The organism is Streptomyces sp. NPDC056734, assembly GCF_042790455.1.
Classification (GTDB): domain Bacteria; phylum Actinomycetota; class Actinomycetes; order Streptomycetales; family Streptomycetaceae; genus Streptomyces.
In genome coordinates, this window is record NZ_JBHTZD010000002.1 from 235,417 (window position 1) to 291,834 (window position 56,418).

Below are 56,418 nucleotides of genomic sequence, written 5' to 3' on the forward strand. Positions count from 1 at the left end.
ACGCGCTCATGACGCATGTCTACGCCGACGGCACCCTGTTCACCGTCGGAGGCTTCTGCGACGCCGACCTGCGGTGGACGCCGGACGGGTGGCGGTTCAGCCGGATCGCCGTCCGGCCACTGTGGACGCAGGGGACGCCACCGCAGACGAAGGAGAAGACGGAGGAGACGCCGATGGAGAAGGCGACGGAGAAGCCGAAGAACACGCAGTAGCGCCGAGCGGCGCCGCTCAGACCGTCGCCAGGTCGAACTTCTCCGACGTCCCGATCGCCGTACTGCTCGCGATCAGCGACGACGCCCCGGCGCCGGGCGCCGTGACATACCGGCCGTTCGCGGACGCGAGCAGGCTCACCGTGCCGTCGGAGTTGGTGACCAGCTTGAAGGTCTCCCAGGCGTTGATGGCGACGCGGTTGGCGATCAGGGCGGCGGCGCCGGCGGAATCCGCGGAAACGATACGCCCGTTGGCACGGGCGCGCAGGGCGATATTGCCGCCGCCCAGGTCGAGCCGGTCGAAGCGTTCCCAGGCGCCGACCGCGTCGCGGTTGGCGATCAGCGCGGCGGCGCCCCCGCTCTCCGCCGTCACGTACTTGTTGTTGGCGCGGGAGCGCAGGGTGACCGTGGCGACGGCCGGGAGACCGGCGGAGGTGCCGGTGACGAACGGCGTGGTGGGACGGGTCGCCGTCACGGCCAGCTGGCCCTTGAGCATCCGGCCGCCGTCGCCCGTCAGACGCAGGTAGTAGTCCGAGGAGCAGGCCGTGCCGTCCTCGTCCAGGCTCAGGAAGCCCGAGCCGGTGGGAACCCAGCTCTGCGACTCCGCGGTCTTGGCGATCTGGTTGCCCTCGTTGTACTCGTCGTACATCGAGATGTAGATGCCCTGCGACCCGGCGCGGGTCACGTTGTAGAACTGCCGCCACATGAAGTCGCCGTGCACGCGATGGCGCTGGGCCACGTCGCCGGGGAGCACGCACGGCTGGTAGTCGATGCCGGTCTTGGCGCACTCCGCGATGTCAGGGACCGTCGCCACGTTGTAGAAGTTGTCGGAGTCGGCGGCGTTGCCGATCCGGCCGACCATCCACGGGGAGATCATGTTGAAGGCGTGGTAGACGTCGCTGAAGCCGGCGCGCGAGTCGTTGTTGCCGGTGCGCCACCAGGTGGGGACGCCGCCGATGACGTAGCAGCCCTGGTTCTTGAACCAGTTGACGACGTCCAGGCAGGCGGCTGCCGTGAAGTTGCGCTTGTCGTCGTTGAAGCCGAAGCCCCAGAGGCAGACCACCGGCTTGCCGTTCTGCGTGGCGTAGGCCGTACTCGACGTGTGGGCCTTCATCTTGTTGGTCCAGTCGGTCTTGATCTCCGACTGGAAGGCCGTCCAACTGGTGACGTCGTACATGATGTAGAACTTGCGGCCGTACTTCTCCGCGGCGCTGCGCACCTTGGTGGTCATCGCGTCCCGCGTGGGGCCCTCGCCGCCCGTCGGGTTGAAGCGCTGGAGGGCGGCGGTGTCGATGCCGTACTGCTGCATCCACAGGAAGTGGGTGTCGACGGTCTGCTGGTCGTACGACGAGAAGACGCCGGGCGCGCGGCCGTTGCCGAGGTTGGCGAACGCCGTGGTGTACGTCTTGGTGTAGTCACGGACGTCGGGCCACGCGGTGATGCCCTTGTTCGTCGGGGAGGGCGGCTGGGCGCTGTTGGGGCTCCAGTGCCACCACGCGTTTATCGGGGCGCCGTCGCCCTTGCAGGCGAACCAGCCCTGGTAACCGACGGTGATCTTCCCGACCACATCGCCGGGCGGGCTCGCGGTGGCACTCACGTCGGAGGTGGTGGCCGCGCGGGCCGCGAAGGCGCCGAGGGCGGCCGCCGTGGTGCCACCGGCGGTCGCGCCGAGCACCTTGCGGCGGGTCCAGAAGCGCTTGCGGTGGAGGGAGTCCGGCATGCGGGGATTCCTGCCTGGAGAAGTGGGGGATGGGGAAATGCAGGGGTGTGGCGTGGAAAGCGGTTTCGCGGTGGGGCGTGGGATCCCCCCGCAAAACTCAGGGTGTGAGTTAAGTGGTCGTGGTGACACTGAGTCAAGCTCTGGGGATGGAGTGATCGAAAGCTGTGCGGGGACTATGGGTACGTCGCACCCGATAGGGGGTGATTGTGGCGACCGCGCTCGGCCCTCACGGGACAGCGGCACCCGTCCTCCGCCCTCACGGCACGCCATGGACGTGTCCGTGGCCCCGGCCTAAGATTTCTCTGACTGAGTCAGATATCTCGTCCGTCGCCTCTCCACCCCCGGGGCCCACCATGACCGTCCAGGACATCCGTTCCTTCAACCGCTTCTACACCCACCTCATCGGCGCCCTCGACTACGGCCGCCACACCTACGCCCCCTACACCCTCACCGAGTCCCGCGTCCTGTACGAACTCGCGCACGCGCCCCACGTGGACGCGGCCGATCTGCGCACCCAGTTGCATCTCGACGCGGGGTATCTCAGCCGGATCCTGAACAAGTTCGAGCAGGACGGGCTGATCGAGCGCGGGCCCGGCGAGCAGGACTCGCGGCGCCGCCGGATCGGCCTCACCGCGGGCGGCCGGTCCGCCGCCGGTCTGCTGGAGGAGCGGGCGCGCGGGGCGGTGGGCGCGCTGCTGGCGACCGTGCCCGCGGCCGACCGGCCCCGCCTCTCGGACGCGCTGCGCACGGTCCGTACGCTCCTCGGCGACGGCCGGGCGCCCCGCCCCGAGGACGTGGTGCTGCGCGCGCCCGTCCCCGGCGACCTGGGCTGGATCGTGCAGCGCAACGCGGCGCTGTACACCGCCGAGTACGGGTGGAACGGCGACTACGAGGGCCTGGTCGCCCGGATCGTCGCCGACTTCGCCGCGGACCACGATCCGCGTCTGGAGCGGGTGTGGATCGCCGAGCTGGACGGCCGTCCGGTGGGGTGCGTGCTGTGCGTACGGGACGGGGCACCCGCCACCGCGCGGCTGCGGCTGCTGCTGGTGGAGCCGGACGCGCGCGGGCTCGGCATCGGGGATCTGCTGGTCACGGCGGTCACCGACTTCGCCCGCGCAGCCGGTTACCGGGACCTGGTGCTGTGGACCAACGACATCCTCACGGCCGCGCGGCGGATCTATCAGCGCCATGGGTTCGTGCTGGTCGCCGAGGAACCGCACCGGTCGTTCGGAAAGGAACTGGTCGGCCAGGACTGGCGGCTGGAGCTACGCGCGGCGGGCGACTGACGAGTAGGGTCCGGCAGTATGAAGCTGGCCTTCTCCACGCTGGGAGTCCCCGGCCTTCCCCTGTCCGACGTGCTGGCACTCGCCACCCGGCACGGCTACCACGGCGTCGAACTGCGCGCCCACCCCGAGGAGCCGGTGCACCCCGGCATCGGCCCGGCCGAACGGTCCGCCGCGGCGGCCGGGTTCGCCTCCTCGGGCATCGAACTCCTCGGCCTCGCCGGATACGTGCGGGTCGCCGCGCCGGGTGCCGACGGACCCGTACTCGACGAACTGCGCGCCCTGCTCGACCTCGCGAAAGACGTCGGGGCGCCGTACGTCCGGGTGTTCCCGGGCGCCGATCCGCAGCAGGAGGCGGCCGAGTCCGACGCGGCGGCGGTCCGCCGGCTGGCCGAGGGCGCGCGGTACGCGGCCGACTCCGGCGTACGGATCCTGCTGGAGACCCATGACTCGCACCGGACCGGCGCCGAGGCCGCCCGGGTGCTCGGGCCGGTCAGCCATCAGCTCGGACCCTCCGGTGAACGCAGCGTCGGCGCGCTGTGGGACGTGATGCACACCTGGCTCGGCGGTGAGCAGCCCACGCAGACCTTCGCCGCGCTCGCCCCGCACCTGGGCTATGTCCAGGTCAAGGACATCGCGTCCGCCGACGACACCACCCCGCTGCCGCTCGGCGCCGGCATCCTGCCGCTCGCCGAGTGCGTCGAGGTGCTCTCCCGCAACGGGTGGGACGGCTGGCTGTGCTGGGAGTACGAGAAGCGCTGGTACGAGGCGGCGAAGCCGCTGCCGGACCTGCTGGCGGCCGGGAGCCGCCACCTGGGACGGCTGCTGCACGACGCGGCCTGAGGTTGGGGCCGGGCCGGGGCCGAGCCTGAGGGCCGGGGCCGAGCCCGAGGCCGAGGCCGTACTCCGCGAGCCACACCTCCAGTTCCGGTTCGTCCGGATCCGGCAGCTGCGGGTACACGACCTGGTTGGCCCAGGGCGTCGAGCCGGCCGGCCAGCCAGTGCTGCCGGTGCTGCTCGGGGCGGTGGTTCTGCCATCCGTGGAGGATGAGGTACGAGGTCATGGGGTGATCGTCGCCGAAGGAGCCGACGGGACCAACAGGGCCGACGGGGCCAATTGGGGTCCAGCACGACCGACACACCCCCGCCCCCCAGATGCCCGGGCGCAGCCCCTTCGGCGGTTACCGTGCACTCCCCTGACCGGCGGAAACTTCCCGACCGTGGTGACTTCCGGGAAGTTTCCTTCAGCGGATCACCTCCGGAAGGAGCACGCGCGCATGCCCTCCAGACGTACCGTCCTCGCCGCCACGGCCGGTGTCACCGTGACCCTGGCGATCGGCACCGAAGCCCGGGCCGTCGCCGGGTACCGGGACCGTGGACTCCGGGACCTGATCTCCCGTATGACCCTGGAAGAGAAGGTCGGGCAGCTCTTCGTCTCGCGGGCGTACGGGCACTCCGCCACCGCCCCCGACCAGGCGGACATCGACACCAGTCTGCGCGAGCTGGGCGTGCGGACCCCGGCCGAACTGGTCGCCCGCTACCACCTCGGCGGGATCATCTACTTCGCCTGGGCGCACAACACCCGCGACCCGCACCAGATCGCGAGCCTGTCCAACGGCCTCCAGAACGCCTCCCTGACCCGCCCGCGCGGCCTCCCGCTGCTGATCTCCACCGACCAGGAGCACGGAGCCGTGGCCCGGATCGGCCGGCCCGCGACCCTGCTGCCGGGGGCGATGGCGCTCGGCGCGGGCGGCTCGCCCGGGGACGCCCGGCGCGTCGGCCGGATCTCCGGCACCGAACTGCGGGCGATGGGCATCCGGCAGGACTACTCCCCCGTCGCCGACGTGAACGTCGACCCGGCCAACCCGGTGATCGGCGTCCGCTCCTTCGGCGCCGACCCGCAGGCCGTTGCCGCCCTCGTCGCGGCCGAGGTGACCGGCTACCGGTCGGCCCAGGTGGCGGCCACCGCCAAACACTTCCCCGGGCACGGGGACACGGCCGTCGACAGCCACTACGGGTTCCCGGTGATCACGCACAGCCGCGAGGAGTGGGAGACGCTGGACGCGGTGCCGTTCCGCGCGGCGATCGAGGCCGGCATCGAATCCATCATGACCGCGCACATCCTGGTCCCGGCCCTCGACGACTCCGGCGACCCCGCCACCCTCTCCCGCCCGATCCTCACCGGCATCCTGCGCGAGGAGCTGGGCTACGACGGTGTCGTGGTCACCGACGCGCTCGACATGGCGGGCGTACGGCAGAAGTACGGGGACGACCGGGTGCCGGTGCTGGCGCTGAAGGCCGGGGTGGACGTGCTGCTGAACGCGCCGAAGCTGGACGTCGCCTGGAACGCCGTGCTCAAGGCCGTCCAGGACGGCGAGCTGCCGGAATCGCGCCTGGACGAATCGATCCTGCGGGTGCTGCGGCTCAAGGCGGGGCTGGATCTGTTCGACGCCCCGTACGTCAGCCGGTCCGGCGTGGACCGCGCGGTCGGGACCCGGGCGCATCTGACGGAGGCCGACCGGATCGCGGAACGCACCACGACCCTCCTGGTCAACCGGGACCGGCTGCTCCCGCTCACCCCCGCCACCCACCGCACCCTGCTCGTGGTGGGCGCCGACCCGGACTCCCCCACCGGCACCACCGGCCCGCCCACCACCGTCCTCGCCACCGCCCTGACCGAACTGGGCTTCACGGCGACCCCGCTGCCCACCGGCATGTCCCCCGCACCGGCCACCGTCGACCGCGCGGTCACCGCGGCGGCGGGCGCGGACGCCGTGGTCGTCGCCACCTGCAACGTCTGGGCGGCCAGCACCCAGAAGACCCTGGTGGAACGCCTCCTCGCCACCGGGCGGCCGGTCGTCGCCGTGGCCGTCCGCAACCCCTACGACGTGGCCCACGTCCCCGGCGTCCCCGCCGCCCTGGCCGCCTACTCCTGGACGGACGTGGAACTGCGGGCGGTGGCACGGGTGATCGCCGGACGAGCGCGGCCCCGGGGGAAGCTGCCGGTGCCGGTGCGGCGGGCGGACGATCCGGAGCGGGTGCTGTATCCGCTGGGGCACGGTCTGTCCTACTGACGGCCAGGACAGGACCGTAGGACCGCCGCAGCCGGAGCCGGAATCAGAGCCGCAGCCGGAGCCGGGATCAAAGCCGGAGCCCGATCCGGGGCCCGAGCCGGAGTCTGAATTGGGGTCAGAAGCACCGATCCGCACCATCCATATGAAGATCGTTTATTGAGTCCATAGGGACTTTCTTTGATCAGTCGCTAAACTGCCGCCCTGTCATGACTCGGACCACTGCTTCCGGGCATTGTCCGTCATCACTCACATGCCGGGGACCACTGTGGCACTCCACGCACGCACCACACGCACCGCGAGCCGCCGGACGGCACAAGGGGCGGCTCCCGAACGCCGGTTGTCGCTGCGGACGATCCTGTTCGCGCTGGCTCTGGTGCCCTGTCTCGCCCTGGTCGCCCTGGGGGTGACGAACTCCTCCCAGCACTACGGGGACTGGCGCCGCGTCAATGACCGGCACGAGGCGGCGCATCTCTTCAACGAACCCCTGCTCACCGTCTTCTCCGCCGTCCAGGCGGAGCGGCAGCTGACCTCGATCGCCATGGCGGAACCCGACGCGGACCGGTCCGAACTGACGCGTCAGCGCGGGCTCACCGACACGGCCGTGCAGAGCCTCGACGCGCTGTCCGGCTCCGTGCCGGCGGATCTCGACGAGCCGTTCCGCGAGCTTGAGGACGGCCTCGGGCAACTGCCCTCCTACCGCGACGCGGTGGACGAGGGGTCCGCCGACCCGGAGAAGACGTTCAACGGCTACACCGACATCGTCACCACGGAACTGGAGCTGCTGGAGGGCTTCACCGACGTGGGCATCGGCGAACAGGCCATCCTCGGCCGGCCCGCGTTCGACGCCCAGTGGGGCCTGGAGATGATCGCCCGTGAGGACGCGATCATCTCCTCCGGAGCGGTGAGCGGCCAGCTCACCGGCGGGCAGCGCTTCCAGCTCGCCAGCGCGATCGGCGCGCAGAAGCACATCTACGACGACAAGGTCCTGCCGCAGCTGCCCGGCACCCGCGGCGACGCGTACGACAGTGTGCGCAACGGCGCCGACTGGGACCAGAAGGTCGACATCGAGACGGTCCTGCTCAGCACCGAGGACGCCGACGAGGCCGGCCGGACCCCGGTGGCCGCCTCCGTGGGCGAGGAGTGGCAGCAGGTCCTCAGCAAGATCACTCCCCAGCTGGAGGCGGCGGGCGAGGCCCACGCCGCGGACATCGACGCCGGCACCGAGGCAGAACTCGGCGGCCTGATGACGAAGGTGATCATCAACGCCGCGGTGAGCGTGGCGGCCGTGCTGCTGGTGCTGCTGTTCACGCTGCGCCTGACCGGCATCCTGCGCCGCCGGATCTTCGCGCTCCGCTCCGAGGCCCTGGAACTCCAGACCCGGCTGCCCGACCTGGTGGAGCGGCTGCGCCAGGGCGAGAAGGTCGACACCGACGCCGAGCTGCCCGCGATCCGGCACGCCAACGACGAACTCGGCCAGCTCGGCCAGGCCCTCAACCAGGCCCGCAGTTCGTCCCTGGAGACCGCCGTACGCGAGGTCGAGCTGTACCGCGGCTTCGAGCGGCTGCTCCAGCGCATCGCCCGGCGGACCCAGCTGCTCATCGGCATGCAGCTCAAGCGTCTCGGTGAGATGCAGCGCCAGCACGAGGACCCGGCGGTCCTCCAGGGGCTGTTCGACCTCGACCACCTCGCGGCCCGGCTGCGCCGCTACGAGGAGAACCTCGTCATCCTCGGCAACGGACAGCCGCAGCGCCGCTGGCGCAGGCCCGTGCTGCTGCTGGACATCCTGCGTTCCGCGCAGGGCGAGGTGCAGGACTACCGCCGCATCCAGATCGACACCGACGGCGAGGCATGGCTGTCCGAGCGGGCCGTCGGTCCCCTGGTGCACGTCCTGGCGGAGCTGATGGAGAACGCGGTGACCTTCTCCAAACCGCCGACGCCGGTCGAGGTGCGGGCGACCCAGGTGGGACGCGGTGTCGCGATCGAGATCGAGGACCGCGGCATGGGCATGGACGCCGAGCAGTACATCGCGGCGAACGTGCTGATGGCCGACCCGCCCCGGATGGACGTGATGTCCCGCGCCGACGACGCCCGGCTGGGCCTGTACGTCGTGGCCCGGCTCTCCGCCAACCTGGGCCTCAAGGTGGAGCTGCGGCGCTCGTCCTACGGGGGCACCCGGGTGGTCGTCCTGGTGCCCGGGGACCTGATCGCCGACGGTGTGCCGCTGCCCGAGCAGTACCCGCCCGCCGATGCCACGGCCTTCCCCGACCAGCTCGCGCTGCACGCCGCCGCCGAGCAGACGAACGACTACTTCGATCCCCGGCGGCACCGGCCCAGCGACCGGGAGACGTACATCCGTCCCCTCGTCGGCGCCTGGGTCGAACCGCCGGCCCGGCCCACCCCGCCCCCGCCCCCGCCGCCGCCCTCGGTCCCCACCCCGGCCCCCGCCGCTGCCCCGAGGCAGGACAGGCAGGACAGGCAGGTCACGGAGCCGCTGCCCCGGCGGGTACGGCAGGCCAGTCTCGCCACCGAACTCCGGCAGCCTCCCCCCGTGTACCAGGAGGCACCGCACCTGGACCCGGCCTCCGGCACAGGGGGCGTTCCGCCACTGCCCAGGCGGGCCGGGGGCCGCTCCGGCTCCACGGTCGGAGCCTTCCAGCGCCAGTCCCGGACGGCCCGGCTCAGGCCGGCCTCCGACCAACCACCCAACCACCCCGCCCCGGGTTCCGAGGGGACCCGGAAGGAAGACGGACGATGACTCTGCGAAGCACTGCCACCAACTCCGACCTCGACTGGCTGCTCGACCGGCTGGTCGACCAGGTTCCGGGCACCCGGAACGCCGTGGTGCTGTCCGACGACGGGCTGGTCGTCAGCCAGTCCAGCAGCGTCGCCCGGGTCGACGCCGAGCGCCTGGCCGCGATCGCCACCGGTCAGCAGAGCCTGGCCCGCGGCATCGGCGAGGTGTTCGGCGGTGGTGCCGTCCACCAGGTCATCATCGAACTGGAGTCCCTGTGGCTGTTCATCAGCTCCGCCGGCCGGGGGACCCATCTGGCGGTCGTCGCGGACCAGGAGGTGGACGCCGAGGTGATGGCCGTCGCGATGGACACCCTCGTACAGCAGGTGGGCCAGCATCTGGGTACCGAGGTGCGGGTCGTCCAGGGGCATGTGCAGGAGCGGGGGGAGGACGTGAGTGAGGCACTGGGCCGACACGGCGGCGGACGACGATGACGCGGAGGACGGCCTGGTCAGGCCGTACACGATCACCCAGGGGCGGACGGCTTCGGCGCGGGACGACCTCACCCTCATCACGGTGATCGCCACCGTCGCCGGGCGCGGCGACCAGCAGACCGACCGCAGCCTGCAACCCGAGCACCGGCTGATCCTGCGGCAGTGCCACTCACCGGTGGCGCTCGCCGAGGTCTCCGCCCGGCTGCGGCAGCCCATTGCGGTGACGAAGATCCTCGTCGACGACCTGCTCGGGATGGGCAGGGTGGCTCTGCGGCCGCCGCTCACGGTCGTGATGGGCGAGGAACCCGACATGATTCTTCTTCAGGCGGTGAAGGATGCCCTACTCAGACTCTGACGACCAGCAGACCGGGGCACCCGTGTCCCAGGCGACGACGGTCGCGGCACCCGCCGCCGTGAAGATCCTGATCGCGGGCGGGTTCGGCGTCGGCAAGACCACCATGGTCGGGGCCGTGAGCGAGATCCCGCCCCTGAACACGGAGGAGCAGCTGACCGTCGCGGGCCTCGGCGTGGACGACCTCGACGGGGTGGAGGGCAAGACCACCACCACCGTGGCGCTGGACTTCGGCCGGATCACGGTGACGTCCGAGCTGGTCCTGTATCTCTTCGGCACCCCCGGGCAGGAACGCTTCTGGTTCATGTGGAACGACCTGGTGCAAGGTGCCCTGGGCGCGGTCGTCCTCGCCGACACCCGGCGGCTGGCGAGCAGTTTCGCGTCGATCGACTTCTTCGAGAGCCGCCGGGTCCCGTTCGTGGTCGGCGTCAACTGCTTCCACGGATTCCAGGACCGCTCGGTGCCGGAGATCAGGGAAGCGCTCGACCTCGACCCGAACGTCCCGGTCGTCATGGGCGATCTGCGGGACAAGCAGGCGAGCCGGGATCTGCTGCTCGCCCTGGTCAACCGGCTGATGGCGGGCCGGGCACCGCTCCCTACCCGCCGCTGACGACCTGCCGGTCCGCTCCCTCGGGCGCCGGGAAGCGGCGCGGTCCGCCGGGCATCCGCCCGGACCGCGCCGCTTCCCTCTACCACCCGGCCCGCGTCACGGCCGTAGCGTCGGCTCCCGTTCCACGTCACGGACGTCGAGCTTGGCATCGTAAGGGGCCAGCGGCTCGGCGAGAGCGGCGTCCTGCTGGACGGCGGCCGGGGCGACGCCCGCCCACTCCTGGATCTTCGCCGTGGCCAGCGCCTGCTGGTCGGCGACCAGACCGGCCACGTTCGCGCCGTGGTTGGCGCCGGGCGCGGTGAAGACGTACGAGTCGCGCGCCCCCTTGCCCAGGCGGAACGGCTCGGCGCCCCAGGGGTCGTTCTCCCCGTAGACGAACAGCATGTGGTCGGCGTTCTTCTTGACCCAGCTGTCGATGTCCTTCATCGCGGACGGCTGGAAGCGCATCGCGATGTCGCTCGGCACGAAGGAACGCGGCGAGAAGTAGCCGTAGCGGATGTACTCCTCCTCGATGTGCGGGAACTCGATGCTGGGCGCGCCCAGTTGGGTGCCCGCCTGGTAGTAGTACGGGGTGTACGGGGCCAGGCCCTGGTCGCTGTAGAACGAGAAGCCCGCGATGGTGTCGATCGAGTTCCAGATCTCGTCGTCCGTCGCGTTCGGGGCGTCGGCGGGGATGTCGCCGCAGTCGGCGAGCAGGCTGTACTGCCAGAAGGCCCAGACATAGTCGAGGACGGTCGCCTCGTACGCCTTGTCGAGGCTGCCGACGGTGGTGAAGGTGTAGCCGTGCTCGGCGGCGAGGGCCGCGTAGCGCTCCTCCAGTGGCTCGCGGCGCACCAGCGCCTCGCGCTGTACGCCGTTCAGCCGGTCGCGGCACTCCTCGGTGCCGACGTTCTCGAAGAACCGGTCGTAGGCGGCGTCCTGGTCGTTCACCACGTCGTTGGGGGCGACGTAGGCGACCACGCCGTCCATGTCACGCGGGTAGAAGCGCTCGTAGTAGGTGGCGGTCATGCCGCCCTTGGAGCCGCCGGTGGAGATCCAGTTCTCGGGGTAGAGCGGCTTCAGCGCCTGGAAGATACGGTGCTGGTCGCTGGCGGCCTGCCAGATGTCCAGCTTGGTCCAGTCGGTGGGGCTGGGCCGGGACGGCGTGAAGTAGCGGTACTCCATGGAGACCTGGTTGCCGTCCACGATCTGGGTGGGCTCGCGGCGGCTGGGGGTTGTGGAGACGTTGTAGCCGCCGGTGTGGAACACCGTGGGGCGCGAGACGTCCTTGTGCAGCACGGTGATGCGCTGCTGGAAGGTGCCCTTCGCCGGGTTCTTGTGGTCGACCGGCTGGGTGTAGGTGAAGACGAAGAAGCGGTAGCCGGGGTACGGCTTCTCCTGGACCAGGCTCATGCCGGGTATGGCGAGCAGCCGGTCCTTGATGTCGGTGGCCTCCGGCTGCTGAGCGGCGGTGGCCGCCCCCGCCGTGCTCAGTGTGCCGATGAGCACCGTGAGCGCGAGCAGCCATCTGAGCGCCTTGCGCATGCACCCTCCCCTGTGAAGCAGATGTGCGCCGGAAGCTATCGGAGCAACACCGCCCACACCAGGGGGTGTTGGCGAACCCGAGGGGATTCCCTAAACCATGCCGTCAGCACAGGATCCAGCCCGAGCTGACCGAACCGGCGCCCACCGAGCCCCGTATCCGCACACAGCGCTGTCCCGCGTGCACGGTGACCGGTCCGGCCCGGCGGATGTACTTCCCCGAGTCCGTCACCGGGCGGTTGCCGCGCGCCTGCACCGACACCGACATCGCTTTCCGGCCACCGACGGTCCTGGGCAGGGTCGCCGCGCAGACATAGCCGCCGCGCTTGAAGACCTGCACGGACCCGGTGGAGAAGGACAGGGTGCGCACCTTGCGGCCCCCGCACCCGCTCCCGGAGGCGGCGGCCGCCCCCGCCTCGGCCGGGGCGGCCAGGCCCAGCAGGGTGGCGGCGGTGAACGCGGCCGTGCCGAGCACCAGCCACCGGCGCAGCGCACCCCAGCCGACACCCCAGCCCACAACCGCCCCCTTCGCACCGACGACACCGGCCGTACGGGTGTACGGACGCTGAAGGGGTGTCGGATGGTTGCGCGCCGGTCATGGCCCCAGCCACGGCCCCGGTCACCGCCCCGGTCACCGCCCGGTCAGCGGCGTGGTCAGCGGGCCACGGCCACCGGCTCGCCCTCCTCCGGGGCCTCGGGGGCGCCGGTGAAGGTGCGCCACAGCCGGGCGTATCGCCCGTCGAGGGCGAGGAGTTGCTCGTGGGTGCCGTCCTCGGTGACCCGGCCGTGGTCCATCACGACCACCCGGTCGGCGCGGGCGGCGGTGGTCAGCCGGTGCGCGACCACGAGGGTGGTACGGCGTCCGGCGAGCCGGTCGGTGGCCTGGTTGACCTGGGCCTCGGTGGCCAGGTCGAGCGCGGCCGTCGCCTCGTCGAGGAGCAGGACGTCCGGGTCGACCAGTTCGGCGCGGGCCAGCGCGATCAACTGCCGTTGCCCGGCGGACAGATTGCGCCCGCGCTCGGCGACCTCGTGCAGATAGCCGCCCTCCAGCGTGGCGATCATCTCGTGCGCGCCGACCGCCCGCGCCGCCGCCTCCACCTGGGCGTCGGTGGCGTCCGGCCGCCCGTAGGCGATGGCGTCCCGCACGGTCCCCGCGAAGAGATACGCCTCCTGCGGGACGACCCCGAGCCGGTGCCGGTACGAGGTGAGGTCCAGGTCGCGCAGATCGGCGCCGTCGACGGTCACCCGGCCCGAGGTCGGGTCGTAGAACCGGGCCACCAGCTTGACCAGGGTGGACTTCCCGGCGCCGGTCTCGCCGACGAAGGCGACCGTCTGCCCGGCGGGTATCCGCAGCGCCACTCCGCCGAGGGCCTCCTCCTCGTCGCCGTACGCGAAGTGCACGTCGTCGAAGACGATGTCGCCGCGCAGCGAGAGGACTTCGAGCGGCTCGCGGGGGGAGGGGCCGGAGCTGGCGGAGGACCCGGAGGCCGCGCCCGGACGGGCCGAGGTGGACGACGGCTCGCGCAGCAGTTCCTGGATCCGGCCCAGCGAGACGGACGCCTGCTGGTAGCCGTCGAAGACCTGGGAGAGCTGCTGGACGGGCGCGAAGAACAGGTCGATGTAGAGCAGGTAGGCCACCAGCGCGCCGGTGGTGAGGGTGGCCGCCTCGATCCGCCCGGCGCCGATGATCAGCACGGACACGGCGGCGGCCGAGGACAGGAACTGCACGAAGGGGAAGTAGATCGATATCAGCCACTGCCCTCGGACACGGGCGAGCCGGTAGCTGTCGCTGCGCTCGGCGAACCGCCGCCCGCCGTCCCGCTCGCGCCCGAACGCCTGCACGATCCGCAGCCCGGACACCGACTCCTGGAGGTCGGCGTTGACGCTGGAGACCCGCTCGCGGGCGAGTTCGTACGCCTTCACGCTGGCTCTGCGGAAGAACCAGGTGGCGACGATCAGGGGCGGCAGGGTGGCGAAGACGACCAGGGCGAGCTGGATGTCGATGACGAGCAGGGCGCCCATGATGCCGAAGAAGGTGACGACGGAGACGAACGCGGTGACCAGCCCGGTCTGGAGGAAGGTCGACAGGGCGTCCACGTCGGTCGTCATCCGGGTCATGATCCGGCCGGTCAGCTCGCGCTCGTAGTAGTCGAGGCCGAGCCGCTGGAGCTGGGCGAAGATCTTCAGGCGCAGCGCGTACAGGACGCGTTCGCCGGTGCGGCCGGTCATCCGGATCTCGCCGGTCTGCGCGGCCCACTGGGCGAGCACGGCGACGACGCCGAGCAGGGCGGCGGCCCAGACCGCGCCGAGGGCGGCCTCGGTGACGCCGCTGTCGATGCCGTGCCGGATCAGGACGGGCAGCAGCAGGCCCATGCCGGCGTCGAGGGCGACGAGGGCGAGGCTGATCAGCAGGGGCGGTCCGAAGCCGTGCAGCAGCCGGCGCAGCCCGTAGTGGGTCTCGGGGCGGACCGCGCGGGCCTCGTCCACCTCCGGGACGTCGTCCGCCGGGGGCAGGGCGTCGACCTGGGCGAGGAGTTCGGGGGTGGCGGGGCTGCCGGCCAGGGCGAGGTCCTTGGGCGTACGGTCGCCGGTCCACAGCTTGGGAGTGATGCCGCGCTCGGCGTCGAACTCGGCGTCCAGTTCCTCGCGGACGGTGGTGTCCTCGTGCGGTACGGCGGGCGGGGCGTGGCCCGGGGAGACGCCGCCGAGTTCGTCGGGGTCGGTGAGCAGCCGGCGGTAGAGGGGGGAGCGCCGCTGGAGTTCGTCGTGGGTGCCGAGGTCGGCGAGCCGGCCGCCGTCCAGGACGGCGATGCGGTCGGCGAGGTTGAGGGTGGAGCGGCGGTGCGCGATCAGCAGCGTCGTACGGCCGCTCATGACCTGCTTGAGGGCCTCGTGGATCTCGTGCTCGACGGCGGCGTCGACGGCGGAGGTGGCGTCGTCCAGGACGAGGAGCCGGGGGTCGGTGAGGATGGCGCGGGCGAGGGCGACGCGCTGGCGCTGGCCGCCGGAGAGGGTCAGGCCCTGTTCGCCGACCGTGGTGTCGTAGCCGCCCGGCAGCTCGGCGATGAAACGGTCCGCCTGGGCGGCGCGGGCGGCGGCGAGGATCTCGTCGTCACTCGCGTCCGGGCGGCCGTAGGCGATGTTGTTGCGGACGGTGTCGGAGAAGAGGAAGGAGTCCTCGGGGACCAGGCCGATCGCGGCGCGCAGCGAGTCCTGGGTCAGCTCGCGCACATCGTGGCCGCCGACCAGGACGGCGCCGTGGGTGACGTCGTAGAAGCGCGGCAGGAGCAGGGAGACGGTGGACTTGCCGGAGCCGGAGGAGCCGACGACGGCGAGGGTCTCCCCGGGGCGGATCTCGAAGCTGAGGCCGCGCAGGACGGGGGTGGAGTCGTCGTACGAGAACGACACGTCGTCGAATTCGACGGTGGCGGGCGCGTCGGCGGGCAGTTCCTTGGTGCCGTCCTGCATCGACGGCTCGGTGTCGATCAGCTCCAGGACGCGTTCGGTGCCCGCGCGGGCCTGCTGGCCGACGGTGAGGACCATGGCGAGCATCCGGACCGGGCCGACGAGCTGGGCGAGGTAGGCGGAGAAGGCGACGAAGGTGCCGAGGGTGATGTTGCCGCGTACGGCGAGCCAGCCGCCGAGGGCCAGCATGGCGACCTGGCCGAGGGCGGGAACGGCCTGGAGGGCGGGGGTGTACCGGGAGTTCAGCCGGATGGTGCGCAGCCGCCCCGCGAACAGCTTGCGGCCGATCTCGCGCAGCTTGCCGGTCTCCTGCTCCTCCTGCCCGAAGCCCTTGACCACCCGGACGCCGCTGACCGCGCCGTCGACCACCCCGGCCACGGCGGCGGCCTGGGCCTGGGCGTACCAGGTGGCGGGGTGCAGCCGGGAGCGGGAGCGCTTGGCGATCCACCACAGGGCGGGGGCGACGGCGACGGCGACCAGAGTCAGCGGCAGCGACAGCCAGGCCATGATCGCCAGGGAGATCACGAACAGCAGGACGTTCCCGATGGTCATCGGGAGCATGAAGAGCAGGCCCTGGATCAGCTGGAGGTCGCTGGTGGCCCGGCCGACGACCTGCCCGGTGGACAGCTCGTCCTGACGCCGCCCGTCGAGCCGGGTGATCGTGTCGTACATCTCCGTGCGCAGATCGTGCTGCACGTCGAGGGCGAGCCGGCCGCCGTAGTAGCGGCGGACGTAGGTGGTGACGTACACGGCGAGGGCGGCGGCGATCAGCAGCCCGGCCCAGGTGGACATCGCGCGGGACTCGTCCCCGATCACATCGTCGATGATCACCTTGGTGATCAGCGGGACCAGGGCCAGTACGGCCATGCCCGCCAGGGAGGATCCGAGGGCGAGGATCACGTCCTTCGGATGACGCCAGGCGTACGCGGCCAGCCGCCCGATCCATCCCCGCTGCGCTGCCACGCCGCCGCCTCTCGCTCATGTTCTCGTGTCGGTTTGTCGGTGTCCGTTTGTCGGTGTCCTCCGGAAGGGAGCAACGCGGGGCGGGGCGGATTTCATCCCGCTGCAACAATTCCCGGACCTCGGGAAGGGGTGGGGGCGGGTTCGCCGGGGGCGCTGTGCCCCCTGCCGATCGTCGGGGGGCGGTCCTGACGGGGGTCGGGTGCGGGCCCGAAGATCGCTTCCCTAGGCTCCTGGTGTTCTTGATGCGCGTGGGGAAGCAGAGGGTTGCGTGAACATATTCGAGGCGGCATTCCTGGGGGCGGTGGAGGGGCTCACCGAGTTCCTGCCGGTGTCCAGCACCGGGCACCTCACCATTCTGGAGCGGATGCTCGGCCATTCCACCGACGATCCGGACATCACCGCCTTCACGGCGATCATCCAGGTCGGCGCGGTACTGGCGACGATCATCTATCTCCGTAAGGACATCGCGCGGCTGATCACGGCGTGGTTCCGGGGGATCGCCCGGCGTGAGGAGCGCCGGAACCCGGACTACCGGTTCGCCTGGGCGGTGATCATCGGCTCGATCCCCATCGGGATCGTGGGCCTGGTCTTCAAGGACCACATCGAGACCACCCTGCGCAGTCTGTACATCGTGGCCACCGCGCTGATCGTGTGGAGCGGGGTGCTGTGGTTCGCCGACCGGCGGGCCACCCAGACCCGTGGTGAGGCCGATGTGACCTGGAAGGACACCCTGATCATCGGCCTGGTGCAGTGCATGGCGCTGATCCCCGGGGTGTCCCGTTCCGGCGCGACCAGCTCGGCGGGTCTGCTGCGCGGCCTGGACCGGGTGACGGTGACCCGGCTGTCCTTCATGCTGTCGATCCCGGCGCTGGCGGGCGCGGCGGTGCTCCAGACGGTGACCGAGTTCGACGCGATCTCCAACGGGGTGGGCTGGCCCGCGACGATCACGGCCACGGTGGTGAGCTTCGTGGTCGGGTACGCGGCGGTGGCCTGGCTGCTGAAGTTCATCGCGCACCACAGCTACAGCGTGTTCATCTGGTACCGGGTGGCGCTCGGGGTGCTGATCCTGGTGCTGCTGTGGACGGATGTGATTCCGGCGAGCTGAGGGTGGGGGCGGGGAGGGGGCGGGCCGGATCCCCCCTCCCCTGCTGATGTCACGGGCGTCCGGGACGGACCGTCAGCTCGTGGAAGCGGGTGATCTGGGCCGGGTTCTGGTGGTCGTCGCCGGCCGGCAGGACGTCCAGGCGCCCGCTCCGGGCGCCGGTGAGGGTCATCGCCTCGATGTTGTCGAGGGGCGGGTTGGGCTGCGGCGGGCGGGCGGTGGCGCCGAGGTCGGGGCAGTCGGCGAGGAGCGTCTTGGCGAGGTAGAGACGGACGGTGTTGCCGACCCCAGCGGTGAAGCCGCGCTCCAGGACCAGCGGCCGCCCGTCTTGCAGCGCGGTGACCTCGGGGATGACCGGCCACGCACGGGCGGGCGGGCATGCACGGGCGGGCGGGCGGGCAGGCTCCGTACAGGTGAGCCGTGCCCGGGATCAGCTGGCCGCCAGATCCTTGTGGATGGCCTTGGCGACGCCCTGGATGGTGGAAATCCCGTAGTTCATGGTGCTGTTGCCGTGGGTGAGCACGGTGATCGTGTAGTCGTGGCCGCCGCCCTTGAAGGTGCCGACGCTGTGGACGCGCCAGCCCTGGGTGGAGCGTTGCAGCCAGCCGTTCTTGACGGCGACGGTGACGCCGGAGGGGACGCCGTAGGGGGTGCCCCAGCGCTGCGAGGAGACGACCTTGCCCATGAGCTTGAGCAGATAGGCGCGTGAGTTGTCGCTGAGGACGCTGTTCTTGGCGTGGATCAGCTTCAGGAGCTTCTGTTCGTCGGTGACGGTGATCTGGGTGAGCCCCCAGTAGCCCTTGGCACCGGGCTTGGTCTGGGTCATCTTGGCGGCGGCCAGGAAGCCCTTGATCTTCGTCGGGCCGAGCTGCTTCCACAGGGTGGAGGTGGCGGTGTTGTCGGACTTGGTGATCATGGCCGTGGCGAGCTGGTTCTCGCGGTCGGTCAGATAGCGGTTGGTCTTCTTCGCGTCCCAGAGCAGGGCGGCGAGGACGGTGACCTTGACGACGCTGGCCGAGTCGTAGGCGGTGGCGGCACGCAGGGTGCAGGTGGTGCTGGTGGTGCGGTCGTAGAGGCCGACGGCGACGGTGCCCTTGCGGCCCGCCAGGGCGGCGGTGATGTCCGTCTTCAGCTTGGCGGCGAGCCCGGCCTTGGCGGAGGAGCAGCCGACGGCCGGCGGGGTCGCCGCGGCCGCGGGTGTGATGGCGGCCACGCTGGCGACGAGCACGCCGCCCGCCACCCATCTCGCGCTTCTGGATATCCCAAAGGTCATGCCCGAGATGACTCGCGGGTTCACCCGAATGGTTGTACGCACTGGCCAAAGCTAGCCGTTCCGTTACCGGCCGGGACGCGGCAGTGACACCCGACACAGATGACACCCGACACAGAACAGACACGTGAATGTCACCCCGGGGTCTTCATGTCCATGCCATTCTCGATTGCCCGCTAGTTGACCCGCGTAGATACGGACACCCCATGCCCGTGACGCAACTCCTCCGTCGCCGCACGGTGGCCCTCGCCACCTCGGCCGTCCTGGTCGCCCTGGCCCTCCCGGCCTTCTCCGCGACCCCGGCCACCGCCACCACCACCGCCTATGACCCCACCTACTACGCCACCGCCGTCGGCAAGACCGGCACGGCGCTGAAAAGCTCGCTGAGCACGATCATCAGCAAGCAGACCAAGCTCTCCTACACGGCCGTCTGGGAAGCCCTGAAGGTGACCGACCAGGACCCGGGCAACAGCAACAACGTGGTCCTGCTCTACTCGGGCATCTCCCGCGCCAAGACGGCGAACGGCGGCCTCACCGGCCAGTGGAACCGCGAGCACGTGTGGGCCCAGTCCCACGGCGACTTCGGCACCGCGGCCGGACCGGGCACCGACCTGCACCATCTGCGCCCCGAGGACGTCCAGGTCAACTCCACCCGCGGCAACAAGGACTTCGACAACGGCGGCGCCGCCTTCACCAACAGCGGCGGCAGCCTCACCGACTCGAACTCCTTCGAACCGCGCGACGCCGTCAAGGGCGACGTGGCCCGCATGATCCTCTACATGGCGGTCCGCTACGAGGGCACCGACGGCTGGCCGAACCTGGAGCCCAACGACACCGTCACCAACGGCAGCGTCCCGTACCACGGCCGCCTGTCGGTCCTGAAGCAGTGGAACGAAGAGGACCCGCCGGACGCGTTCGAGGAGAACCGCAACGACCTGATCTACACGGACTACCAGGGCAACCGGAACCCGTTCATCGACCACCCGGAATGGGTCGAGGCGATCTGGTAGCACACGGGCGACAAGGCCCCGGCCGCACCCATGCCGACGGGTGCGGCCGATGGCCTCCGGGGAGGCGGCGGGTTCGCCGAGCGGCGACGCGCTACGGCAGCGGGGGGTGCGCCGGCAGCGGGGGGTGCGCCGGCAGCGGGGGGTGCGCCGGCTGCGGGGGGTGCGCCGACTGCGGCCCGTGCCCGGCGAGATAGAGCCTCATGGCGCACTGGTCTTCGGCCTCGATGAACACCTGCTGCCCCCAGTGCGCACTGAGCCGGTGCGCGACATCGACCAGCCGGCGGCGTTCCTCCGGCGAGTACGCGGGGAACCGGACCCAGCCCCGTTCGGCTATGACGTTGCCGAGATCGTTGAAGAACACCGCCCGCGCGCGTTGCTCCTCCTCCTCCGTCAGTGGGGTGGGTCCGCCTACGGCGGGCCGCGTGCGGACGTTGTAGAGGTCTCGGATCACTGGCTGCTCGCAATTCGTCGTGGCCGTTCCCGAAGAGGCTATCGGCGCGGCCGGCGACCACAGCCGCCACGCCGCCTCACGCGCCGAACCCGTACTCCAGCACATAGGCGGACGAGTCGAGCACCATGTCATTGACCTCGACGGCAGCGCCGTCGGCGTCGAAGGCGGTGCGGACGACGAGCATGACGGGGATTCCCGCCGGGAGGGCCAGCGCCTCCGCCTCGTCTCCGGTCGGCATCCGGGAGCGGACCTCCTCCCGGAACCGGACGGGGGCGCGGCCCAGCTCCGCGAGGCGGGCGTAGACACCCCCGGGACCGGTGTCCGGCCGGGTGATCGGGGTGCCCGCGACGAGATCCGCGGAGAGGTACGACGCGGCGAGCAGGACGGGCTTGCCGTCGAGCGTGTAACGCCGACGCCGGACGCAGACCCGCTCGCCGTCCGCCAGATCGAGCACCCCGGCGATCACGGCGGCGGCCTCCTCCTCACCCACCTCGACCGAGTCGACCACCAGTTCCCGGCCCGAGACGTCCGCCTCCCAGACCGAACGCCCTTCACCCCACCGCCCCTGCGCGAGCCGCTCGACGCCGAGACGCCGGATGGGGCGGAACTCCCGCACGAAGACACCGGCACCCTTGCGCGCTTCCACGATGCCCTCGGCCTGAAGCACCCCGAGCGCCTGGCGGGCCGTCATCCGTGCGACACCGTGCGCCGCCATGAGGTCGTTCTCACCGGGCAGCCGATCACCGGGCCCGTACGTCCCGGCCTCGACGGCCGCACGCAGCTCAGCGGCGATCCGCTGGTATTTGGGCTGACGCCCTGGCTCCCGGCCGCTCATCCAAGCCTCTCCTCTGATCATCTCTAGACATCCTAGGCACCAGGCTTCACACCCCACAGCCGGACGGCGACTCCATACCGCCAATTTCGCTCACATCTCTAGAGATGCATAGCCAAGCCTGGCCACACGGTGCTTTACTCCAGAGCCACATCTCTAGAGATGCAAGGCTCATGGCTCGCTGACCACCCAGGAGACCGACATGTCAGCCGGTACCGCACCCCCATCGCACTCCGCAGATCCCGGCATGACCGAGGTCCACCATCGGCTGTCGCGCAGTCCGCGCAGCGCGGGGCGTGCTCGTGCTCTGCTGCGCGGTCAGCTCACGGAGTGGAACATCGACGGTGAAGCGAGCCAGGTCGCCGAACTGTTGCTCTCGGAGCTGGTCACCAACGCACTCCTGCACGCACAGGTGCCGACCGGGCGGGAGATCGGACTTCGCTTCACCCGGTACGACGGGCGCCTGCGGGTCGAGGTCGCCGACGCGAACAACGACCGCCCCGAGGTGAGAGCGGCGACCGTCGAGGACGAGCACGGTCGGGGACTCGCCCTTGTCGAGGCGCTGGCCGACCGGTGGGGGTACTGCCCCCGCCCGTACGGGATCGGCAAGGCGACCTGGGCCGAGGTCACCCTCACCCCAGATGCGTAGCCCCGAACATCCGCAGCACCGCCGGCAGCACCACCACCGAGGGCCCCGGCGTCGCCAGTGCCCTCGCCAGGTCGGTCTCCAGGGTCTCCGGTGTGGTCCGGACGGCCGGTACGCCGAAGGACTCGGCGAGGGCCACGAAGTCCGGTGGGGACAGTTCCGTCGCCGTGGCCTCGCCGAACGCCTCCGTCATGTACTCGCGCAGGATGCCGTAGCCGCCGTCGTCGACGATCAGCCAGGTCACCGGCAGGTCGTACTGTCTCGCGGTCGCCAGCTCGGCGATCGAGTACAGGGCGCCGCCGTCGCCCGAGACGGCGAGGACCGGGCGGGTCGGGTCGGCCGCCGCCGCGCCCAGGGCGGCCGGGAAGCCGTAGCCGAGGCCGCCCGCGCCCTGGGCGGAGTGCATGGTGTTGGGGGACTTCGCGTCGAAGGCGGACCACGCCCAGTACGTCAGGATCGTCATGTCCCAGAAGGACGGGGAGGCGGCGGGCAGGGCGCGGCGGACGGCCGCCAGTACGTCCTGTTCCAGCGTGAGGTCCTGGGCGGCGATGCGGTCGCGGATCCTTGAGAGGACGTCCCGCACTCGCTCCCCCGCGCCGTCGTCCACCCGCCGCTCCACCGTCTCCAGCAGCGCCTGCAACGCGAGCCGGGCGTCCGCGTGGATGCCCAGGGCCGGGTGGTTGGACTCCAGTTTGCCGAGGTCCGCCTCGATCTGGATCAGTCGGCCGCGTGGCTTGAGCGTGTGGTAGTTCGAGGAGAGTTCACCCAGGCCCGAGCCGATGACCAGAAGGACATCCGCGTCCTCCAGGAAGTCGGTCATGTGGCGGTCCTCCAGCCAGGACTGGAGGGACAGCTCGTGGTCCCACGGGAAGGCGCCCTTGCCGCCGAACGTGGTGACCACCGGCGCCCGCAGCAGCTCCGCGAGGGCGCGCAGCTTGCCCGAGGCGTCCGCCCGTACGACTCCGCCGCCCGCGATGATCGCCGGGCGGGCCGCCGACGACAGCAGGTGCGCCGCGAGCGCCGTCAGCTCCACCCTGGGGACCAGGTCCTCCGGGGTCGCGTCCACCCCCGTCACCACCGGCAGCAGCGTTTTTGCGAGAAGGACGTCCTGGGGGATCTCCACCCACACCGGGCCGTGCGGGGCGGTCAGCGCCGAGCGCCACGCCTCGGCGAGGGCGGACGGGATCTGGGACGCGGCCCGGACCGTGTGGACGGACTTCACCACGCCCCGGAAGGCCGCCGCCTGATCGGGGAGTTCGTGCAGGTAGCCGTGGCGTGGGCCGCCGAGGCCGGCCGTCGGGATCTGGCTGCTGATCGCCAGCACCGGCGCCGAGGCCGCCCGCGCCTCCTGGAGCGCGGCGAGGGACGTCAGCGCACCCGGGCCGGTCGACAGCAGGAGCGGCGCCGCCTCCCCCGTCACCCTGCCGTACGCGTCCGCCGCGAAGCCCGCGTTGTTCTCCACCCGCAGACCGATGTACCGCAGATCGCTGCGGCGCAGCGCGTCGAACACGCCCAGCGCGTGCTGGCCGGGCAGCCCGAAGACCGTCGTCGCGCCGAGCCCGGCCAGGGTCTCCACGACCAGGTCCCCGCCGCTGCGGCCGGGCGGCGGATTCAGTGCCCGGGCGGTCTGTGCCTCCGTCGGACGGAGGACGACGTCATGGTCGTGAGTCACTTCGCTTCGGAGCCCTTCATTGCCTGGGACTTTGCCTGGGAGTTTGCCTGGGACTTTGCCTGGGAGTTTGCCGGGGACTGTGCCTGAGGCTTTGCCTGGGACTGTGCCTCGGATCCTGCCTCGGACATGGCGTCGGAACGTGCCGCCGCGATCTGGCGGGTCATGATCGTGGTGAGTTCGTACGCCGTGTGCGACGCGGCGACCGATGTGATCTCGGCGTGGTCGTAGGCCGGCGCGACCTCGACCACATCGGCGGACACCAGCTGGCACGATGCCAGACCGCGCAGGATCTCCAGCAGCTCGCGGGAGGTCATGCCGCCCGCCTCGGGGGTGCCGGTGCCGGGCGCGTGGGCCGGGTCGAGACAGTCGATGTCGATGGAGATGTACAGCGGGCGGTCGCCGATGCGCTGACGCAGCTGGTCGGCGACCTCGTCGGCGCCCCGGCGGTACACGTCCGCCGAGGTGACGATGCCGAAGCCCATCTTCTCGTCGTCGGTGATGTCCTGCTTGCCGTACAGCGGGCCGCGCGTGCCGACGTGGGAGAGGGCGGCGGTGTCCAGGATGCCCTCCTCCACCGCCCGCCGGAACGGCGTCCCGTGCGTGTACTCGGCGCCGAAATAGGTGTCCCAGGTGTCGAGGTGGGCGTCGAAGTGCAGCAGCGCCACCGGACCGTGCCGCTTCGCCACCGCACGCAGCAGGGGAAGGGCGATGGTGTGGTCACCGCCCAGAGTCATCAGGCGGGCGCCGGTGCCGAGCAGGTCGTCCGCCGCCGCCTCGATCGTCTCCACGGCGTCATGGATGTCGAACGGGTTCACCGCGATGTCCCCCGCGTCCGCGACCTGCGCCAGCGCGAAGGGAGAGGCGTCCTGCGCCGGGTTGTACGGGCGCAGCAGCCGGGACGCCTCACGGATCGCGTTGCCGCCGAAGCGGGCGCCCGGCCGGTACGAGACACCCGAGTCGAACGGCACGCCGACCACCGCGACCCCGGCGCCGCCGACCTCGTCGAGGCGGGGCAGCCGGGCGAAGGTCGCGGGCCCGGCGTACCGAGGGATCCGGGAGGAATCGACGGGGCCGCGGGGCGTCTCGATGCCGCTCATGATGAATTGCCTTCTTCCTTGCGCTTTGCAGCACTTTTTCTCTGCCATGACGACGTTACCGGTGGGTCGGGACCGGCTCCCACCCGGTCTCGGGCGCCCGTCCGGACGCCCGCCCGGAGGGCCGCCCGCGCCGGGCGTGAGCGCGTGACCCATGTCCCAGCGGGCGGGACGTCGAGGACGGACCCGGGGATCTGGCCCACAATGGGAGCCATGCCGATACCCGGGACACCGACACCCAGCCGCGCCCAGCTCATCGACCATCTCGTCAAGACCCGCATCGCCGGCGAGGTCGCCACGCCGCGCGAGAACAACCTCTCCCACTACCGCCAGCTCGCGAACGGCGTCCGCAATTTCTGGCTCGGCCTGGAGCTGGGCGACCGCTGGACCGACGAGCAGGACGTGCTCGCGGTGATGGCGGAGCGGGTCGGCGTCCACGACGACCCCGAGTACCGGCACGGACAGGACACCATCGACCCCGAGCTGACCGTGGCCGCTCTGGACCGGCTGGCCGCACGGCTGCGCAAGGCGGCGGCGGGCGAGCAGCGGGTGCTGTTCGCCACCGGGCACCCCGGCGGGCTGCTGGACGTGCACAGAGCGACGGCCGCCGCGCTGCGCGGCGCGGGCTGCGAGATCGTGGTCATCCCGGACGGCCTCCAGACGGAGGAGGGGTACGTGATGCAGTTCGCGGACGTGGCGATGCTGGAGCACGGGGCGACGCTCTGGCACACCCACTCCGGCGAGCCGATGAAGGCGATCCTGACCGCGCTGGAGCGCGAGGGGCGCCCGCTGCCCGACCTGGTGGTCGCCGACCACGGCTGGGCGGGCTACGCGGGCCGGCACGGCGTCGAGTCGGTGGGCTACGCCGACTGCAACGACCCGGCCCTGTTCATCGCGGAGGCCGAGGGCACGGTCCAGGTGACGGTCCCCCTGGACGACCATGTGCTCAGTCCCCGGTACTACGACCCGATGACGGCGTATCTGCTGACGGAGGCGGGACTGACCTGACCTGGCCTGGCGGAGGTTTGGGCGGACGGACGGTTGGGGCCGGGGCCCGGTGAGGGTGACGGCTCGCGGCCAGGCCCCCGGTGAGGGTCCTGGCCGCTGCTCAGGAACCCGGCGCAAGGGGCGGCGGCCGACGGCGCCAGAGCCCTGGCGGGGTCGGAACCCCGCCGCGCCGGTCACTCCCAGGGACTGAGCCCCTCCTCGCGCCGCTGCCCGTACCCCGGTGTCGGGTCGAGATACACCCGCCCGATCCCCGGGAACGCCTCCCGCAGGCGCGCTTCGGCGCTCTCGCAGGCCCACTCGATCTGCGCGGCACTCGCCACGTCCCGGAAGTCGACCTTCGCCGCGACGAGTACCTGCCGCGGGCCCTGGACCAGGGTGGTCAGCTCCAGTACGGCCTCGATGTGCTCCACCGCGAGCAGTTCGGCGCGGATCCGCTCACGCATGGGGCGGGGCAGGGCGCGTCCGATGAGGAGTTCGGCGTTGGACCGGCCCAGCTCCCAGGCGACGTAGAGCAGGAGCAGGCCGATCAGCAGGGAGGCCAGGCCGTCCCAGACGCCGGAGCCGGTGAGCTGCCCGCCGAGCAGACCACCGGCGGCGAGCACCAGGCCGGCCAGTGCGGCCGTGTCCTCCATGACGACGGCCTTCACGGCGGTGTCGGGGGTGTGCCGCAGATAGCGGCGGAAGGGCGTCCGGAGCCGGGCGGCCTCCCCGCGCGCCTGCCGCACGCCGGTACGCAGGGAGTAGCCCTCCAGGAGGAAGGCGACGCCCAGGACGAGGTACGAGATAAGCGGGTCGCCGGGTTTCTCGCCGTGCACGAGGGTGTGGATACCGTCGTAGAAGGAGAAGACGGCACCGCCGACGAAGGTGGCGACGGCGGCGAGCAGCGCCCAGATGTAGCGTTCGGCGCCGTAACCGAGGGGATGGTCCTCGTCGGCCGGTTTCCCGCCGCGCTTGAGGGACACCAGCAGCATCAGCTCGGTGACGGTGTCGGCGACCGAGTGCGCGGCCTCCGAGAGCATCGCGCTGGAGCCGCTGATGACACCCGCGACGGCCTTGGCGACGGCGATCCCGAGGTTGGCCGCGGCGGCGACGAGCACGGTGCCGACGCTCTCGCCCCCGCCCCCGCTCTCCGGTGCCGCAGCCGGGTCCCCGGCGTCCCCGGCGTCCTGTGATGGTGAGGCCATGTCCCCCAGTCTCACCGAGGGACGCGGACCACGCCCTCCTGGATGACGGAGACGGCGAGCCGTCCGTCCTGGGTGTAGATCCGGGCCTGGCCCAGGCCCCGCCCGGCGTACGCCGACGGCGACTCCTGGTCGTACAGGAGCCATTCGTCGGCGCGGAACGGGCGGTGGAACCACATGGCGTGGTCGAGGGAGGCGCCGACGACATCGCCGACGGCCCAGCCGCCCCGGCCGTGCGCGAGCAGGACCGAGTCGAGCAGGGTCATGTCGGAGACGTACGTCGCGAGGACGACGTGCAGCAGGGGGTCGTCGGCGAGTTTGCCGTTGGTGCGGAACCAGACCTGGGAGTGCGGTGCGCGGGGCTCGCCGAACCGCCCGTACGGCGGTTCGTCGACATACCGCAGATCGACGGCCTCACCGGCCTCCAGCATGTGCTCCACGACCTTGGGGTGCAGATGGCCGTAGTGGCGCAGCCGCTCCCCGGCGGTGGGCAGGCCCGCCGGGTCGGGCGCGGGCGGCATGGGGATCTGGTGGTCCAGTCCGTCCTCGTACGTCTGGAAGGACGCCGACAGGGCGAAGACGGGCTGGCCGTGCTGGACGGCGACGACCCGGCGGGTGGTGAAGGAGCGGCCGTCGCGCATCCGGTCGACGGTGTAGACGATGGGGGCGCCGGGGTCCCCGGTGCGCAGGAAGTACGCGTGCAGGGAGTGCGCGTGGCGGTCGGCGGGGACGGTCCGTCCGGCGGCGACCATCGCCTGCGCGGCGACCTGTCCGCCGAAGACCCGGGGGACGACGGCGGAGCGGGACCGCCCACGGAACATGTCCTCCTCGATCCGCTCCAGGTCGAGCAGATCGAGGAGATCGAGCAGGGGCTGACGTGCCTCACTCATGGCTGACGTGCCTGGGTCATGATCACAGGCCCATGTCCTTGGCGATGATCGTCTTCATGATCTCGCTGGTGCCGCCGTAGATCCGGTTGACGCGGTTGTCGGCGTACAGGCGGGCGATCGGGTACTCGTTCATATAGCCGTAGCCGCCGTGCAGCTGGAGGCAGCGGTCGATGACCCGGTGGGCGACCTCGGTGCAGAACAGCTTGGCACTGGCGGCCTCGGCGGGGGTCAGCTCCCCGGCGTCGAGCGCTTCGAGGGCCCGGTCGGCGACGGCCTCGGCGGCGTCCACCTCGGCCTGGCAGGCGGCCAGCTCGAACTTGGTGTTCTGGAAGTGGGCGACGGGCTTGCCGAAGACGGTCCGCTCCTGGACGTAGTTCTTGGCGAACCGGACGGCGGCCCTGGCCTGCGCGTAGGCGCCGAAGGCGATGCCCCAGCGCTCGGAGGGGAGATTGGCCCCGAGGTAGGAGAAGCCCTTGTTCTCCTCCCCGAGGAGATCCTCCACGGGCACCTTGACGTCGACGAAGGCCAGCTCGGCGGTGTCGGAGGTCTTCAGGCCCAGCTTGTCGAGCTTGCGGCCGATGGAGTACCCGTCCGACGTGGTGTCGACGGCGAGGAGCGAGATTCCGTGCCGCCGGTCCTCGGCGGTGGCGGGGGCGGTGCGGGCGCAGACGATGACACGCTCGGCGTGCACACCGCCGGTGATGAAGGTCTTGGATCCGTTCAGCACGTAGTGCGTGCCGTCCTCGGAGAGCCTGGCGGTGGTCTTCATGCCCGCGAGGTCGGAGCCGGTGCCCGGCTCGGTCATCGCGATGGCCCACATCTCCTCGCCGCTGACGAACTTCGGCAGATACCGCTTCTTCTGCTCGTCGGTGGCGAGCGACTTGATGTACGGCAGGGCGAGCAGCACATGCACACCGGAGCCGCCGAAGCTGACGCCCGCGCGGGCGGTCTCCTCGTACTGGATCGCCTCGAACTTGTGGGTCTCCAGCCCGGCGCCGCCGTACTCCTCCGGGACGTTGATCCCGAAGAGCCCCAGCTCGGCGAGCTGGTGGTAGAACTCCCGCGGCGCCTGGCCGGCGGCGAACCACTCGTCGTACACGGGCACGACCTCGGCCTCGATGAAGGCGCGCAGGGTCTCCCGGAACGCCTCGTGATCCTCGTTGAACACCGTACGGCGCACGCCGCCTCCTCCTGCCGGGTGGGACCAGCTGTCTAAGCGCTTGCTCAGCTAACTTTACCGGCGGGTACGGTGCCTAGTCCAGACGGGGGGATGTGGCACGCGACCCACTTTCCGGGGGCCGCTCGTCGGGCCAGTACAGCCGCATGGGGTTCGCGACGAGGAGCTTGTGGCGCAGTTCCGGGGTGACGGCGATCCGGGGGATGTGATCGACGAGGAGTCCGTCGTCGGGCATGTGGTCGGTGAGATTGGGGTGCGGCCAGTCGGTGCCCCACAGCACCCGGTCGGGAAACTCCTCGACGGCCCGGCGGCCGAAGGGGACCACGTCGGCGTACGGGTGGCGCTCGCCCTTGCGGGCGGCCGGGCCGGTGACGGTGAGCCGCTCGGGGCACGTCACCTTCACCCAGACGTCATTGCGCTCGACGAAGCGCAGAAAGCCGGCGAACTCGGGGCCGGTGACCGGCCGGGTGACGTCCGGGCGGCCCATGTGGTCCACCACCAGCGGCGTGGGCAGCGCGCCGAAGAAGTCCGCCAGCTCCGGCAGGTCGGCGGCCTCGAAGTAGAGCACGATGTGCCAGCCGAGGGGGGCGATCCGCTCGGCGACGGCGGTCAGGTCCTCCCGGGGCGCGCTGTCGACCAGCCGCTTGAGGAAGTTGAACCGCACCCCGCGCACCCCGGCCGCGTCGAGCCTGCGCAGCTCGGCGTCGGTGACGTCGGGCCGCACGGTGGCGATGCCGCGCGCCCGTCCGCCGGCGGCCAGCACGGCATCGGTCATGGCACGGTTGTCGGCGCCGTGGCAGGTGGCCTGGACGATGACGCCGCGGCTGACACCCAAGTGACCGTGGAGCGCGAAGAGCTGGTCCTTGCTCGCGTCGCAGGGCGTGTACTTCCGCTCCGGCGCGAAGGGGAAGGCGGCCTGGGGTCCGAAGACATGACAGTGGGTGTCCACGGTGCCGGGAGGCAGGGCGAACCGGGGCTCGGACGGCTCGGGACACCAGTCCAGCCAGCCGGGGGTTTTGGGGGCCGGTGCGGTCATGGGGGCTCCTTGGGGTTGGGGGGCGGGTCTCTGGGGGCTGGAACCGCCGCCGAGCGGAAGGCGGGGCGCCGACCACGACGCACGCGGGATGACCGGTGACACCGCGGAGCGGCACGGCGCGACAGGGGTCAGTCCGTGTAGCGCAGGCCCGCTGCCCTGAGCGGCTCGCGCATGCCGTAGAGGTCGAGGCCCAGTTCGCCGGCCGCGAACCGCTTGCGCTTCTCCTCCTCGGCGGCCTCCCGCCGCGCCGCCGCCTCGGCGACCTCGGCGGCCCGCCCCGCGGGTACCACGACCACACCGTCGCCGTCCGCCAGCACCACATCGCCGGGTCGGACCAGCGCGCCCGCGCAGACGACCGGCACATTGACCGAGCCGAGGGTGGCCTTGACCGTGCCCTTGGCGCTGACCGCCCGGCTGAAGACCGGGAAGTCCATCGCCTCCAGTTCCGCCACGTCCCGGCAGCCGCCGTCGATGACCAGGCCCGTACAGCCCCGGGCCCGCATCGAGGTGGCCAGCAGTTCGCCGAAGAAGCCGTCCTCGTTGTCCGTGGTGCAGGCCGCCACCAGCACGTCCCCGGGGCGGATCTGCTCGGCGGCGACGTGCAGCATCCAGTTGTCGCCGGGCTGGAGCAGCACGGTGACGGCGGGCCCGCACATCCGGGCGCCGGGGTAGACCGGCCGCAGCCGGGGGCGCATCAGGCCGGTGCGGCCCATGGCCTCGTGGACGGTGCTCACCCCGAACGGGGCGAGCGCCTCGACATCGGTGCGGGAGGCACGGGTGATGGTGCGGTGGACGACACCCAGTTCGTACATGGTCCTCTGCTCTCTGCCGGGTCAGCGGCCCTGCCGCCGCAGCAGGGCGGCCAGGCGCGGATAGACGGTGCGGGCGTTGTGCTCCTCGACGGCGGCCAGGTCGGCGGCGGACAGCCCGGTGTTCTCGACATAGCGGCGGGTGTCGTCGAAGTGGTGGCCGGTGCCCGGGTCGATGCCGCGGACGGCGCCGATCATCTCCGAGGCGAAGAGGATGTTGCGCGCCGGGACGACCCGGCACAGCAGATCGATGCCGGGCTGGTGGTAGACGCAGGTGTCGAAGAAGACGTTGCCCAGCAGGTGTTCGTCCAGCGGGGGCCTGCCGAGCGCCATGGCCAGCCCCTGGAAGCGGCCCCAGTGGTACGGGACGGCGCCGCCCCCGTGCGGGATGATCAGCCGCAGGGCCGGGAAGTCGGCGAACAGATCGCCCTGCACCAGCTGCATGAACGCCGTGGTGTCGGCGTTCAGATAGTGCGCCCCCGTGGTGTGGAAGGCCGGGCTGACGCTGGTGCTCACATGCACCATGGCCGGGACGTCGTACTCGACCAGCTTCTCGTAGAGGGGGTACCACGAGCGGTCGGTCAGCGGCGGGGCCGTCCAGTGGCCGCCGGACGGGTCGGGGTTGAGATTCACCGCGACCGCGCCGAGTTCCTCGACACAGCGGATCAGCTCGGGCACACAGGTGGCCGGATCGACGCCCGGCGACTGGGGCAGCATGGCCGCCGGTACGAACCGCTGCGGGAACAGCCCGGCGACCCGGTGACACAGGTCGTTGCACAGCTCGGCCCACTGGGCGGAGGTACGGAAGTCGCCGATGTGATGCGCCATGAACGAGGCCCGGGGTGAGAAGACCGTGACGTCGATACCGCGCTCGTCCATCATGCGCAGCTGGTTGTCCTCGATGCTCCGGCGCAGTTCACCGTCGTCGATGCGCAGTTCGGCGGGGTCGGGGGCGCGGTGCGGGTCGGTGGCGGCACCGGGGTCGGTCAGGGCCGCGATCTGGCGGTCGCGCCACTCGCCGAGCGCGGCCGGCGCGGTGGTGTAGTGACCGTGGCAGTCGATGATCATCGGGCCTCCTCGGGGTACCGGACACGGCCGGGTATCAGGACATCGCCCGCCATGATCAGACGGGCGGTGCGGACCAGGGCCGACCGGGTGACCCGGCGCGGACGCGTCCCGGAGAGCCCGAGCCGGAGGGTGAACTCACCGGCGGGGTGCTCGACGGACACCGGGACGTCCACGCCGTGCGCGTCGTCCCCGCCGTAGGCGTCGTCCGGGCCGTGCGCGTCGTCCACGCCGTACGCGTCATCCGGGCCGTACGCGTCCCCCGCACCGGCGCTTCCGGAGCCACCGGCGCTTCCGGGGCCGTCCAGGCCGCCCGGGAGGGACGCCAGGTCGTGGGCGACCGAGCCGTCGAGGACACAGGCCGTGGCGACCGTGACCGCCGCGAGGACGCCGATCGACCGATGGCAGACGCGGGGGACGAAGCTCCGCGTGGCGATGACGCCGCCCCGGGCGGGCGGTGCGACCAGCGTCATCTTCGGGTAGTTCTTCGCGGTCACATCGCCGAGCCCCATCAGCTCACCGCAGACCAGCCGCAGCGCCTCCACGCGCGCCTTCAGTACGTCGTCGGCTTCGAGGTCCGATACGGACTCGTGCCCCGTACGCCCCAGCGCCGCCGCCGCGACGATCACCACCGGCTGACCGTTGTCGATGCAGGTGACGTCGACGGGGCCGAGGCCGGCCACCGTGACCCGGTCGCGCACCTTGCCGGTGGGCAGCAGGCCCGAGCACACGGACCCCGCGGTGTCCAGGAAGCCGACCGTCACCGGTGCCGCCGTACCGGGCACACCGTCGATCCGCGTGTCCCCCGCGTACCCGGCGTGGCGCCGCCCGTCCGGGTCCCGGGGCGTTCGGACGGTGATCTCGGCGACGAGTCCGGTGTTGAGGGTGAGCACGCGTGCCGTCGTGGTGTCCCCCTGCGGGGCGAGCAGGCCGGACTCGACGGCGAACGGCACCACCGCCGCGAGCATGTTGCCGCAGTTGGGGGTCATGTCGACGAGGTCGCTGTCCGGTTGCAGCTGGGCGAAGGCGAACTCCAGGTCGACGCCGGGGCGGGTACCCGGGCCGACGATGCCGGCCTTGCTGGTCAGCGGGTGCGCCCCGCCCAGACCGTCGATCTGCCGGGGATCGGGCGAGCCCAGCGCGGCGAGCAGCACGGCGTCCCGGGCCGCCCGGTCCGCGGGCAGATCGGCGCTGCGGAAGAACGGGCCGCGCGAGGTGCCGCCGCGCATGAACCAGCACGGGATCGCGATCTGGTCGCCGTGCCTCCGCGGAAGATGCTGCATGGTGGCCTCACCGGTGGAGTAGTCACCGACCTGGATGTCGATGGGGGTCTTCCCGAATGTCGATGGATATCTATGAATGTCGATAGATGTCGACGGATGTCTGGGCAACGCGGCGGTGCCGAGCCCCGCCCCGGCCCGCCCCGGCCCGGCGCTCAGCCGCTGAGCTGCCGCTCCAGCCGGGCCAGTACCCGGTAGCTGTCGAGCACCGCGGCCAGGCCGGACTCGGGCTCGCGCCCGGCACGGACGGCGGCGATGAAGGCGCGGTCCTGGCCCTCGATCCCGTTGGCGGGACAGCCGGTGCCCGACAGGTCGACCGGCTCGTCCCGGCCCGTGACCAGGTCGTCGTAGCGGGCGATATAGGTCCCGGTGTCCCCGATGTAGCGGAAGACGCTGCCGAAGGGGCCGTCGTTGTTGAAGCTCAGGGAGAGGGTGCAGACGGTGCCGCCCTCGGTGAGCAGCTGGATGGACATGTCCATCGCGATGCCCAGCTCGGGATGGGGCGGCCCCTGGATCGCGTGGGCGGTGACGATGTCCTCGCCGGTCTGGAACCGCAGCAGGTCGACGGTGTGCGCGGCGTGGTGCCACAGCAGATGGTCGGTCCAGGTGCGGGGCTGGTTCAGGGCGTTGAGGTTGCTGCGGCGCAGGAAGTGGGTCTGCACCTCAAGGTGCTGCAACCGGAGCCCGCCGGCCGCGATCCGCTGCCGTATCCAGCGGTGGGAGGGGTTGAACCGGCGGGTGTGGCCGACCATGCAGATCCGGCCGGTGTCGCGCTGGGTCTCGGCGACGGCCTCGGCGTCCGCCCAGCTGTCCGCCAGCGGGATCTCCACCTCGACGTCCTTCCCGGCACGCATGACCGCGATGGCCTGCTCGGCGTGCAGGGGCGTGGGGGTGCACAGGACGACCGCGTCGATGTCGTCCCGCTTCAGCACCTCCGCGAGGTCCGTCGCGGCCGATGCCGCCCCGTAGCGGGTGGCGAGGGCGTCCGCCTGTGAGCGGTCCGGGGTGACGACGGCGGCCAGTTCGGCGTCCTCGATCGCGGCCAGCGCGTCCAGGTGCTTGATGCCGAAGGCACCGGCGCCGACGAGCGCGATCCGGGTGGGCGGTGTGGTTCCTGGCATCAGCTCGATCCCTCCGGTGTCGCCGCGGCTTCCTGTGCCTCAAGGACGATGTGGCCCACGGCGGTGTTGGACGCCGGGACGTGGTAGTGGCGGTGGAGTTCCCTGACGTCGGCGCCCAGCGCGCCGCGCATGATCAGCCACATGACCAGCTCGATCCCCTCGGAACCGGCGTCCCGCAGATATTCGAGGTGCGGGATGTGCCGCAGCGCCTGCGGATCGGAGGTCAGCCGGTCCAGGAAGGCGGTGTCGAACGGGGTGTTGATCAGTCCGGCGCGGGGCCCCTGGAGCTGGTGGCTCATCCCGCCGGTGCCCCAGATCTGGACATCGAGATCCTCGTCGTACGCCCGGACCGCCCTGCCGATCGCCTCGCCCAGCGTCCAGCAGCGGTTTCCCGTCGGCGGCGGATACTGGATGACGTTCACGGCGAGCGGGATGACCCGCACCGGCCAGGCGTCGGGGCTGCCGAACATCAGCGACAGCGGGACCGTCAGACCGTGGTCGACATCCAGCCGGTTCATGATGGTGAGGTCGAACTCGTCCAGGATCAGCGACTCCGCGAGATGCCAGGCGAGTTCGGGATGACCCTGCACGGTCGGCACCGGACGCGGCCCGAATCCCTCGTCGGCGGGCTCGAAGGTGGCCGCGCAGCCGAGGGCGAAGGTGGGGATGGTCTCCAGGGAGAAGGCCGAGGCGTGGTCGTTGTAGACGAGGACGACGACATCCGGCCGGTTCCGGTCGAGCCAGGTCCGGGTCCACTCGTAGCCCTGGAACAGCGGCTTCCAGTAGTCCTGTCCGGTGTCGCCGTGATCGATGGCCGCGCCGATGGCGGGGACATGGCTGGTGCTGATACCCGCGGTGATCCGTGCCATGGTCATCGCCCTTCGGTACGGGAGCGCAGGCCGTCCGGCGACCGGCCGCCGGCGAGCATGATGGCGGCGTACTCGTCGAGGGGGATTCCGGTCATGGCGCTGGCGGCCTCCCGGAAGGACGTCCCGTCGGTGCCGAGGATCTTGCCGAGGAAGTAGATGTTCCCGCCCTCGGCGATGGCGGCGTTCCAGTCACGGGCGAGCACCGCCCGCTTCTGGGCCTCGGTCAAGGGCCACTCGTCGAGGTAGGCGCTTTCGTCGGCCTTGAACCGGGCACGGTTCTCGCTCCGGGTCAGGCTCATGCAGAACTGGTTGAGGGCATAGCCCTTGCGGGTCTGTTCCCCGGTGAACACGGTGGTGCCCGGAATGTCGTTCAGCGCGTCTCGTTCCTGCATCTTCCCTCACTCCCCTGGCGTCGAAGTCGAACTCGTAGTCGAATGAACCGGGCCCGGTCCGCGGGCGGACCCGGTCGCGGAGCGGACCCCCGTCCCGGGCGGACCCGCGCTATCGGTAGGACCAGCCCTGTTCATAGGGCAGCCCGGTGTAGTTCTCGGCCAGCGCGGTGGCCATCGACCGGGAAGAGGCGACCCAGTCCAGCTGGGTCTCGGCGAGCCGGTCGTCGAAGGGGTCGCCGTCGGGGGACTTGTGCAGCATCGAGGTCATCCACCAGGAGAAGTGGGTGGCCCGCCAGACCCGCCGCGAGGCGGCCTCGGTGTAACCGGCCAGCAGATCCGCGCGCCCGGCGGCGTAGTGGCCGCCCAGGGCGTGGGCGAGCAGCCGGACGTCGGCCACGGCGAGGTTCATCCCCTTGGCGCCCGTGGGCGGGACGATGTGGGCGGCGTCCCCGACCAGGAACAGCCGCTCGCGCTGCATCGGGGTGGTCACGAAACTGCGCATCGGCGTGATGTTCTTGTCCAGCACCGGGCCCTCGCTCAGCGTGAACCCCTCGTCATCGCCGAGCCTGACCTGAAGCTCGGCCCAGACCCGGTCGTCCGGCCAGGCGGCCAGGTCCTCGTCCGGGGCGACCTGGAGATAGAGCCGGGTGACCTGGGGGGAACGCATGCTGTGCAGCGCGAAACCGTGGGGGTGCCGGGCGTAGATGACCTCGGGGCACGAGGGCGGTGTGCGGGCCAGGATGCCCAGCCAGGCGTAGGGATAGCTCCGCTCGAACTCGGTGCGCCCGGCTATCAGGCCGCGGCAGATGCCGTGAAAGCCGTCGGCGCCGACGACGAAGTCGCACCGGACCTCGTCGGGGTTCCCGTCCTGGACGAAGGTGATCCGCGGCCGGGGCCCGTCGATGTCGTGCACGGTCACGTCGGCCGCGCCGAACCGGACATCGCCCCCGGCCTCCAGCCGGGCGGCGATGAGGTCCTTCACCACTTCCTGCTGGCCGTAGACGGTGACCCCGCGTCCGGTCAGGTCGTGCAGGTCCAACCGGTGGGTACGGGCGCCGAAGCGGATGTTCAGCCCTTCGTGGACCAGTCCCTCGGCGTCCAGGCGATCGGCCACCCCGGCCTCACGAAGGGTCTGGACGGTGCCGTGTTCGAGCACCCCGGCACGCACCCGGTGCTCGACGTAGTCCCGGTCCCTGACCTCCAGTACCACCGAGTCGATCCCCTGCAAGGAGAGCAGATGCGACAGCAGCAGCCCCGCGGGGCCGGCGCCGATGATCCCCACCTGAGTCCGCATGTCGGCCTCCGATCCCGTTTCGCGGCTGGTGCGGGCAGCTTCGCCGCCACGGCCGACGCCGGGGCTACGATTTCCACCCTGAGGAAAACTTTGCGGTCGAGGTGGGAGCCCGGGTGATGACCATCGACAGGCTGACCAGCACCCGGCGGGCGCTGGACGTGCTGGACTGCTTCACCGCGGACACTCCGGCGCTGACCTTGTCCGAGATCGCGCGGCGGCTCGACCGGCCGGTCTCCTCCACCCACCGCCAGATCCGGGAGCTGACCCGCTGGGGCGCGCTGGAGCGCGACGAGTCCGGGCGGTACTCGATCGGGCTGCATCTGTGGGAGGTGGGCGCGCTGGCCCCGCGCAGCAAGAGCCTGCGCGAGGCGGCCCTGCCGTTCCTGGAGGATCTGTACGAGGCGACCCATCAGAACGTGCAGGTGGCCATCCTCGACGGCAAGGAGGTCGTGTACGTCGAGCGGCTGTTCAGCCATCACGCCACCCGGATCGTCGCCCGTCCGGGCACCCGGCTCCCGCTGCATGTGACCGGCGTCGGCCGGGTCCTGCTGGCGCACGCCGGGACCGAGCTGATCAACGAGGTGCTCGACGGTCCGCTGCGGCCCTACACGGAGTACAGCGTGGTGGACCCCGCTCAGCTGCGCCGGGAACTCGCGGCCATCCACCGGGACGGCTTCGCCCTCAGCGACCGGCAGTTCGAGCTGGTCTCCGCGTCGGTGGCGGCCCCGATCCGGGGCGCGGACAATACGGTGGTCGCGGCGCTGTCGATCATCGTCCCGTCCCGCGACGGCACCGCCCGCGCCCTCGCCCCGGCCGTCGTCACGGCGGCCCGAGGCATCTCCCGCGCCCTGGGAGCACCACTCCCCCGCCCACGCTGAGCCCCGGTCGGGGCCGTGCCCGGGCCGTGCCGGAGCCCTGCGGAGCCCTGCGGGAGCCCTGCCGGGCAAATCCCCGGACCATCCTCCGCCGGGCAGACCTCCGCCGACCCGACCCCGCCGGGCCGATCCCGCCCGGCCGACCCCCGCCGGGCCCAACCCACCGGCCGGCCCACACGCGCCGGCCCCCGCAGCGGACCGGCCCCCGGAAGGCCCGCACAGCCGACCCCGCCCAGCCCCCCATCGCGGGTACCCCTAACCCCCCAGGGGCGCGGGGAACTGCGCGACCAGCCCACCACCGCCCCGCGGCTAACGCACCGCCCAGCTGATCCCCTACGTCTACGTCGCCGGAACGCCCCCGCTCAACCGATCCCCCACCCCACCGGAACGCCCCCCACAGCCACCCCCGCACCTCCCGACCGCCCACCGGAGAGCCGAAACCACACCTCACCCAAGCCACACCTCACCCGAAACAGCCCTCACCCTCACCCCCGTCCTCCCCGTCCCCCTCCCCCCGCTCCCCCGCCGCCGCGAACGCCCCCGTCGCCATCCGATGCAGCAGCTCCGCCATGGCCCCCCGCCCCGGCAGGGACCCCCGGCGGCCGAAATGGGGCGTGGAGTTCAGAAGGCCGAAGACGGAATGCACCGCCGAGCGGGCCGACGGCTCCGGCAGGGACGGGTACAGCTCGCGGACCACCGTCACCCACAGCTCGACGTACTGCCGCTGAAGCTGCCGCACCAGCTTGCGGTCGCTGTCGCGCAGGCGGTCCAGCTCGCGGTCGTGGAGGGTGATCAGGGGACGGTCGTCCAGGGCGAAATCGATATGGCCCTCGATGAGCGAGTCCAGGACGTCACCCGGCGGGCACTCCTGACCCGCCTCCGTCAGGCGGCGCTTCGCGCCGGTCAGGAGCCGGCCACTGATCCCCACCAGCAGCTCGGCGAGCATCGCGTCCTTGCCGGGGAAGTGCCGGTAGAGGCCGGGGCCGCTGATGCCGACGGCCGCGCCTATCTCGTCCACGCCCACGCCATGGAAGCCTCGTTCGGCGAACAGCCGGGCAGCCTCCTTGAGGATCTGCTCGCGGCGGGTGAGGGCGTCGGTTCTGATGGCCATGACGGCAATTCTAGACAGGAAGGTTAGCGGTCGTTAACCTGGAGGAAATGCGTTAACGCTCATTAACAAAGTGAGGGGGCTCGCGGGATGGATCAGGCACCGGAGCTGTCGAGCGCGGCAGACCCCGCGTCGGCGGCGTTCCGCGCCAACGAGGCGGCGCAGCGCGCGCTGGTGGACGAGCTGCACAGCAGGCTCGCCACCGCGCGACTCGGCGGCGGCGAGAAGGCGCGCGCCCGGCACACCGCGCGGGGCAAGCTGCTGCCGCGCGACCGGGTCGACACCCTCCTGGACCCCGGTTCGCCCTTCCTGGAGCTGGCCCCGCTGGCCGCCGAGGGGATGTACGAGGGACAGGCCCCGGCGGCGGGGGTGATCGCCGGGATCGGGCGGGTCAGCGGGCGCGAGTGCGTGATCGTCGCCAATGACGCCACCGTCAAGGGCGGCACGTACTACCCGATGACCGTGAAGAAGCATCTGCGCGCGCAGGAGGTGGCTCTCGACAACCGCCTCCCCTGCGTCTACCTCGTGGACTCCGGCGGCGCCTTCCTGCCGATGCAGGACGAGGTCTTCCCGGACCGGGACCACTTCGGGCGGATCTTCTTCAACCAGGCCCGGATGTCCGCCGCCGGGATCCCGCAGATCGCCGCCGTCATGGGGTCGTGCACGGCCGGGGGCGCCTATGTGCCCGCGATGAGCGACGAGGCCGTCATCGTCCGAGGTCAGGGCACGATCTTCCTAGGCGGACCCCCGCTGGTGAAGGCCGCCACGGGCGAGGTCGTGACCGCCGAGGAGCTGGGCGGCGGGGAGGTGCACGCGCGCGTGTCGGGGGTCACCGACCATCTCGCCGAGGACGACGCCCACGCGCTGCGGATCGTGCGGGACATCGTCGCCACGGTGCCCGCGCGCGGGCCGCTGCCCTGGCAGGTGGCGCCGGTCATCGAGCCGAAGGTCGACCCGTACGGGCTGTACGGGGCGGTGCCCGCCGACCCCCGCACCCCCTACGACGTCCGCGAGATCATCGCCCGGACCGTCGACGGCTCGCGCTTCGCCGAGTTCAAGGCCGAGTTCGGGCAGACCCTGGTCACCGGCTTCGCCCGGATCCACGGCCACCCCGTCGGCATCGTCGCGAACAACGGCATCCTGTTCTCCGAGTCCGCCCAGAAGGGCGCCCACTTCATCGAGCTGTGCGACCAGCGCGGCATCCCCCTGGTGTTCCTCCAGAACATCTCGGGCTTCATGGTCGGCAGGGCCTACGAGGCCGGGGGCATCGCCAAGCACGGGGCGAAGATGGTCACCGCCGTCGCCACCACCCGCGTACCGAAGCTGACGGTCGTGGTCGGCGGGTCGTACGGCGCGGGGAACTACTCGATGTGCGGGCGGGCCTACTCGCCGCGCTTTCTGTGGATGTGGCCCGGCGCCAAGATCTCCGTGATGGGCGGCGAGCAGGCCGCCTCCGTGCTCGCCACGGTCAAGCGGGATCAGATCGAGGGCCGGGGCGAATCCTGGGCCACCGGGGACGAGGACGCGTTCAAGGCGCCGATCCGCGCGCAGTACGAGCATCAGGGGAATGCCTACTACGCGACCGCCCGGCTCTGGGACGACGGCGTCATCGACCCGCTCCAGACCCGCCAGGTACTGGGCCTGGCCCTGACCGCGTGCGCCAACGCGCCCCTGGGTGACCCCCAGTTCGGCGTCTTCCGGATGTGAGGGGACTCAAGGAAATGCCCGACACCATGCCCGGCACGATGCCCGGAGGCCCGGCCGACGCCTCATCCGGCGCCAGGCCCGCCGACACCCCGGCCGACGCCTCATCCGGCGCCAGGTCCGTGGTCGCCCCATCCGGCACTCCATCCGGCACCCCGTCCGGCGCGATGTTCGACACCGTCCTGGTAGCCAACCGCGGTGAGATCGCCGTCCGGGTCATCCGTACGCTGCGCGCCCTGGGCGTGCGCTCGGTCGCCGTGTTCTCCGACGCCGACGCCGACGCCCGGCATGTGCGCGAGGCCGACACGGCGGTACGGATCGGTCCGGCGCCCGCGAGCGAGAGCTATCTGTCGGCCGAGCGCATCCTTGAGGCCGCCGCGCGCACCGGCGCCCAGGCGGTCCACCCCGGCTACGGCTTCCTCGCCGAGAACGCCGCCTTCGCCCGCGCGTGCGCGAAGGCGGGGCTGGTGTTCATCGGCCCGCCCGCCGACGCGATCGCCCTCATGGGCGACAAGATCCGCGCCAAGGAGACGGTGAGCGCGGCCGGGGTGCCGGTCGTGCCCGGGGGCCGCGACCCGGACCTCGCCGAGGCCGCCCGCGCGCTGGGCGCACCCGTGCTGCTCAAGCCCAGCGCGGGCGGCGGCGGCAAGGGCATGCGGCTGGTGCGGGACCTGGCCGTGCTGGACGAGGAGATCGCCGCCGCCCGCCGTGAGGCCGCCGCCTCCTTCGGTGATGACACGCTGCTGGTCGAGCGGTGGATCGACCGCCCCCGGCACATCGAGATCCAGGTGCTGGCCGACGCCCACGGCCATGTCATCCATCTGGGCGAGCGCGAATGCTCCCTCCAGCGCCGCCACCAGAAGGTCATCGAGGAGGCGCCGAGCGTCCTGCTGGACGAGGCGACCCGCGCGGCGATGGGCGAGGCCGCGGTCCAGGCGGCCCGCTCGTGCGGGTACGTGGGCGCGGGCACGGTCGAGTTCATCGTCCCCGGCGGCGCCCCGGGAGCGGCCGGGGGGACCTCCGCCGAGCCCGCCGTATCGGCGTACCACTTCATGGAGATGAACACCCGCCTCCAGGTGGAACACCCGGTCACCGAGCTGGTCACCGGCCTCGACCTGGTGGAGTGGCAGCTCCGGATCGCCGCCGGGGAGCCGCTGCCCTGCGCCCAGGACGACATCACGCTCACCGGGCACGCGATCGAGGCCCGGATCTGCGCCGAGGACCCCGCCCGCGGTTTCCTCCCCTCCGGCGGCACGGTCCTGCTGCTGCGCGAGCCCGAGGGCGACGGCATCCGCACCGACTCCGGGCTGAGCGAGGGCACCGAGGTGGGCAGCCTGTACGACCCGATGCTGTCCAAGGTGATCGCGTACGGCCCCGACCGGGCGAGCGCCCTGCGCAGGCTCCGGGCCGCCCTCGCCGGCACCGTCACCCTGGGTGTGCCGACCAACGCCGGATTCCTGCGGCGGCTGCTGGCCCATCCGGCGGTGGTGGCGGGCGACCTGGACACCGGGCTGGTGGAGCGGGAGGCGCAGACGCTGATCCCCGAGGACGTACCCGAGGAGGTGTACGAGGCGGCGGCGGCCGTACGGCTGGACGCGCTGCGGCCCGCCCCGGACCCGGCCGGCTGGACCGACCCCTTCTCGGTGCCCAGCGGCTGGCGGCTCGGCGGGGAGCCCCGGCCGATCGGCTTCCCGCTGAAGGTGCGCGAGCCGCTGACGTACGTCCCGCGCGGCGCGCACACCGTCACCGGCGACCGGGTGTCGGTGACCCTCGACGGCGTCCGGCACACCTTCACGCGCGCGGGCGACTGGCTGGGCCGCGACGGCGACGCCTGGCACGTACGGGACCACGACCCCGTCGCCGCGTCGCTGACCGGCGCCGCCCGCTCCGGCGCCGACTCGCTGACCGCCCCGATGCCGGGCACGGTGACGGTGGTGAAGGTCGCCGTCGGGGACCCGGTGAGCGCCGGTCAGAGTCTGCTGGTGGTGGAGGCGATGAAGATGGAGCACGTGATCTCCGCACCGCACGCGGGGACGGTCACCGAGCTGGAGGTGACACCGGGGGCGACCGTGGCGATGGACCAGGTGCTGGCGGTGATCGAGCCGGAGGCGAGCGAGCGGCCTCCCGCCAGTGGAGAGGCAACCTCATGACCACCCCCGAACCCGGCCTCCCCATGGTCGTCCCCGCCCCCGACCTCCCCGCCCGGGTCCGTATCCATGAGGTGGGCCCCCGCGACGGCCTTCAGAACGAGAAAGTGACCGTCCCGACCGAGATCAAGGCGGAGTTCGTCCACCGCCTGGCCGACGCGGGACTCACCACCATCGAGGCGACCAGCTTCGTCCACCCCGAGTGGGTCCCCCAATTGGCGGACGCCGAGCGGCTCTTCCCCCTCCTCGGCGACCTGCCCGGGGTGGAGCTGCCGGTGCTGGTGCCCAACGGGCGCGGCCTGGACCGGGCGCTGGCCCTCGGCGCCCGCCGGGTCGCCGTGTTCGCCAGCGCCACCGAGTCCTTCGCACGGGCCAACCTCAACCGCACGGTGGACGAGGCGCTCGCCATGTTCGAGCCGGTGGTCCGCCGCGCCAAGGACACGAGCCACGGCCATGACGGCAAGGTGCACGTCCGCGGCTATCTCTCCATGTGCTTCGGCGACCCCTGGGAAGGTCCGGTCCCCCTCCACCAGGTGGTCCGGGTCGCCAGGGCCCTGCTCGACATGGGCTGCGACGAACTGAGCCTCGGCGACACCATCGGGGTGGCCACCCCGGCCCATGTCCAGGATCTGCTGGCCCAGCTCAATGAGGAGGGCGTGCCGACCTCCGCGATCGGCGTGCACTTCCACGACACCTACGGCCAGGCCCTCGCCAACACCCTGGCCGCCCTCCAGCACGGCGTCTCCACCGTCGACGCCTCCGCGGGCGGCCTCGGCGGCTGCCCGTACGCCAGGTCCGCCACCGGCAATCTCGCCACCGAGGATCTCGTGTGGATGCTGCGCGGCCTCGGCATCGAGACCGGGGTCGATCTCGGCCGCCTCACCGCCACCAGCGTGTGGATGGCCGGGCAACTGGGCCGCCCCAGCCCGTCCCGCACCGTCAGAGCCCTGTCCCACGAAGACCGGGCCCCGGACCAGCAGGAGCAATGAGCCAGATGAATCACCGTCTCTCCCCCGAACTGGAAGAACTCCGCCGCACGGTGGAGGAGTTCGCGCACGACGTGATCGCCCCGAAGATCGGCGACTACTACGAGCGGCACGAGTTCCCCTACGAGATCGTCCGCGAGATGGGCCGCATGGGCCTGTTCGGCCTGCCGTTCCCGGAGGAGTACGGCGGTATGGGCGGCGACTATCTGGCACTGGGCGTGGCCCTGGAGGAACTGGCCCGGGTGGACTCCTCCGTGGCCATCACCCTGGAGGCGGGCGTCTCGCTGGGCGCGATGCCGCTGCATCTGTTCGGCACCGAGGAGCAGAAGCGCCGGTGGCTGCCCGGACTGTGCTCCGGCGAGACCCTGGGCGCGTTCGGCCTGACCGAGCCCGACGGCGGCACGGACGCGGGCGCGACCCGGACGACGGCCCGCCTGGACGAGGCGACGCAGGACTGGGTGATCAACGGCACCAAGTGCTTCATCACCAACTCCGGTACGGACATCACGGGCCTGGTCACGGTCACCGCGGTCACCGGCCGCACCCCCGACGGCAAGCCGCTGATCTCCTCGATCATCGTCCCGTCGGGAACCCCGGGCTTCACGGTGGCCGCCCCGTACTCGAAGGTGGGCTGGAACGCGTCGGACACCCGGGAGCTGTCCTTCACGGACGTCCGGGTGCCGCGCGCGAACCTGCTGGGCGAGGAGGGCCGGGGCTACGCCCAGTTCCTGCGCATCCTGGACGAGGGCCGGATCGCGATCGCCGCGCTGGCGACCGGGCTGGCGCAGGGCTGCGTCGACGAATCGGTGAAGTACGCGAAGGAACGTCACGCCTTCGGCCGGGCGATCGCCGGGTACCAGGCCATCCAGTTCAAGATCGCCGACATGGAGATGCGGGCCCACACCGCCCGCCTGGCCTGGCGCGACGCCGCGTACCGACTGGTCGACGGCGAGCCCTTCAAGAAGGAGGCGGCCCTGGCCAAGCTGTACTCCTCCACGATCGCGGTCGACAACGCCCGCGACGCCACCCAGATCCACGGCGGCTACGGCTTCATGAACGAGTACCCGGTCGCCCGCATGTGGCGGGACTCCAAGATCCTGGAGATCGGCGAGGGCACGAGCGAGGTACAGCGGATGCTGATCGCGAGGGAGTTGGGTCTGACCGGCTGAGGGTCCGGGGCGGTGTGCGGGGGGCAGTGTGCGGGGGGGCAGTACGGCTCTGGCGCGCAAGGGGCGGACCGGCGCCCGGCGGGGAGGCCGGACCGGCCTGAGCGGCGCGGTCACCCACTCACCGATCACCCACTCACCGATCGCCCACTCACCCGCTCGGCGGCCCGCCCGCTCACCCGGGCGGGCGTGCCGGACGCGGACCGGTCGCCGGGCTCACCGGCGAACTCCCCGTCCCCATCCCCGCCCGTACTCATCCCACCGCGGCACCCCCTCCGCTCAGTCGAAGACGGCGAGGGCGAGCACGGTGAGCAGATAAGGGACGGGGATCGCGAGTGCCGCGGTCAGCCAGCGCCGCCGGTGCCATCCCAGCCCGGCGGGGAAGAACACGTCCACGGCGAGCACCAACAGCAGCCCGAGCCCACCGACGAACAGCAGGCCCACCCGTGCCGCTCCGGCCCCCTCGATGACACTGATGTCACCGCAGTCGGTGCGACCGACCGGGGAGTTGTCGAACGCGCACGACCGGTAGTCGGTGAGCAGCAGCCAGGCCGAGTGGAGCGGCACCATGGCGGGCACGCCGAGCAGCAGATTGACGCAGACGGGAACGGAGCGCCGCCAGCGCGACCTCCGCACGGACGCCTGGAGTTCGGGTTCCTGCATGGCCTCTTCCCATGTCACTCACAGCACCGGCGGCCGTCGCCGAGTCTCACCCCGAGAACACAGGAAGGTTAGGCTAACCTTGCTTCGAATGTCCCGGCGAACGCCCCGCCCCGTTCGAAAGCAGCCCCACCATGCCTCACGCCCACACCCACGCCCCCCACCTCACCCGCCGCAGAATACTCACCGCCGGCGGCGCCCTCGGCCTCGGTGCCGTCCTCGTCGCCTGCGGGGGCGACGACACGACCGCCGTGGAGTCGGACCCCGCCGACGACGCCCAGAACTCCGGCCCTTGGTCCTTCGAGGACGACCGCGGCGAGACCGCGCAGGCCGACAGCACCCCCGCCACCGTCGTCGCCTTCACCGGCGTCGCCGCCGCCCTGCACGACTACGGTGTCACCGTCAAGGGCGTGTTCGGCCCCACCGAGACCGCCGACGGCGAGCCCGACGTCCAGGCCGGTGACCTCGACATCAGCAAGGTCACCATCCTGGGCAACGAGTGGGGCCAGTTCAACATCGAGCAGTACGCCGCGCTCCAGCCGGACGTCCTGATCTCCACGATGTTCGACGACCAGGGCACCCTCTGGTACGTCCCCGACGAGTCCAAGGACAAGATCCTGGCCCTCGGCGCCCCCAGTGTCGGCATCTCCGTCTACGACCGGCTGCTCACCCAGTCCCTGGAGCGGATGGCCGAGTTGGCCGCCTCGCTCGGCGCCGATCTGGCCTCCGCCGAGGTCACGGCGGCGAAGAAGCGGTTCGAGGACGCGGCGGCCCGGCTGCGCGCCGCCGCCAAGGCCAAGCCCGACATCAAGGTGCTGGCCGGTTCCGCGAGCCAGGACATCTTCTACGTCTCCGGCTCCAACCTCGCCATCGACCTGGAGTACTACAAGTCCCTCGGCGTGAACTTCGTGGAACCCCCCGCCGCGGCCATGGCGGACACCGGCGGCTGGTTCCAGTCACTGAGCTGGGAGAACGCGAACACCTACGACGCCGACGTGCTCTTCATGGACAACCGCTCCTCGGCGATCCAGCCCGCCGACATCACGGAGGGCACCTGGAAGCAGCTGCCCGCGGTGAAGGCGGGTCAGGTGATCCCCCGGGACGGCGAGCCGATCCTGTCCTACGCCAAGTGCGCACCGGCGCTGGAGGCCCTGGCGGAGGCCCTGGAGAACGCCCAGAAGGTCAGCTGAGCGAGCGGCCCGACGGAAACCCGACGGAAAAGGGTGGACCGCTCCCCGACCCGGAAGACAGGGACCACCCGCCGCGACTCCGGTGGAACAATCCCTGTCATGGCGGAAATCATCCAGAAGGACGGCACCTGGGAGTTCGACGGTGACGCGCTGCGGCTGACGCCCGGACGGGACAAATCCGTCGGTCTGCTGCGCAGGACCCTCGGCGAGCGGGTCGTACCCCTTGCCGCGCTGGCGGGCATCTCCTTCGAGCAGGGCCGCAGGGCGGGACGGGTCAGGCTGCGGCTGCGGGACGGTTCGGACCCGCTCCAGATCGCCACGGGCGGACGGCTGGCCGAGCCGCACGACCCGTACCAGCTGGTGGTGGAGTCCGACCGGTACGGGGTCGCCGAGTACTTCGTGGACGAGGTCCGCAACGCGCTGCTGCTGGACCAGGTGCCGGGCGACCCGGTGGACGCCTACCTGCTGACGGGCCCGGCGGTGCCGCTGTCGTTCGCGGCCGGGGACGCCAAGGTGAGCTTCGACGGCGAGCAGGTGCGGCTGGAGTGGAACTGGAAGACGGAGGAGGCCAAGTCCGCCGCCGGCCCCCGGACCATCGCCGTCACCGAGATCACGGCCGTGGACTGGCACCCGTCGGCCGGCCTGGAGAACGGCTACCTCCGCTTCACCGTGCGCAACGCGCCGACGAAGGCCCCGCCCAAGTACGACCCCCACGCGGTGGACCTGTGGGGCTTCAAGAAGGACCCCCTGATGGCGCTGATCGCGGCGGCCGTCCAGTCCCGGCTCGCGCACCCGGCGGCACCCTCACCCGACGGCCACCCACAACCCCCGGCCGACGCACCCGTACACCCAGCCGCCCCCACCCCCACCCCCACCCCGGACGACCATGACGCCCTGCTGCGGCGGCTGCGCGAGCTGGGTGAGCTGCACCGCGCGGGCGTGCTGACCGACGAGGAGTTCACGCTGGCCAAACAGGCGGTCCTCAAACGCCTGTGACACGCCCCTGCCCGGAATCGGGCAGGATTCTTGCGAAAGCCTCGCCACTCCTTCAGGATCAAGCGGGTGCACGACGAACTCGTAGATCATCTGACACGCTCCACCCCCCTGAACCGGGGCGAGGCTCTGCGGGTGATCCAGGACGTGCTCGCCTACTTCGACGAGACGACCGTGGAGTTCGTCCGTCGCCGCCACCGCGAGCTACAGGCCCAGGGCCTGGTGAACGCGGCGATCTTCGAGCGGATCGAGGCGGACCTGAAATACCGGGCGGTGGCACCCCCGGAGCTGTCGCTCCGTCAGCTGCGCCGCATCGTCTACGGCTAGGAAAATCCATACATGTGCGGAATCGTCGGATATATCGGCAAGCGTGATGTCACCCCGCTGCTCCTGGAGGGCCTCCAGCGCCTGGAGTACCGCGGCTACGACTCGGCGGGCATCGCCGTCACCTCCGCCAAGGCGGCCGGCCTCAGGACGGTCAAGGCCAAGGGCCGGGTCCGCGACCTGGAGGCCAAGGTCCCGGCCCGCTTCAAGGGCACCACCGGGATCGCCCACACCCGCTGGGCCACCCACGGCGCCCCCTCCGACGCCAACGCCCACCCGCACCTGGACGCCGAGGGCAAGGTCGCCGTCGTCCACAACGGCATCATCGACAACGCCGCCGACCTGCGCCGCAAGCTGGAGGCGGACGGCGTCGTCTTCCTCTCCGAGACCGACACCGAGGTCCTGGTCCACCTCATCTCCCGCTCGCAGGCCGAGAAGCTGGAGGACAGGGTCCGCGAGACCCTGCGCCTGATCGAGGGCACGTACGGCATCGCCGTGCTGCACGCCGACTTCCCCGACCGGATCGTGGTCGCCCGCAACGGCTCCCCGGTCGTCCTCGGCATCGGCGAGAAGGAGATGTTCGTCGCCTCCGACATCGCCGCGCTGGTCACCCACACCCGGCAGATAGTGACGCTGGACGACGGCGAGATGGCCACCCTGAAGGCCGACGACTTCCGCACATACACGACAGAGGGCACCCGTACGACGTCCGAGCCCACCACGGTCGAGTGGGAAGCGGCGTCGTACGACATGGGCGGCCATGACACCTACATGCACAAGGAGATCCACGAGCAGTCCGAGGCCGTGGACCGGGTGCTGCGCGGCCGGATCGACGACCGCTTCTCCACGGTCCACCTCGGCGGCCTCAACCTCGACGCCCGCGAGGCCCGCGCGGTCCGCCGCGTCAAGATCCTCGGCTGCGGCACCTCGTACCACGCGGGCATGATCGGCGCCCAGCTCATCGAGGAGCTGGCCCGCATCCCCGCCGACGCCGAGCCCGCCTCCGAGTTCCGCTACCGCAACGCCGTCGTCGACCCCGACACCCTGTACATCGCCGTCTCCCAGTCCGGTGAGACGTACGACGTACTGGCCGCCGTCCAGGAGCTGAAGCGCAAGGGCGGCAAGGTCCTCGGCGTGGTGAACGTGGTCGGCTCGGCGATCGCCCGCGAGGCCGACGGCGGCATCTACGTGCACGCGGGCCCTGAGGTCTGCGTGGTCTCCACCAAGTGCTTCACCAACACCACGGTCGCCTTCGCGCTGCTCGCCCTGCACCTGGGCCGGGTCCGCGACCTCTCGGTCCGCGACGGCAAGCGGATCATCGCCGGACTGCGGCAGCTCCCCGCCCAGATCGCCGAGATCATGAAGCAGGAGCAGGAGATCGAGCAGCTGGCCAAGAGCTACGCGGACGCCCGCTCGATGCTCTTCATCGGCCGGGTGCGCGGCTATCCGGTGGCCCGCGAGGCGTCCCTGAAGCTCAAGGAGGTCTCCTACATCCACGCCGAGGCGTACCCCGCCTCCGAGCTGAAGCACGGCCCCCTGGCCCTGATCGAGCCCGCCCTCCCCACGGTCGCGATCGTCCCCGACGACGACCTGCTGGAGAAGAACCGCGCCGCGATGGAGGAGATCAAGGCCCGCAGCGGCAAGATCCTCGCGGTCGCCCACCAGCCCCAGGAGAAGGCCGACCAGACCCTCCTGGTCCCCAAGAACGAGGACGAACTCGACCCCATCCTCATGGGCATCCCCCTCCAGCTCCTCGCCTACCACACGGCCCTGACCCTGGGCCGAGACATCGACAAGCCCCGAAACCTGGCAAAGTCGGTAACGGTGGAGTAGCCGAGAATCGCCGGGCCGGAGTACGCCCCTAAGGGGCGCGGGGAACTGCGCGACCGGCCCCCACCCACCCGCACAGGCCCCCCAACGGAACGAGCCCCCACGTGCTGCCACCAGCCACGGGGGGCTCGCTCACTGTCACCGGACCACAGAACCCGGCCCGGCCCACGCGACTAGCCGACAGCCGTCACACCCCGCCCGGCCGCCCGCCGCGGCAACGCGGTCGGCCAGTGCGCAAGCACCGCCGTAGCCGCGTACCAGGCCACCGCGCCCGCCGCGACGGCGACCCATCCCCCGACCTTGGCCAGCCCGTCGTTCTCCGCGAGGAACGCGATCGCGAGCAGCACCAGGGAGACGAAGAACAGCCCGTACGCGACCTGTCCGAGCTGGTCCCCACCGGCGAGGGTGAGGGTCAGCGCGACCAGGGCGAACAGCAGCAGGAACAGTCCGGCCGCGTTGGCCGAGACCTGGTCGCCGACCGAGACGGCCCAGGTGAACCAGAGGGCGCCGAGCACCGAGAAGGCCGTACCGGAGGCCGTGTCACGGTCACGGAAGGCCAGCAGCCCGACGACGAAGAGGGCGACTCCGCCCACGTACTGAGCGATTGACGCGGCATCAGTGGCCGACACGCCGTCGACCACATCGGTGAATCCGAACCCGAAGGCCAGCAGGGTGATCCCCAGGGCGAGTCGGCCGACCACAGTAGTGTTTCCGCTTCCCGCGGAGACAGCGTTGTCCACGGCGGGCTCCCTTCATGCATGTGCGGTTGTGGTGCCCGATGTATGCCCTTCACAAAGGCACAAACACCTCTACGCGCGAGTAGATTGGGCGAGCCGGGGAAAGCCCGGAGCGCAACCGGAACGGCCCATCTCACCTGGGACGACGGCGAGTTACGGAATGACGACGACGGGCCGCTTCGCGCGCTTGGCGAGCCGTCCGGCGACCGAGCCGAACATCCGCCCCACGATGCCGTGCGTGGATCCGACGACGATCGCGTCCGCCTCGTACTCCCGCCCGACCTCTTCGAGTTCGTGACAGATGTCGCCGCCGCGCTCGACCAGGATCCAGGGCACCTCGGCGAGATAGTCCGCGCAGGCCAGCTCCAGCCCCAGCACCTCGGTGCGGTGGTCGGGGACGTCCACGAAGACGGGGGGCTCACAGCCGGCCCAGACAGTGGTCGGGAGCCGGTTGGCGACATGCACGATGATCAGGCCCGAGCCGGAGCGCCGGGCCATGCCGATGGCGTACGCGAGGGCACGCTCGCTGGAGGTGGAGCCGTCGAAGCCGACGACGACGCCGTGCTTGAAGGCAGGGTCGCACGCATGGCGTGGCTCTTCCGCCGCCAGGGGATCGGCCGCCGTGTGGTCGGCGACGGGCCGCTTGCGGTCCGCGGGTTCGGAGAATTCGTGACCGGCCATGGCTGTCTCGGCGTTGTGATCCTTCATAGGGGAGAGACGACTGTGTCGTCCGAGCTGTGTCCGGGAAACATCTTCCCAACCCCATACCCGCAAGGGTACGGCGGCACGCCTCCTTCGCCCAGTTCCCGCACGGCTGCCCGGCGGGTTTCGTGGAGCATGCACGAGGGGGCGCCCGTCACGCAATGGTTGCTGCCCCGTACAGGCGGTTTGCACAGGATTCGCTGACGCGCAAGGGTGACCGCCCGTCCCGCTCGCTGACAGTGACCGTCCCGGGACGCGGACGTTGAAGTGCGTGAACCATGCCACAGGGAGCACGCCATGTCCGCACCCCGTACCGCCCCAGCCGCCCCCTCCACCCCCGCCCCTTCCTCCCCCTCCTTGGCGTCCGGCGGCGCCGCGGGCGCCTCACGCCGGGCCCCGGCCCCGCAGGACCCCTCGCCCGCACCGCGCACCCCGCCCCCGGCGGCACCGGGCGCGGCGGCGGACCCGGCCGGGGACGTGGTGCGCTGGGCGGTCTTCAGCTGCACCCTCGTCCCCCTGGTCCTGCTCTGGTACGGCACCTCCCTGGCCGGCGCGGCCGGTACGGCGCTGGGGCTGGCCGCGGTCACCGGAGCGTGCCGGGTGCTGCTGCGCCGCTCGGAGCGCCGCGCCCGCGCGACGGCCGGCGAGGAGCCGTCACCCAGCCTTCCCCGGCACCCGGGCAAGGAGCCGTCACCCAGCCCTCACCGGCACCCGGTCGAGGGCCCGCCGCCCCCCGCCCGACAGGCGGGAGCGGGGCGGGGAACCGCCCCCGGAGCCGCCGGGAACCCCCCGCACGCCTGGGAGACTCCACGCCACCCGGGCGGGAACGGCCTCTCGGGCTGACGCAGACTGACCGGTTTCCGCGCACCGGCCCGTATCTTTTCAGCCAACTTCTGGTTCCCGTGCATCCACTGGTCTGACCACCCTCCACGCCCCGTTCGACCTGCACGGAAAGGGTCTCAGGCGGCTTCCGCACCCTACGCGGATTGGCCACCGCGACAAGGCGCACTTCCCTGCACGTCCCGGGAGTGCAACGCTTCGTGATCGAATGCTTTACGCCAAGTTGCCAAGTCGACAATCCGCAGGGGTGGCAATCCGGTCACACCCGCGGTGCGGGACCCAGTAGATTCGATCTTGACTGTCGTATGGCGGGGGACTCGTGCAGGACCGAGGGGAAACGTGCAGGAGCGACACAACCGAGGAGCCGCGACCACCGAGGGGGGCTTAGCAGTATGAGCCACGACTCCACTGCCGCGCCGGAAGCCGCGACCCGGAAACTGACCGGGCGGCGGCGCAAGGAGATCGTCGCGGTGCTGCTGTTCAGCGGCGGCCCCATCTTCGAGAGTTCCATACCGCTGTCGGTGTTCGGAATCGACCGCCAGGACGCCGGTGTGCCGCGCTACCGCCTGCTGGTCTGTGCCGGCGAGGACGGCCCGCTGCGGACCACCGGGGGCCTGGAACTCAGCGCGCCGCATGGCCTGGAAGCGATCTCACGGGCGGGCACGGTCGTCGTGCCGGCCTGGCGTTCGATCACTTCCCCGCCACCGGACGACGCGCTCGACGCGCTGCGCCGGGCCCACGAGGAAGGCGCCCGGATCGTCGGGCTGTGCACCGGCGCCTTCGTCCTCGCGGCGGCGGGCCTGCTGGACAGCCGCCCGGCCACCACCCACTGGATGTACGCGCCGACGCTGGCCAAGCGCTATCCGTCGGTCCACGTCGATCCCCGAGAACTCTTCGTGGACGACGGCGACGTACTGACCTCGGCGGGTACCGCCGCCGGAATCGATCTGTGTCTGCACATCGTGCGCACGGACCACGGCAACGAGGCCGCCGGGGCACTGGCCCGCCGGCTGGTGGTGCCGCCACGCCGGAGCGGAGGCCAGGAACGCTACCTGGACCGCTCTTTACCAGAGGAGATCGGCGCCGACCCGCTCGCCGAGGTCGTCGCCTGGGCGCTGGAGCATCTCCACGAGCAGTTCGACGTGGAGACGCTGGCGGCCCGCGCGTACATGAGCCGACGGACCTTCGACCGCCGGTTCCGGTCGCTGACCGGCAGTGCCCCGCTGCAATGGCTGATCACTCAGCGGGTGCTCCAGGCGCAGCGGCTGCTGGAGACGTCGGACTACTCGGTGGACGAGGTGGCGGGCCGCTGCGGCTTCCGCTCCCCGGTGGCCCTGCGCGGTCACTTCCGCCGCCAGCTCGGCTCGTCCCCGGCGGCCTACCGCGCCGCGTACCGGGCCCGCCGTCCCCAGTCGGACAAACCGTCCGAACCGGACCACGGCTCACCGTCCTCCCTCCCGCCCACGACCGCCCACCTCGCCCCGCCCCACGCCCTCCACCCGGACTCACCGGTCCCGCTCCAGTCCCGCCGCACCGCGGCGGCGAGCGCGCTGGGCGCGGGGGCACCGCTGGCGAGTCTGCCGGGGCAGCGCAGCGGTATGTGAGCGCGGGGAAGTCCCGCTGAAGGCGCCGAGGGCGCGGACCAGGTGTCCGCGCCCTCGGCGTGTCCGGCGACGTGAAAGCGGCCGGGCCCCGGGGGCGTCCGCTCAGGGTCGGTGGTACCGCGGGCATCGCAGGTGCCGACGTCGGCCGTAGGGTGGTCGCATGAACGATCGCATGGTGTGGATCGACTGCGAGATGACCGGCCTCTCGCTGTCCGACGACGCGCTCATCGAGGTGGCCGCCCTGGTCACCGACTCCGAGCTGAATGTGCTCGGCGAGGGCGTGGATATCGTCGTCCGTCCGCCGGACTCCGCCCTGGAGACGATGCCGGAGGTGGTACGGGAGATGCACACCGCGTCCGGACTGCTCACCGAGCTGCCGGGCGGCACGACCCTCGCCGACGCCGAGGAACAGGTCCTGACGTATGTACGCGAACACGTCAAGGAGCCGGGCAAGGCCCCCCTGTGCGGCAACTCCGTCGGCACCGACCGCGGCTTCCTGCTGCGCGACATGCCGACGCTGGAGAGCTACCTCCACTACCGCATCGTGGATGTCTCCAGCGTCAAGGAACTGGCCCGCCGCTGGTACCCGAGGGCGTACTTCAACAGCCCCGAGAAGAACGGCAACCATCGCGCGCTCGCCGACATCCGCGAGTCGATCGCGGAACTGCGCTACTACCGCCAGGCGATCTTCGTGCCCCAGCCGGGCCCGGACTCCGAGACCGCGCGGGCGATCGCCGCACAGCACGTCCTGCCTGCGCGGTAACCCGGATCGGGCCCCCTCGCGGACCCCCCGGAAAAGCCGGGCGCGAGCACCCCTTCGGACCCTGTACACTTTTTCTCGGCTGGTCGGGGAGACAACAGTCTCAACCGCCGGTCATGGTGGGTGTAGCTCAGTTGGTAGAGCACCTGGTTGTGGTCCAGGTGGCCGCGGGTTCAAGTCCCGTCACTCACCCTCGTAAGGCGAAGGGCCGATCCGGTCGAACCGGGTCGGCCCTTCGTCATGCCCGTCGCAGGTCGTGTTCGTCGCAGGTCGTGTCTGGTGTGGGTCGTAGCCGATGAGGGCCACGTCGTCCGGGAGGCAGCGAAGAAGGCGTCCCGGTGGCGGCGGCCGGTGATCTCAGCTGTCGGAGTCGACGGCGGCGCGCGTGGCTGCGCGGGATCGCTGGAGGGCCGTGCGGGACTGTCGCTGGGGGACGGGACGCGACACCAAATGGGGGGGAAGGTGTCGCGTCCCGCTACTCCCCTCGGGGTCCGGGCGTGTCAGGGCGCCATTGCCAGGGGAGGTCGGGGCGCCGAGGCGATGCCCTTGGGGGAACAGGGCATACGCTATCTAAGCGGAACCCGGCAAATACCCTGTAACGGGCGCGAGTTGGGATTCTTAGGGTGGGCTTAAGGAAGGGATCGGGAGCGGTTAAAGGTCGGGACCAGCCGGCGCGGGCGGCGTCTGCGCACACCCCCGCGATGCCCTCGCCGCTCCGGGCGGTGCCCGGCGAGCTGGATCCAGACCCGCACCTCGGTGCCCCCGAGCACGGAGGAGCCGATCCGTACGTCCCCGCCGGTGGACTCGGCGAGCCTGCGCACGATGTCCAGGCCGAGCCCGGTCGAGCCGTCGGCGCCGGAGCCCCGGCCCCGGGCCATGGCCGCCTCGGGGTCGGCGATGCCCGGCCCCGCGTCGGAGACCAGGACGATCACCGCGTCCTCGCCGTTGTGCAGGTCGACCGCGAAGGCGGTGCCCACCTTGGTGTGCCGGAAGACATTGCCGAGCAGTGCGTCGAGCGCGGCGGCCAGATCGGCGCGGACCACCGGTATCCGTACCGGCGTGTCCGCGCCCGCCACCCGCCACTTGCGGCCCTCGTCCTCGGCCAGCGCGGACCAGAACACCATCCGCTCACGCACCACCTCGGCCGCGTCGCACCCGGCGCCCGGCCCGGCGGCGCCGGTCTGCGGCTTGGCCTCGCGGGCCGTGCGGATGATGGTGTCGACCTCGCGCTCCAGCTGGGCGACGGCCGCGCGGGTCTGCTCGGCGGCCGGTCCCTCGCCCAGCGAGGCCGCGTTGAGCCGCAGCACGGTCAGCGGGGTGCGCAGCCGGTGGGAGAGATCGGCGGCCAGCTCCCGCTCGTTGGCGAGCAGCTGGACGACCTGGTCGGCCATGGAGTTGAACGCGACGGCCGCGAGGCGCAGTTCGGTCGGGCCCTCCTCGGGGACGCGGGAACCGAGCTTGCCGTCGCCGAGTTCGCGGGCGCCCTCGACCAGCCGCTGGGCGGCCCGCACCATCCGGGCGCCGAGCCGGTCGGCGACCGCGACCGAGCCGACGATCAGGGCGAGTCCGACGCCCACGAGCACCGTCCACGCCGTGTGCACGCCCGCGCCGACGGCGGCGTCGGCGACGTACACCTCGACCACGGCTATCTCCCCGGAGCTGAGCGCGACCGGCTGGAGCAGGGCGGAGCCGTCGGGGACCTGGACGGTGGCGGCGCGGCCCAGCCGCCGGGTGGACTCGATGTCCTCGGGCAGCGCGCGCCGCATGCCGATGCCGGCCGCCTCCGCCGCGCCGTCGACGGCCGGCAGATGCACGGCCATCCGGTCACCGGAGCCCGCGGACGCGACCGCCCGCCGAAGCTGCTCGTGGTCGGTGGTGATGGACAGCGCGGGGGCGATCTCGGCGGCGTCCCGCTCGGCGTTGGAGAACGCGCGATCGCGGGCCAGTTCCTTGATGACCAGGCCGAGCGGGACCGCGAAGGCGACCACGACCATCGCCGTGACGGCCAGGGAGACCTTGACCAGTGCCCATCTCATCGCGGCGGCTCCGCTCCCGGTGGTTCCAGCTTCACCCCGACGCCCCGCAGGGTGTGCAGATAGCGCGGCCGGGCCGCGGTCTCGCCGAGCTTGCGGCGCAGCCAGGAGAGATGGACGTCGATCGTCTGGTCGTCG

Annotated in this window: 49 protein-coding genes, 1 tRNA gene and 2 pseudogenes (2 of these 52 cut by a window edge); 25 read left to right on the forward strand and 27 right to left on the reverse strand. The window is 71.5% G+C overall.

What is annotated here, in order from left to right:
- On the forward strand, positions 1–212 hold the 3' portion of the coding sequence (locus tag ACFRFC_RS03065) for a nuclear transport factor 2 family protein (RefSeq protein ID WP_382681657.1). It extends 283 nt beyond the left edge of the window; the window shows 212 of its 495 coding nt (coding positions 284–495); its start codon lies beyond the left edge, outside the window; the stop codon is at positions 210–212.
- Positions 213–228: 16 nt separating this feature from the next.
- On the opposite strand, the gene ACFRFC_RS03070 is transcribed toward ACFRFC_RS03065, so the two are convergent.
- A complete protein-coding gene (locus ACFRFC_RS03070; protein WP_382681654.1) occupies positions 229–1,929 on the reverse strand; it encodes a xylosidase in 1,701 nt (566 codons plus the stop codon).
- 353 nt (positions 1,930–2,282) lie between these two features.
- Here ACFRFC_RS03070 and ACFRFC_RS03075 point away from each other — a divergent pair, with 353 nt between their 5' ends.
- From ACFRFC_RS03075 to ACFRFC_RS03105, 7 genes are all read left to right on the forward strand, one after another.
- A complete protein-coding gene (locus ACFRFC_RS03075) occupies positions 2,283–3,215 on the forward strand; it encodes a GNAT family N-acetyltransferase (RefSeq protein WP_382681652.1) in 933 nt (310 codons plus the stop codon).
- A gap of 18 nt (positions 3,216–3,233) precedes the next feature.
- The gene (locus ACFRFC_RS03080) at positions 3,234–4,055 is read left to right on the forward strand and encodes a sugar phosphate isomerase/epimerase family protein (protein ID WP_382681650.1); all 822 of its coding nucleotides are present in this window, start codon (positions 3,234–3,236) and stop codon (positions 4,053–4,055) included.
- Positions 4,056–4,489: 434 nt separating this feature from the next.
- Complete coding sequence (locus tag ACFRFC_RS03085) at positions 4,490–6,286, forward strand: glycoside hydrolase family 3 protein (protein WP_382681648.1); 1,797 nt, start codon at positions 4,490–4,492, stop codon at positions 6,284–6,286.
- Between the two features lie 265 nt (positions 6,287–6,551).
- Complete coding sequence (locus ACFRFC_RS03090) at positions 6,552–9,041, forward strand: nitrate- and nitrite sensing domain-containing protein (protein ID WP_383112581.1); 2,490 nt, start codon at positions 6,552–6,554, stop codon at positions 9,039–9,041.
- The gene (locus tag ACFRFC_RS03095) at positions 9,038–9,511 is read left to right on the forward strand and encodes a roadblock/LC7 domain-containing protein (protein WP_382681642.1); all 474 of its coding nucleotides are present in this window, start codon (positions 9,038–9,040) and stop codon (positions 9,509–9,511) included. The genes ACFRFC_RS03090 and ACFRFC_RS03095 overlap by 4 nt, the downstream gene beginning before the upstream one ends.
- Positions 9,474–9,866: a DUF742 domain-containing protein gene (locus tag ACFRFC_RS03100; RefSeq protein ID WP_382681639.1), complete on the forward strand. Its 393-nt coding sequence runs from the start codon at positions 9,474–9,476 to the stop codon at positions 9,864–9,866. The genes ACFRFC_RS03095 and ACFRFC_RS03100 overlap by 38 nt, the downstream gene beginning before the upstream one ends.
- The gene (locus ACFRFC_RS03105) at positions 9,847–10,473 is read left to right on the forward strand and encodes an ATP/GTP-binding protein (RefSeq protein WP_382681637.1); all 627 of its coding nucleotides are present in this window, start codon (positions 9,847–9,849) and stop codon (positions 10,471–10,473) included. Before ACFRFC_RS03100 ends, ACFRFC_RS03105 begins: the two co-directional genes overlap by 20 nt.
- 96 nt (positions 10,474–10,569) lie before the next feature.
- On the opposite strand, the gene ACFRFC_RS03110 is transcribed toward ACFRFC_RS03105, so the two are convergent.
- The 3 genes from ACFRFC_RS03110 to ACFRFC_RS03120 all read right to left on the reverse strand — a co-directional run bounded on the left by ACFRFC_RS03110 (position 10,570) and on the right by ACFRFC_RS03120 (position 16,422).
- A complete protein-coding gene (locus tag ACFRFC_RS03110) occupies positions 10,570–11,997 on the reverse strand; it encodes a S28 family serine protease (RefSeq protein ID WP_382681634.1) in 1,428 nt (475 codons plus the stop codon).
- Positions 11,998–12,100: 103 nt separating this feature from the next.
- Positions 12,101–12,511, reverse strand: coding sequence for a hypothetical protein (locus ACFRFC_RS03115; RefSeq protein ID WP_382681631.1), 411 nt, complete (start codon positions 12,509–12,511; stop codon positions 12,101–12,103).
- Between the two features lie 137 nt (positions 12,512–12,648).
- On the reverse strand, positions 12,649–16,422 hold the full coding sequence (locus ACFRFC_RS03120; RefSeq protein ID WP_382681628.1) for an ABC transporter ATP-binding protein: 3,774 nt from the start codon (positions 16,420–16,422) through the stop codon (positions 12,649–12,651).
- Positions 16,423–16,690: 268 nt separating this feature from the next.
- Here ACFRFC_RS03120 and ACFRFC_RS03125 point away from each other — a divergent pair, with 268 nt between their 5' ends.
- Entirely contained in the window at positions 16,691–17,527 is an 837-nt protein-coding gene (locus ACFRFC_RS03125) for an undecaprenyl-diphosphate phosphatase (RefSeq protein WP_382681625.1), read from the forward strand.
- Between the two features lie 49 nt (positions 17,528–17,576).
- Here the strand turns inward: ACFRFC_RS03125 and ACFRFC_RS03130 are convergent.
- Together ACFRFC_RS03130 and ACFRFC_RS03135 are read right to left on the reverse strand one after the other, a co-directional pair.
- A pseudogene (locus ACFRFC_RS03130) lies at positions 17,577–17,927 on the reverse strand (esterase-like activity of phytase family protein); the annotation flags it as partial.
- A 27-nt stretch (positions 17,928–17,954) separates the two neighbouring features.
- Positions 17,955–18,797: a serine hydrolase gene (locus ACFRFC_RS03135; RefSeq protein WP_382681622.1), complete on the reverse strand. Its 843-nt coding sequence runs from the start codon at positions 18,795–18,797 to the stop codon at positions 17,955–17,957.
- 203 nt (positions 18,798–19,000) lie between these two features.
- On the opposite strand from ACFRFC_RS03135, the gene ACFRFC_RS03140 reads away from it, so the two are divergent.
- A complete protein-coding gene (locus ACFRFC_RS03140; protein WP_382681618.1) occupies positions 19,001–19,804 on the forward strand; it encodes an endonuclease I family protein in 804 nt (267 codons plus the stop codon).
- A gap of 91 nt (positions 19,805–19,895) precedes the next feature.
- Here the strand turns inward: ACFRFC_RS03140 and ACFRFC_RS03145 are convergent, their stop codons facing one another.
- Complete coding sequence (locus tag ACFRFC_RS03145; RefSeq protein WP_382681615.1) at positions 19,896–20,255, reverse strand: hypothetical protein; 360 nt, start codon at positions 20,253–20,255, stop codon at positions 19,896–19,898.
- Positions 20,256–20,331: 76 nt separating this feature from the next.
- Complete coding sequence (locus ACFRFC_RS03150; protein WP_382681613.1) at positions 20,332–21,090, reverse strand: GntR family transcriptional regulator; 759 nt, start codon at positions 21,088–21,090, stop codon at positions 20,332–20,334.
- Between the two features lie 199 nt (positions 21,091–21,289).
- On the opposite strand from ACFRFC_RS03150, the gene ACFRFC_RS03155 reads away from it, so the two are divergent.
- Complete coding sequence (locus ACFRFC_RS03155) at positions 21,290–21,736, forward strand: ATP-binding protein (RefSeq protein WP_382681611.1); 447 nt, start codon at positions 21,290–21,292, stop codon at positions 21,734–21,736.
- Here ACFRFC_RS03155 and ACFRFC_RS03160 read toward each other — a convergent pair.
- Complete coding sequence (locus ACFRFC_RS03160; protein ID WP_382681609.1) at positions 21,720–23,405, reverse strand: thiamine pyrophosphate-binding protein; 1,686 nt, start codon at positions 23,403–23,405, stop codon at positions 21,720–21,722. The genes ACFRFC_RS03155 and ACFRFC_RS03160 overlap by 17 nt on opposite strands.
- A gap of 131 nt (positions 23,406–23,536) precedes the next feature.
- Positions 23,537–24,502: pseudogene (gene speB, locus ACFRFC_RS03165) on the reverse strand (agmatinase); the annotation flags it as partial.
- Between the two features lie 210 nt (positions 24,503–24,712).
- Here speB and ACFRFC_RS03170 point away from each other — a divergent pair.
- A complete protein-coding gene (locus tag ACFRFC_RS03170) occupies positions 24,713–25,507 on the forward strand; it encodes a phosphatase (protein WP_382681606.1) in 795 nt (264 codons plus the stop codon).
- A 173-nt stretch (positions 25,508–25,680) separates the two neighbouring features.
- Here ACFRFC_RS03170 and ACFRFC_RS03175 read toward each other — a convergent pair whose 3' ends face one another.
- The 11 genes from ACFRFC_RS03175 to ACFRFC_RS03225 all read right to left on the reverse strand — a co-directional run bounded on the left by ACFRFC_RS03175 (position 25,681) and on the right by ACFRFC_RS03225 (position 36,621).
- Complete coding sequence (locus ACFRFC_RS03175) at positions 25,681–26,691, reverse strand: cation diffusion facilitator family transporter (RefSeq protein WP_382681604.1); 1,011 nt, start codon at positions 26,689–26,691, stop codon at positions 25,681–25,683.
- 11 nt (positions 26,692–26,702) lie between these two features.
- The gene (locus ACFRFC_RS03180) at positions 26,703–27,578 is read right to left on the reverse strand and encodes an acyl-CoA thioesterase (RefSeq protein WP_382681602.1); all 876 of its coding nucleotides are present in this window, start codon (positions 27,576–27,578) and stop codon (positions 26,703–26,705) included.
- A 22-nt stretch (positions 27,579–27,600) separates the two neighbouring features.
- Positions 27,601–28,758, reverse strand: a complete 1,158-nt coding sequence (locus ACFRFC_RS03185) for an acyl-CoA dehydrogenase family protein (RefSeq protein WP_382681600.1) — start codon at positions 28,756–28,758, stop codon at positions 27,601–27,603.
- A gap of 73 nt (positions 28,759–28,831) precedes the next feature.
- A complete protein-coding gene (locus ACFRFC_RS03190; RefSeq protein WP_382681598.1) occupies positions 28,832–29,791 on the reverse strand; it encodes an amidohydrolase family protein in 960 nt (319 codons plus the stop codon).
- Positions 29,792–29,919: 128 nt separating this feature from the next.
- Complete coding sequence (ligK, locus tag ACFRFC_RS03195) at positions 29,920–30,603, reverse strand: 4-carboxy-4-hydroxy-2-oxoadipate aldolase/oxaloacetate decarboxylase (protein ID WP_382681596.1); 684 nt, start codon at positions 30,601–30,603, stop codon at positions 29,920–29,922.
- Positions 30,604–30,624: 21 nt separating this feature from the next.
- Positions 30,625–31,668, reverse strand: coding sequence for an amidohydrolase family protein (locus ACFRFC_RS03200; protein WP_382681593.1), 1,044 nt, complete (start codon positions 31,666–31,668; stop codon positions 30,625–30,627).
- Positions 31,665–32,948, reverse strand: coding sequence for a PrpF domain-containing protein (locus ACFRFC_RS03205; RefSeq protein ID WP_382681590.1), 1,284 nt, complete (start codon positions 32,946–32,948; stop codon positions 31,665–31,667). Before ACFRFC_RS03205 ends, ACFRFC_RS03200 begins: the two co-directional genes overlap by 4 nt.
- 152 nt (positions 32,949–33,100) lie before the next feature.
- Entirely contained in the window at positions 33,101–34,066 is a 966-nt protein-coding gene (locus ACFRFC_RS03210; protein ID WP_382681587.1) for a Gfo/Idh/MocA family oxidoreductase, read from the reverse strand.
- Complete coding sequence (locus tag ACFRFC_RS03215) at positions 34,066–34,941, reverse strand: class III extradiol dioxygenase subunit beta (protein WP_382681584.1); 876 nt, start codon at positions 34,939–34,941, stop codon at positions 34,066–34,068. The genes ACFRFC_RS03210 and ACFRFC_RS03215 overlap by 1 nt, the downstream gene beginning before the upstream one ends.
- Positions 34,938–35,327, reverse strand: a complete 390-nt coding sequence (gene ligA, locus ACFRFC_RS03220; protein WP_382681581.1) for a protocatechuate 4,5-dioxygenase subunit alpha — start codon at positions 35,325–35,327, stop codon at positions 34,938–34,940. The genes ACFRFC_RS03215 and ligA overlap by 4 nt, the downstream gene beginning before the upstream one ends.
- A 109-nt stretch (positions 35,328–35,436) precedes the next feature.
- Positions 35,437–36,621 (reverse strand): 4-hydroxybenzoate 3-monooxygenase, encoded by a 1,185-nt coding sequence (locus ACFRFC_RS03225; RefSeq protein WP_382681578.1) that lies wholly within the window; start codon positions 36,619–36,621, stop codon positions 35,437–35,439.
- A 116-nt stretch (positions 36,622–36,737) separates the two neighbouring features.
- Here ACFRFC_RS03225 and ACFRFC_RS03230 point away from each other — a divergent pair, with 116 nt between their 5' ends.
- Complete coding sequence (locus ACFRFC_RS03230) at positions 36,738–37,499, forward strand: IclR family transcriptional regulator (RefSeq protein ID WP_382681575.1); 762 nt, start codon at positions 36,738–36,740, stop codon at positions 37,497–37,499.
- 460 nt (positions 37,500–37,959) lie between these two features.
- On the opposite strand, the gene ACFRFC_RS03235 is transcribed toward ACFRFC_RS03230, so the two are convergent.
- Entirely contained in the window at positions 37,960–38,607 is a 648-nt protein-coding gene (locus ACFRFC_RS03235) for a TetR/AcrR family transcriptional regulator (RefSeq protein ID WP_382681572.1), read from the reverse strand.
- 87 nt (positions 38,608–38,694) lie between these two features.
- On the opposite strand from ACFRFC_RS03235, the gene ACFRFC_RS03240 reads away from it, so the two are divergent.
- The 4 genes from ACFRFC_RS03240 to ACFRFC_RS03255 all read left to right on the forward strand — a co-directional run bounded on the left by ACFRFC_RS03240 (position 38,695) and on the right by ACFRFC_RS03255 (position 44,610).
- Positions 38,695–40,311: a carboxyl transferase domain-containing protein gene (locus tag ACFRFC_RS03240; protein WP_382681569.1), complete on the forward strand. Its 1,617-nt coding sequence runs from the start codon at positions 38,695–38,697 to the stop codon at positions 40,309–40,311.
- Positions 40,312–40,475: 164 nt separating this feature from the next.
- On the forward strand, positions 40,476–42,458 hold the full coding sequence (locus ACFRFC_RS03245) for a biotin carboxylase N-terminal domain-containing protein (protein ID WP_382682083.1): 1,983 nt from the start codon (positions 40,476–40,478) through the stop codon (positions 42,456–42,458).
- Positions 42,455–43,444 carry a hydroxymethylglutaryl-CoA lyase gene (locus tag ACFRFC_RS03250; RefSeq protein WP_382681567.1) on the forward strand — a complete coding sequence of 330 codons (990 nt, stop codon included), beginning with the start codon at positions 42,455–42,457 and terminating at the stop codon, positions 43,442–43,444. Before ACFRFC_RS03245 ends, ACFRFC_RS03250 begins: the two co-directional genes overlap by 4 nt.
- A gap of 5 nt (positions 43,445–43,449) precedes the next feature.
- Positions 43,450–44,610, forward strand: coding sequence for an acyl-CoA dehydrogenase family protein (locus ACFRFC_RS03255; RefSeq protein WP_382682080.1), 1,161 nt, complete (start codon positions 43,450–43,452; stop codon positions 44,608–44,610).
- 276 nt (positions 44,611–44,886) lie between these two features.
- On the opposite strand, the gene ACFRFC_RS03260 is transcribed toward ACFRFC_RS03255, so the two are convergent.
- A complete protein-coding gene (locus tag ACFRFC_RS03260) occupies positions 44,887–45,270 on the reverse strand; it encodes a hypothetical protein (protein WP_382681564.1) in 384 nt (127 codons plus the stop codon).
- A gap of 131 nt (positions 45,271–45,401) precedes the next feature.
- On the opposite strand from ACFRFC_RS03260, the gene ACFRFC_RS03265 reads away from it, so the two are divergent.
- The 4 genes from ACFRFC_RS03265 to glmS all read left to right on the forward strand — a co-directional run bounded on the left by ACFRFC_RS03265 (position 45,402) and on the right by glmS (position 49,607).
- Complete coding sequence (locus ACFRFC_RS03265; protein WP_382681561.1) at positions 45,402–46,457, forward strand: ABC transporter substrate-binding protein; 1,056 nt, start codon at positions 45,402–45,404, stop codon at positions 46,455–46,457.
- Positions 46,458–46,556: 99 nt separating this feature from the next.
- Complete coding sequence (locus ACFRFC_RS03270) at positions 46,557–47,453, forward strand: DUF4429 domain-containing protein (RefSeq protein ID WP_382681558.1); 897 nt, start codon at positions 46,557–46,559, stop codon at positions 47,451–47,453.
- Positions 47,454–47,519: 66 nt separating this feature from the next.
- Entirely contained in the window at positions 47,520–47,777 is a 258-nt protein-coding gene (locus ACFRFC_RS03275; RefSeq protein WP_382682078.1) for a hypothetical protein, read from the forward strand.
- Between the two features lie 12 nt (positions 47,778–47,789).
- Entirely contained in the window at positions 47,790–49,607 is a 1,818-nt protein-coding gene (glmS, locus tag ACFRFC_RS03280) for a glutamine--fructose-6-phosphate transaminase (isomerizing) (RefSeq protein ID WP_382681556.1), read from the forward strand.
- Between the two features lie 170 nt (positions 49,608–49,777).
- Here glmS and ACFRFC_RS03285 read toward each other — a convergent pair whose 3' ends face one another.
- Entirely contained in the window at positions 49,778–50,344 is a 567-nt protein-coding gene (locus ACFRFC_RS03285) for a GPR1/FUN34/YaaH family transporter (protein ID WP_382681553.1), read from the reverse strand.
- Between the two features lie 150 nt (positions 50,345–50,494).
- On the reverse strand, positions 50,495–51,022 hold the full coding sequence (locus ACFRFC_RS03290) for a universal stress protein (RefSeq protein WP_382682075.1): 528 nt from the start codon (positions 51,020–51,022) through the stop codon (positions 50,495–50,497).
- Between the two features lie 318 nt (positions 51,023–51,340).
- On the opposite strand from ACFRFC_RS03290, the gene ACFRFC_RS03295 reads away from it, so the two are divergent.
- From ACFRFC_RS03295 to ACFRFC_RS03310, 4 genes are all read left to right on the forward strand, one after another.
- Complete coding sequence (locus ACFRFC_RS03295; protein ID WP_382681551.1) at positions 51,341–51,886, forward strand: hypothetical protein; 546 nt, start codon at positions 51,341–51,343, stop codon at positions 51,884–51,886.
- Between the two features lie 389 nt (positions 51,887–52,275).
- The gene (locus ACFRFC_RS03300; protein WP_382681548.1) at positions 52,276–53,487 is read left to right on the forward strand and encodes a helix-turn-helix domain-containing protein; all 1,212 of its coding nucleotides are present in this window, start codon (positions 52,276–52,278) and stop codon (positions 53,485–53,487) included.
- A 160-nt stretch (positions 53,488–53,647) separates the two neighbouring features.
- Entirely contained in the window at positions 53,648–54,250 is a 603-nt protein-coding gene (orn, locus tag ACFRFC_RS03305; RefSeq protein WP_382681545.1) for an oligoribonuclease, read from the forward strand.
- A 116-nt stretch (positions 54,251–54,366) separates the two neighbouring features.
- Positions 54,367–54,439, forward strand: a tRNA-His gene (locus tag ACFRFC_RS03310).
- Between the two features lie 437 nt (positions 54,440–54,876).
- Here the strand turns inward: ACFRFC_RS03310 and ACFRFC_RS03315 are convergent.
- Together ACFRFC_RS03315 and ACFRFC_RS03320 are read right to left on the reverse strand one after the other, a co-directional pair.
- Complete coding sequence (locus ACFRFC_RS03315) at positions 54,877–56,283, reverse strand: sensor histidine kinase (RefSeq protein ID WP_382681542.1); 1,407 nt, start codon at positions 56,281–56,283, stop codon at positions 54,877–54,879.
- On the reverse strand, positions 56,280–56,418 hold the 3' end of the coding sequence (locus tag ACFRFC_RS03320) for a response regulator transcription factor (protein ID WP_382681540.1). Its footprint extends 566 nt past the window's final position; only the last 139 of its 705 coding nucleotides appear in the window; its start codon lies off the right edge, out of view; it ends in the stop codon at positions 56,280–56,282. The genes ACFRFC_RS03315 and ACFRFC_RS03320 overlap by 4 nt, the downstream gene beginning before the upstream one ends.

Bases quoted from the DNA above. Each gene is read 5' to 3' on its own strand.
- ligK (WP_382681596.1), bottom strand. From the start codon at position 30,603: ATGTACGAACTGGGTGTCGTCCACCGCACCATCACCCGTGCCTCCCGC.
- ACFRFC_RS03295 (WP_382681551.1), top strand. From the start codon at position 51,341: ATGTCCGCACCCCGTACCGCCCCAGCCGCCCCCTCCACCCCCGCCCCT.
- ACFRFC_RS03105 (WP_382681637.1), top strand. From the start codon at position 9,847: ATGCCCTACTCAGACTCTGACGACCAGCAGACCGGGGCACCCGTGTCC.
- ACFRFC_RS03155 (WP_382681611.1), top strand. From the start codon at position 21,290: ATGTCAGCCGGTACCGCACCCCCATCGCACTCCGCAGATCCCGGCATG.
- ACFRFC_RS03235 (WP_382681572.1), bottom strand. From the start codon at position 38,607: ATGGCCATCAGAACCGACGCCCTCACCCGCCGCGAGCAGATCCTCAAG.
- ACFRFC_RS03225 (WP_382681578.1), bottom strand. From the start codon at position 36,621: ATGCGGACTCAGGTGGGGATCATCGGCGCCGGCCCCGCGGGGCTGCTG.
- ACFRFC_RS03200 (WP_382681593.1), bottom strand. From the start codon at position 31,668: ATGATCATCGACTGCCACGGTCACTACACCACCGCGCCGGCCGCGCTC.
- ACFRFC_RS03260 (WP_382681564.1), bottom strand. From the start codon at position 45,270: ATGCAGGAACCCGAACTCCAGGCGTCCGTGCGGAGGTCGCGCTGGCGG.
- ACFRFC_RS03205 (WP_382681590.1), bottom strand. From the start codon at position 32,948: ATGCAGCATCTTCCGCGGAGGCACGGCGACCAGATCGCGATCCCGTGC.
- ACFRFC_RS03215 (WP_382681584.1), bottom strand. From the start codon at position 34,941: ATGACCATGGCACGGATCACCGCGGGTATCAGCACCAGCCATGTCCCC.
- ACFRFC_RS03270 (WP_382681558.1), top strand. From the start codon at position 46,557: ATGGCGGAAATCATCCAGAAGGACGGCACCTGGGAGTTCGACGGTGAC.
- ACFRFC_RS03210 (WP_382681587.1), bottom strand. From the start codon at position 34,066: ATGCCAGGAACCACACCGCCCACCCGGATCGCGCTCGTCGGCGCCGGT.
- ACFRFC_RS03110 (WP_382681634.1), bottom strand. From the start codon at position 11,997: ATGCGCAAGGCGCTCAGATGGCTGCTCGCGCTCACGGTGCTCATCGGC.
- ACFRFC_RS03070 (WP_382681654.1), bottom strand. From the start codon at position 1,929: ATGCCGGACTCCCTCCACCGCAAGCGCTTCTGGACCCGCCGCAAGGTG.
- ACFRFC_RS03230 (WP_382681575.1), top strand. From the start codon at position 36,738: ATGACCATCGACAGGCTGACCAGCACCCGGCGGGCGCTGGACGTGCTG.
- ACFRFC_RS03315 (WP_382681542.1), bottom strand. From the start codon at position 56,283: ATGAGATGGGCACTGGTCAAGGTCTCCCTGGCCGTCACGGCGATGGTC.
- ACFRFC_RS03075 (WP_382681652.1), top strand. From the start codon at position 2,283: ATGACCGTCCAGGACATCCGTTCCTTCAACCGCTTCTACACCCACCTC.
- ACFRFC_RS03265 (WP_382681561.1), top strand. From the start codon at position 45,402: ATGCCTCACGCCCACACCCACGCCCCCCACCTCACCCGCCGCAGAATA.
- orn (WP_382681545.1), top strand. From the start codon at position 53,648: ATGAACGATCGCATGGTGTGGATCGACTGCGAGATGACCGGCCTCTCG.
- ACFRFC_RS03175 (WP_382681604.1), bottom strand. From the start codon at position 26,691: ATGGCCTCACCATCACAGGACGCCGGGGACGCCGGGGACCCGGCTGCG.
- ACFRFC_RS03150 (WP_382681613.1), bottom strand. From the start codon at position 21,090: ATGAGCGGCCGGGAGCCAGGGCGTCAGCCCAAATACCAGCGGATCGCC.
- ACFRFC_RS03135 (WP_382681622.1), bottom strand. From the start codon at position 18,797: ATGACCTTTGGGATATCCAGAAGCGCGAGATGGGTGGCGGGCGGCGTG.
- ligA (WP_382681581.1), bottom strand. From the start codon at position 35,327: ATGCAGGAACGAGACGCGCTGAACGACATTCCGGGCACCACCGTGTTC.
- ACFRFC_RS03290 (WP_382682075.1), bottom strand. From the start codon at position 51,022: ATGGCCGGTCACGAATTCTCCGAACCCGCGGACCGCAAGCGGCCCGTC.
- ACFRFC_RS03085 (WP_382681648.1), top strand. From the start codon at position 4,490: ATGCCCTCCAGACGTACCGTCCTCGCCGCCACGGCCGGTGTCACCGTG.
- ACFRFC_RS03255 (WP_382682080.1), top strand. From the start codon at position 43,450: ATGAATCACCGTCTCTCCCCCGAACTGGAAGAACTCCGCCGCACGGTG.
- ACFRFC_RS03190 (WP_382681598.1), bottom strand. From the start codon at position 29,791: ATGACCGCACCGGCCCCCAAAACCCCCGGCTGGCTGGACTGGTGTCCC.
- ACFRFC_RS03140 (WP_382681618.1), top strand. From the start codon at position 19,001: ATGCCCGTGACGCAACTCCTCCGTCGCCGCACGGTGGCCCTCGCCACC.
- ACFRFC_RS03170 (WP_382681606.1), top strand. From the start codon at position 24,713: ATGCCGATACCCGGGACACCGACACCCAGCCGCGCCCAGCTCATCGAC.
- ACFRFC_RS03180 (WP_382681602.1), bottom strand. From the start codon at position 27,578: ATGAGTGAGGCACGTCAGCCCCTGCTCGATCTCCTCGATCTGCTCGAC.
- glmS (WP_382681556.1), top strand. From the start codon at position 47,790: ATGTGCGGAATCGTCGGATATATCGGCAAGCGTGATGTCACCCCGCTG.
- ACFRFC_RS03245 (WP_382682083.1), top strand. From the start codon at position 40,476: ATGTTCGACACCGTCCTGGTAGCCAACCGCGGTGAGATCGCCGTCCGG.
- ACFRFC_RS03300 (WP_382681548.1), top strand. From the start codon at position 52,276: ATGAGCCACGACTCCACTGCCGCGCCGGAAGCCGCGACCCGGAAACTG.
- ACFRFC_RS03080 (WP_382681650.1), top strand. From the start codon at position 3,234: ATGAAGCTGGCCTTCTCCACGCTGGGAGTCCCCGGCCTTCCCCTGTCC.
- ACFRFC_RS03095 (WP_382681642.1), top strand. From the start codon at position 9,038: ATGACTCTGCGAAGCACTGCCACCAACTCCGACCTCGACTGGCTGCTC.
- ACFRFC_RS03240 (WP_382681569.1), top strand. From the start codon at position 38,695: ATGGATCAGGCACCGGAGCTGTCGAGCGCGGCAGACCCCGCGTCGGCG.
- ACFRFC_RS03250 (WP_382681567.1), top strand. From the start codon at position 42,455: ATGACCACCCCCGAACCCGGCCTCCCCATGGTCGTCCCCGCCCCCGAC.